The following is a 51,559-nucleotide window of genomic DNA, read 5'->3' as shown; positions in this document are numbered from 1 at the left end:
AGAGAAAAGACCCACCAACCCGCGCGGCGCCCACCCCGCCCCACCCCCCCCCCCCCCCCCCCCCCCCCCCCCCCCCCCGCGCCGGCTACGCGGGGCTGCCGTACGGGCGCGTGATGATCTCCAGGCCGTGTCCGGCGGGGTCCTTGAAGTACACGCCCCGGCCGCCGTCGTGCCGGTTGATCTCGCCCGGCAGCCTGCCGTGCGGATCCGCCCAGTAGGTGATCCCGGCCGCCCGGATGCGGGCGAAGGCCCCGTCGAACTCCTCCTCGGAGACGAGGAAGGCGTAGTGCTGCGCGACGATCGACTCCGGCGGGATCGCGGCGAAGTCCAGGGTCACTCCGTTGGCGGTGGCGACGGGGACGAACGGCCCCCACTCGGAGCCGACCTCCAGGCCCAGGACGTGGGCCAGGAACTCGGCGGACTCCCGGTTGTCCCGGGCGTGGACGATGGTGTGGTTCAACTCGACTGACATGGGTGGAATGCCTCCGAGGGCAATCTCACGGGCACCTCCATGCCTCACCCGGACGGTGACCGACACGCGATGCCGTACGGCGATCCTACCGGCTCGGACCCACCGGTCCCCGGTGCGTCACCCGTCCGCCGGTCACCGTCAACACCACCGGGGCGTCGGTGAGTTCGTCTCCGGGCGCGAGCACCGGGTCGACGGCCAGCGCGGTCAGGTCGGCGCGGAGGCCGGGCGCGATCCGGCCGGCGACGGCGGACTCCCCGGCGGCCGCCGCCGCATGGCTGGTGCAGCCCTCCAGCGCCTGCGCCGCGGTGAGCCCCGGCCGGTGTGCCGCGGCGCCCTTGGGCCGGCGGGCCGTCGCCAGCACCGCCCGCACGTCGTAGTGCGCGATCGGCCAGTCCGAGCCGAGGGCGACCGTGGCCCCGGCCTCCCGCAGGTCACGCAGCCGCCAGGCGCGGCCGGCCCGGTCACCGCCCAGCCGGCGCGACCACTCGTCGGTGCCGTCGTCACGGGTGTAACCGGTGTGCGGCGGCTGCAGCGAGGCCGCGACCCCCAACTCGGCGAACCGGGGCAGCAGTTCGTCGGGCGCGGTCTCGATGTGCTCGATCCGGTGCGCACCGTGCCCGCCCGGCCCCAGCGAGGCCACCGTGTCCAGGACGTGCCGTACGGCCGCGTCCCCGATGGCGTGCGTGGCGGTGCGCACCCCGGCCGCGTGCAGGGCGCGGACGGCCTCGGCGTACGCGTGCGGGTCCGGCCAGAACGCGTCGGTGCCCTGGCCGTGGCAGTCGGGGTGCTCCAGCCAGGCCGTGCCGCCCTCCACGGTGCCGTCCATGAAGAACTTGACCCCGCCGACCACCCAGTGCCGCCCGCCCAGCCCCTGCGCCGCGATCAGTTCCCGCAGGGCCTCCGCGTCGGCGCCCGGCATGCACCACGGCGCGAACCGCAGCCGCACCGGCAGCACCGTCTCCCGGGCCACCGCGTCCACCAGCTCCAGGTCCCCGCCGTCCATCACATGGGCGCCGGTCAGCCCGGTCGCGGCCATGGCGGACAGCAACTCCAGGAGCCGCGCCCGCCGTTCACCGTACGAGGGCCGGGGGACGACATCGGCCACCAGGTCCATCGCCGCGTGCTCGACCAGGTGCCCGGTGGGCCGGCCCGAGGCGTCGCACACCACCTGGGCACGCTGGTCGAAGGAGCGCGGTCCGGTCACCCCGGCGGCGGCCAGCGCGGGGCCGTTGGCGAGGGCGGAATGGCCGTCGTAGAGGCGCAGGAAGGCCGGGGTGCCGCCCAGCACGTCCGCCACCAGTTCGTGGTGGACCGGGCGGCCCTGGAACGCGTTGTGGTCCAGTCCGTAGCCGATCACCCAGCCCTCGGTCCGCTCGGCACGGGCGAGTGCCGCGCGCAGTCCGGCCAGGTCCGTCACGCCGGACAGGTCGGTGCCGGCCGCCATGTCGAGGCCCCACACCGGGTGGCTGTGCGCGTCGGTCAGGCCCGGCACCACGTGCGCGCCGTGCAGGTCGACGACCTCGGTGCCGGGGCCGCGCCAGTCCCGGACGTCGTCCGCCGTCCCTACGGCGGCGATCAGCCCGTCGCGCAGGGCGACGGCCGTGGCGGTGGGGCGGGCCGGGTCGAGGGTGCGGATCCGGGCACCGGCGAGGACGAGATCGGCAGCGGGCATGCCGGGAACTCCCATACTGGAGAGGGTCATTCGGAGGGTTCGGCGCCGAACGTGGCGTACACGTCCGGACGGTTGCGGCGCAGCCACCGCGCCAGCGGCAGGCCGAGCGCGAAGACGACGGGCGCCGCGGCGACGAGCACGACGTTCACGGCCCGGGGCGCGGAGGTGAACAGATCGATGTGGGTGACCACCAGCACGATCGCGGTCGCCAGCAGGACGGCGGCGAGGACCGGCGCCACCACCGTGCGCACCCGGCCCTCGGTGTGCCGTACCCGCCGGAAGTAGCGGAAGACGGCGACCGCGGCCAGCAGCTGGAGCAGCAGCAGGCCGATCATTCCCGGGGTGTTCACCCACAGCAGGAGCTGCTGGTACGGGTCGGCGCCGGCGGCCCAGAACGCGAGGACGACCACGGCCCCGAGGGCGGTCTGCGCCAGGCCCGCGAGGTACGGGGAGCGGTGCCGGGGGTGGACGCGGCCGAGCCGGCGGGGCAGCACGCCCTCCTCGGCCAGGGCCAGCGCGTAGCGGTTGATGGCGTTGTGGAAGGCGAGCAGCGAGGCGATGACGCTGGTGACGATGAAGACGTGCATCAGGTCGGCCGCCCAGCCGCCCACATAGGTGGTGATCGCGGTGAAGAAGAGCCCGGCCGGGTCCTGCCCCGCGGCCTGGACGACCCGGTCGTCCCCGAACGCCTGGACGGCGATCCACACGACGAACGCGTAGAACAGGCCGAGGAAGCCCACGGCCGCGTAGGTGGCGCGCGGGACCGTGCGCGCGGGGTCACGGGCCTCGCGGCGGTAGATGACGGTCGACTCGAAGCCGGTGAACGCGGCGAACGCGAAGGCGAGCACGGCCGCGGTGCCCGGCACGAACACATGGGCCGGGGCGAGCGAGGACAGGGAGAGGCCGTGCGCGCCGCCCCGCGCCAGCACCCCGCCCGCGAGCAGCACGAGTATCCCGGTCTCGGCGACCAGCAGCACCCCGAGGACCTTGGCGCCGAAGTCGATCGAGCGGTAGCCGCCGTAGCCGATCAGGACGAGGCCGGCCAGGGACACCGGAAGCCACGGCACGTCGGTGCCGAACAGGGCGTGCAGGGTGTCGCGGGTGGTGCTGGCGAGCAGTCCGTAGACGCCGATCTCCATCCCGTTGTAGCCGACCAGGGCGAGCAGGGCGGCGCCGATCCCGGCCGGACGGCCGAGACCCCGGGTGATGTACGCGTAGAACGCGCCGCCGCCGGTGACGTGGCGGCTCATGGTGGTGAAGCCGACGGCGAAGACGGCGAGGGTCAGGCCGGCCAGCAGATAGCCGACGGGCGCGCCGACGCCGCCCAGCAGGATGGCGAGCGGGGCGACCCCGGCCATCACGGTCAGCGGCGCGGCGGCGGAGACGACGAAGAAGGCGATGTCGGCCGTGCCGAGGGTGCCGGACCGGAGGCCGGGCGCGTCGGACGGCGCGTCCTCCTCCGGGAGTTCGGTGGTGCTCACGGACATGCGGGAGGCCCTTCTGGCAGCGGAGGGGAGGGGATCCCGGTGGTGGGGCAGCCGGGTTCGCGGGCGCCGGCGGGCGCGGCCGGGGTGGGCCGTACGCGCCGGCGTCTCACGGGAGCACGAGGGGATGGCGGGCGCCCGGAGCCGTAAACCTAAAGGCTTTCGGTTTCCGCAATGTAACCTGCCGTTGGGCATCCGGGAAGACCTCAGGGGGAACGCTGACCATGGGACGGCCGCGCACACCGCTCCTCGACCGCGAGCGCATCACCGCCACCGCGCTCCGGCTCGTCGACGAGACCGGCGACTTCACCGTGCCGCGGATCGCCCGCGGGCTCGGCGTGCAGACCGGCTCGGTGTACCACCACGTGGACGGCCGCGACGGCATAGTGGAGCTGCTGCGCGAGCGCGTCTGCGCCGCCATCGACCCGGCCACCTTGGACCTGACCCCGTGGGACGCGGCCATGGAGGCGTGGGCGCGCTCCTACCGGGCCGCGTTCGCCGCCCACCCCCGGGTGATCCCGCTGCTCATGACCTCGCCCGTCCGCGCGCCCCGGGTCCTCGCCCAGTACGAACGGGCGGTGGGCCTCCTGCTCGCGGCCGGCTTCGACCCGGCCGCGATCATGCCGCTGATCGTCGCCCTGGAGAACCTGGTGCTGGGCTCGGCCCTCGACCTGGCCGCCCCCGAGGCCATGTGGGAACTGGCGGACGGCACCCCCACCCCGCGCCTGGCCCAGGCCCTCGCAGCGGCGGGCGACGGCCGCGCCGACCGCGCCTTCGAAGTGGGACTGACGGCCTTCCTGAACCACGCGCGGGCCCTGCGGGAGAGCCGGTAGCGGCCCGGGGCCACCCCTCCCCTCGCGCCGCCCCCGCCGGCCGGACCGCGTGCCGCCCGGGGACCGGCCTTCGAAGCGGCCGGCGGCGTCGGGCCGTTGCGCCGGCGCCGTTCTCCGGTGCCGGACGTCCGCAGGAGCCGCCGAGGCGCGGCCGGCCGGCGGCTGGGTTCGCCTGCCCGGGCGGCGGCCATGGCCCCGTCCACGCCAGGCGCGGGGCCAGGATGCCGCGTCCGCTCGGCGGGCCGGACCGAGCCCCCGGTCGGCGTGACCTCCGGGCGGCCCGCGCCGTCCACCACGGCCAGGCGGGGGCCGGCCGGCCCGGGAGCCGCCGGCCGCCGACCAGGCCCCCGGGCAGCCGCCGGCGGCCCGGGACGTGATCCGCTCCCACATCCCGGCGAAGACCCGCGCGATGCCGTCCAGGCCCCAGGCGAAGCGGTAGATCCACCGGAACCGGTGCGCGGGACCGGCGCCCCGGGCCGGCACATGCGCCTGCCGGGGGAACGGGATGGACGCCACAGGGCACCCCCCGCCTCCTCGCAGGCGTCGACGACGGCGGGCAGCACCCGAATCCCGGCCGTGGACGGCACGCCCCGGGCACCGTCCTCGCCCGCCGGGACCCGCACCGCCTGCTGCCGCCGCGGTCCCTCGACGGGCGCCGGCTGTACGAGTTTCCCAGTACCGGCAGTAACATGATCACCTAGTTCCGGGTGTACCAGTCAGTCAACTAGGCGTCGTCCGCGGGACGCGCCCTGCCCGGAGAAGTCCATGTCATCTGTCAACGACGCGTTGGAAAACGCGCGCTTCACCTACGAGCAGCACATGAACACGTGCCGCCAGTGCCACGCCGATGCCGCGCCCTGCGCCGTGGCCAAGCACCTGCTGCGCCTCTACAACCTCGCCCGCCGGGACGCCCTGCGCGCCGCCGGACCGGACGCTCGGGGCGTCTGACCGGCGGGAAAGCCTTTTAACCCGCCGCGTGGCGGGAACCCGGCCGCCTGTCCCGTCCGCGAGAGACACAGGAGGCCACAGTGACGGACCAGCACGGTGATCGGACCGATCCGGTCACCCGGCACGCCCGCCCCGACTTCCCCTCCCAGGAGCAGCCCCACCCGGGCTGGACCGGCCCCATGGACCCCCCGCCCGACCACGGCGAGGAGTCGTACCGGGGCGCCGGCCGGCTCGACGGCCGCGCGGCCGTGATCACGGGAGGTGACTCCGGGATCGGGCGGGCGGTGGCACTCGCCTTCGCCCGCGAGGGCGCCGACGTCCTCTTCACCCACCTCGCCGAGGAGGCGGACGAGGCGCGCGAGACCGCCCGGCTGGTCGAGGACGCGGGCCGCAAGGCGGTCGCCGTGTCCTGCGACATCAGGGACGAGGACAACTGCCGCGCCCTGATCGCGCGGGCGGTCGACGAGTTCGGCCGCATCGACGTCCTCGTCAACAACGCCGCCTACCAGATGGCCCAGCCGGACGGCATCGAGGCGATCAGCACCGAACAGTTCGACCGGGTGATGCGCACGAACCTGTACGGCATGTTCTGGCTGACCAAGTTCGCCCTGCCGCACATCCCGGCCGGCGGCAGTGTCATCAACACCACGTCCGTGCAGGCGTACCAGCCCAGCCCGCCCCTGCTGGACTACGCGATGACCAAGGGCGCCATCGTCACGTTCACCCAGGGGATGGCCCAGATGGTCGCCGAGCGCGGCATCCGGGTCAACGCGGTCGCGCCGGGCCCGGTGTGGACCCCGCTGATCCCGGCGACCATGCCCGACACCGCCGAGTTCGGCAAGCAGAGCCCGCTCGGCCGCCCGGCCCAGCCCGCCGAGCTGGCCCCCGCCTACGTCTATCTCGCCTCGCCGCAGGCGAGTTACATCACCGGCGAGATCCTCAACGCGACCGGCGGCACCCCGCTGCCCTGAGCGGCGGCCGTTCAGCCCTCGAAGGGCGGCTCGGCCGGCAGCTCGCACAGCCACTGGGCGCCCTCCGCCGCTCCCGGCGCGGTACCGGGGGCGGCGGGGAACATGCGGCCCCACGAGGCGGCCCGGCCCAGGGCGGCCAGCCGCCAGGCGAGGTGCGCCGCGCGCCGCAGCCGGGCCGTCGTGCGGCCGTTGCCCGTCCACGGCTCCAGATAGGCGTCGAGCAGCCGGGGCAGCACCCCCGGCCCGTAGCGGTCGAGGGCGCGCTCGGCGGGGACGCGCAGGCTGCAGAACGGGTGGGTGACGGCGGCGTCCCCCCAGTCGAAGAAGGTGAACCGGCCCGGCGCCGCCCGGAGCAGCTGGCCGTCGTGCAGATCGGCGTGGTCGAGTGTGTCCGGGATGCCGACGGCGGCCAGTTCGGCGCACCAGTCGGCGAGCCGGGGCCGCAGGGCCGTCAGGCGGGCGCGGTCCTCCGGGCCCAGCGCGGTGTTCGCGTCGAGCAGCCGGTCGAACACGCCGGGCAGGTCCCGGGTCCGCGCGGAGGGCACCCCCAGCCGCTCGATCTCGGCCGCATGCGCCACCAACTCGTGCTGCATGCCCGCGTACTGGCCCAGCAGCGCCTCCCACTCGCGCGGATCGACCGGCTCGCGGTCGAGCACGGCCCGGAACAGCTGCCCCCCGTCCGGGAGCAGCGACCAGCCGCGACCGGCGTCGACGGCCAGGGGCTCGAGCACGTGGTCCGGCACCCAGCGGGCCAGGGCGGCGGTCAGCGGACCCTCGAACGCGGCGCTCGGCGGATTCGCCTTGAACCAGACGGTCCCCTGCCCGGTGACGGGCACCCGGACGAGCACCGACCAGGGCCGCAGCCGCACCCGGAGCGTGCCGTCCACGCCGAGTCCCCGCCCGGCGAGGTGCCCGCCCACCCAGTCCAGCGCCGCCGCCCGCCACGACTCCCGCTCCCACGGAGTCACCGCGTCCGGGTAGGCACCCCGGTCCACGACCGTCATGTCATCGTCTCGCATCACCCCATCCCACCAGCGAGGATGACGGCGTGGCCAGCGATTTTCCCGGCGGCCGGCGGACGCCCGTCAGTCCTTCACGGCCCCGCCCAGGCCCGACACCAGCCGCCGCTGGACCAGCACGAAGAAGACCAGGACCGGGATCGTCATCACCGTGGACGCCGCCATGACACCGCCCCAGTCCGGGTCGTCGGGCTTGTAGAAGACCAGGAGCGCCATCGGCAGGGTCGACTGCGAAGTGTCGCTGATGATGAAGGACTTGGCGAAAAGGAAGTCGTTCCAGGCGGAGATGAAGGAGAACACGCTCGTGGCCACCAGGCCCGGCAGGACGAGCGGGAGCAGGATCCGCCACAGGAACCGCGCGCGGCTCGCGCCGTCGAGGTACGCGGCCTCCTCCAGGGACTCCGGGACCGCCCGCACGAACCCCCGCAGCATCCACACCGCGAACGGCAGCGAGAAGGCGATGTGCGGCAGGATCAGCGAACCCAGCGTGTTCAGCAGGCCGAAGTCCCGCATCAGGAAGAACAACGGGATGGTCAGCGCCTCCACCGGCACCATCTGGGCCACCAGGAACATGATCAGCAGGGTGGTCCGGAAGCGGAACCGGAAACGCGTCACGGCGGTCGCGGCGAGGAACGCGATCAGCGCGGAGACGAGGACGACACTCCCCGCGACGAGGAGGCTGTTGAGGAAGTAGCGGCCGAAGTCGTGCTGCTGGAACACGCGCCGGAAGGAGTCCAGCGTGGGGGAGGACGTCCAGGGCCGCGGCTCGGTGGACTCGATCTCCCCGGCCGGCCTGAGGGCGCCGAGCACCATCCAGTACAGGGGGAAGGCGACGACCGCGGCGACGAGGAGCGCGCTCGCCTCGGCGGCCAGCCGCCAGGGGCGCCGCACCCGGAGTCGTGGAAGAGTCACAGTTCCTCCCCTTGGCGCCGCAGCAGCCGCAGATACCCGAGCGTGACGGCCAGCAGGAGCAGCAGCATCACGACACCGATCGCCGAACCGAGGCTGTACTGCGAGGACGCGAACGCCTTCTGGTAGGCGTAGACGTTCAGGACCAGGTTCTGCCCGGCGATGCCGCCGCCGCCCGTCATCACGTAGATCTGGGTGAACACCTTGAAGTCCCAGATCACCGACTGGACGGTGACGATGCCCAGGATCGGCCGCAGCATCGGTGCCAGCACCGAGCGCCAGATCCGCCACTGCGAGGCGCCGTCCAGGGCGGCGGCCTCCAGCACCTCGCCGGGTACGGCGCGGATGCCGGCGTAGACGGTGATCATCACGAACGGGAAGGAGCACCACACCACTTCGAGCAGCACCAGCAGGAACGCGCTGTAGCGGCCGTACGTCCAGGAGAAGTCGCCGAGCCCGAGGAGGCGGTTGACCGGCCCGAAGTCGGGGTCGAAGAGGAACAGCCAGACCGTGGAGCCGGTGATCGTCGGTGTCGCCCACGCCCCGAGCGCGGCCAGCAGCAGGGCGATCCGGGGGACCGCGCGGACCCGGGTGAGCAGGACGGCGAGCGCGCAGCCCACCGCCAGGGTGCCGATCACACAGGCCGCCGCGAAGCCGACCGTGGCCAGCAGCACCTGCCCGAACTGGTCGTCGGCGAACAGCTCGGTGTAGTTGCCAAGGCCCCGGAAGCGGGTCGGTTCGCCGCCGCTGACCTGGGCCTGGGTGTACTCCAGGAACGAGATCAGCCCGAGCTGGTAGACGGGGTAGACCAGCAGTCCGCCGAGGACGACGAGGGCGGGCGCGAGATAGAGCCAGGGGGTCCAGCCGCCGCGCGGGCGCGGTCCCCGGTGCCGCTCCGGGGGCGTGGGAGCCTTCCCCGCACCGGTCCGGCCCCGCTTCACGGCCGCTGTACGGCCGTGCCGGGCGGCGGCCACCGCGAGACCGCCTTCCGGCCCGGGTGCCGCGTCCGTCCCCCGGCTCATCCCGCGGACCCGAACGCGTCGTCCATCTTCTTCGCCGCGGCCGCCGAGGCGTCCGCCACGTCCTTCCGGCCGCTGACGATCTCCTGGAACATGGTCGGCAGCACCAGCGAGGAGTCGATCTGCGCCCAGGCGGGGGTGACCGGCACGAATTTGGTGCCGGCGGCGAGCGTGTCGACGAACGGCTTCACGAACGGCTCCCTGGCGGCGGCCTGTTCGCGTACGTCCGTGAAGGTCGGCAGGAAGCCCATCGCGTCGAAGAGCCGCCCCTGCGTCCTCTTCGAGGCGAGCCGCTTCATCAGGTCCACGGCGAGCGTGCGGTGCGAGGTGTTCTTCAGCACCCCGATGTTGTTGCCGCCCGCGAACGCCGGAGCGATCGAGCCGGACTTCACACCGGGCAGCGGGACCACCGCGTACTTGCCCTTGGCCTTCCCGGCGTCCACGGCGGCGTGGCTGAAGTCCCCGCCGATCGCCATGGCAGCCTTGCCCGCGGCGAACGCGGTCACCGTGTCGTTGCCCGTCATGCTCGCGCACTTGGCGGCGGGGCAGTTGTCGTCGCCGAAGAGGGAGGTGTACGCCTCGATGCCCTTGCGGGCGGCGGGGCCGGCGACCGCGGAGGCGTACGCACCGCTCTTCTCGGTGGCCAGCTCACCGCCGTTGGCCCACAGGAACGGCAGCGCGCCGTAGGTGTAGGCACCCCCGACGGCGAGGCCGTACAGATCGGGGCGCGCGGCGCGGACCCGCTTCGCGGTGGTGATCAGCTCGGCCTGCGTTCCCGGTACGCGCAGCCCGAGTTCGCGGAAGACGTCGGTGCGGTAGTACAGCGCCCGGATGCCGACGAAGTACGGCGCCCCGTAGACCTTGCCGTCCACGGTGACCGAGCGCCGGGCCGTGGGGTCGGTGTCCCGGGACTCGTTCCAGGCGTCGAACTCCCTCGTGACGTCGGCGAGTCCGCCGTCCTTCACGTACCCGGCGGTGTCGGTGTTGCCGTACTCGATGACGTCCGGCGCGGACTTCGGGTCGTTGAAGGCGGCCTTGACCCGCTGGGCGCGGGTCTCGACCGGGATGTACTCGACGGTGACGTCGACGCCCCGGTGCGCCTTCTCGAAATCGGCGAGGACCGCGTCGACGACGCGCTGCTTGGGCTGGTTGTCGACCTCCTGGAAAAGCCAGACGCGCAGGGTACCGGTCTTCTCGTCCTTGCCGGAGGAGGAGGTGCCGGAGGTCTGGGGAGCGCAGGCGGTGGCCAGGACGGCGGCGAGCGCGGTGAACCCGGCGAGACGGACGGACAGCTTCATGTACTGCTCCTCCGATGAGGCGTTGCAACATGCGCAATGCTGGTTTCGCTGTGCACAACGCCTCGGAGGCTAAAGGCTGCGTTCACACGCCCACAAGAGGTCTCCACCACTCTGTGACCCCACGGCGCACACCGTGCAACGCCCAAGCGGACAAAGCTCCCGAACGGTACGTCAGCGCACCGGGAAACCGAAGGAGTACCCCTGCTCCTTCAGCCACGGCAGCAGGGCGCGCAGCGCCACCACCGTCTGCGAGCGATCGCCGCCCGCGTCGTGGAAGAGGATCGTGGGACCGTTGGCCAGCTGGCCCTTGACGGTCGCGATGATCGCCTCGCCGCCCGGCCGCTCGAAGTCCTTGGAGTCGACGTTCCAGCCGAGGGGCCGCATCCCGTGCGAGGCCGCCAGCTCGCGGCTGTACGGGGTGAAGGCGCCGCCCGGGGCGCGGTAGTACAGCGGACGCACCCCGCCCGACGCCTTGGTGATCTGCCGCTCCGCCTCGACGATCTGCCGCGCCTGGTAGGACTCGGACTTGTGGTCCATGGCCGTGTCGTGCGCCACCGTGTGGTCGCACAGCCGGTGGCCGGCGGCCACCACCTGGCGCACCAGGTCCGGGTGGGCCTCCGCCTGGGGACCGACCATGCAGAAGGTCGCCTTCACGCCGTTGTCCCGCAGCAGCTGGAGCACCTGTGGGGTCCAGACCGGGTCCGGGCCGTCGTCGATGGTGATGTTGACCGCGTGCGCGCCCCCGTCGGAGGCGTGGACTATGGACGGGGACACGGGCGCCGCCTTCGGCGCGGTGGGCCGGGCGGAGGCCTCCGGCGTGGCCGGCCCGCCACCGCTCTGCCCGGCCTGCGCCGTCCACACCGAGGTGACGGCGGCCACCGCCGTCACCCCGACCGCCGCCGCGATCACCCGGCCGTACCAACCCCGTCCGCCGTGCCGTGCCATGTCCGCCCCGCCCCCTGGTGTGTCCGTTGTGCCGATCGGTTCCCGTGCACCTGGCAGGACGGCGGGAAACGATCACGGGATCCGTCTGTTACGGATCACGGACAATTCCGAGGCGCTTTGGCGACAGTCACCCCTCGCCGGGGCGGGAGGGCGCCCGTCGTCGCGTCACGACGGTTGACGCGCGGGCGGACCGACGACCAGTCCCCCGGCCGGGGACCGCACGTGCGCGCCGCTGGCGGCGTTGCCCCCGCCGAGCACCTGCACGGTGCGCAGCGGCGGCCGGCCGTGCGGGGCGTTGCTCCGCCCGCGCGTCACGACGGTTGACGCGCGGGCGGACCACCGCGCCCCTGGCCGTCACCGGCGGCGGACGTGCGCGTGCGGGTCGTCGTGTCCGCGTGCGGGGGCGGTGTGTCGGTGACGCGGCGGGCCGCCGGGCCGGAGGCCGGCCCCGGCCGGACGGTCCGCACCGCCGGCCATGTCCGCCGGCTGCGACGCCGTGGGCCGGAACGGCTCCACCACCCTGCGCCGCGCCCGACTCGACGGCCCGGACGTCGCCTCGGCGGTGATGACGGTCGCCCCCCCCACGCCCTCGGCCGGGATCCCCGGCGCGGCCCCGGCCGAGTTCCGGGAGGCACACCGTCGCTCCCCGGCCGTTCGGCCGGACGCGACCGCGGGCTCGGCGGCGTGGTGACGCGGGGCCGCCCCGACGGCGCCCGCGCCTGCCTCCCGAAGCGCTCCGGCGCACCCGCCGAGGGCGGGTGCGCCGGAAGAAGGGACCGGGTCGGACCGCGGCTACCAGAAGTGGCGACGGCCGCCGACGGCGTGGCCCATGGATCCCATGATCCACAGGATGGCTCCCACCACCAGCAGGATGATGCCGATAGTCCACAGGATCGAGATGCCCGTGACGAAGCCGATGATGAGCAGGATGATGCCGAGGGCGATCATGGCGTGCCTCCAGCCGGTAGTGGTGCTCCTGCCGACCGTGTGCCCCGAACGCGGCGCACATCGCATTCCGCGGCGTAAAAACTTCGCATAACGGGACGATCTTTGCCTGTCTCGCGGCGGCCGTGAGCGGGCCAAGACCCTCCGTGTTTCAAAAGTTCGGTCCGCAACATTGCTTTCTGGTTGCGGGGGGCTCACATTACCTATCGGTAGAACTCCTCGGTAATCCCTCCCGGCGCGCCCGCGGCACCGGCATGCCCGTGCGTCCCGTGTCCTCCCCGGAAGGGAGAATGTCATGCCCATGTCATCCCTGCGCCGTGTCCTCACCGCGGCGTCCGCGGCCCTCGGCGCCCTGGCACTCGGTCTCGCCGCGGCCCCCGCCCAGGCCGGCACGTCCCTGGACTACGCCGCCCTCGGCGACAGCTACAGCGCCGCCTCCGGTGTGCTGCCCGTCGACCTCGGCAGCCCGCTCTGTCTGCGCTCCACCGCGAACTACCCCCACGCCATCGCCGCCCGGACCGGCGCCCGGCTGACGGACGTCACCTGCGGCGCCGCCCAGACCAAGCACTTCACCGAGTCCCAGTACCCCGGCGTCGCCCCCCAGGTCGACGCCGTCACCGCCGACACCGACCTGGTGACGCTGACCATCGGCGGCAACGACAACGGCACCTTCATCAACGCCGTGACCTCCTGCGGCGCCGCGGGCGTCTTCAGCGGCGGCAAGGGCAGCCCGTGCAAGGACAAGTACGGCACGTCCTTCGACGACGAGATCGACGCCAAGACCTACCCGGCCCTGAAGGCCGCGCTCGGCGCCGTCCGCGCCAAGGCCCCCCACGCCCGGGTGGCCGTGCTCGGCTACCCGTGGATCACGCCCGCCACCGCCGACCCCTCCTGCTTCGTCAAACTGCCCATCGCCGCCGGCGACGTGCCCTACCTGCACTCCCTCCAGGCCCACCTCAACTCCGTGGTCGAGCGCGCAGCCGAGGAGTCCGGAGCCACCTACGTGGACTTCGCGGAGGCCTCCGCGGGGCACGACGCCTGCCGGCCGGCCGGCACCCGCTGGATCGAGCCGCTGCTGTTCGGGCAGAACATCGTCCCGGTCCACCCCAACGCCCTCGGCGAGCGGCGCATGGCCGACCGCACCCTGAGCGTCCTCGGCCTCGGCTGACCCGGGCCCGTCGGCCCCCGTCCGGGGCCGTGGGTCAGGCTTCGGCGAGCAGCGGATCGTACGGGGTCGAGCGGGCGCGGCCCGACATGAAGGACAGGAAGTCCCGGACGAACGCCCCGCGCGGGTAGCTGCCGTCGGCGTCGGCCAGGTCGCGGCGAAAGCCCCTGCGGAACAGCGCCCGGTACTCGTCCGCGTCGACCCGCTGGTCGCCGTCGGCGTCGGTGACGTCGAACAGGACCTCGGCGACCCTGATCAGCGCGGGACCGGCGAGCGACGGCACGGCCTCGGCGTACTCCCGGCGGCTGACCCGGCCGTCGCCGTCGGTGTCGAGAGCCGCCTGGAGCTCCCGCCACCAGTCGGCGAACGCGTCGTAGAGCCGGGTCTCCGCCGGTTCGTCCAGGTCGAGACGGCCGGCGATCTCCCGGGCCATCGCGGCGAGGTCGGGCCAGTCCAGACAGCCGTCCCCGGTCTGGTCCAGCACCGCGTCGAAGAACTCCTCCGCGCCGCGCCGCACACCGGTGTCCGCGCCGGGCTCCGGCTCCGGCGGCAGCGGAGTGATCAGCCGGAGCAGGGCCCCGGCCCGCCGCATCCGGTCCCGCAGCGCCCGCAGCGTCCGGGCCCGGGGGTCGTCGCTGTCGGGGGAGAGGGCGAGCAGCTCCAGCACCGTCTCGGTACGCAGCCAGCCCTCCGGCAGGAACCGGGCGAGGCCGACGCCCAGATAGGCGCTCTGCATCAGCGTCGCCGCGCCGGGCAGTTCGGGCAGTCCCGCCCGCCGGCGGAACGGCTCCGGCAGCGACGCCACCGTGACCACGCCGATGAGCGGCCCCACGAGCGCCCGGCCGGCCGCCCACACCGTGGGCAGGCCGCGCAGCAGGGGCGGCGCGGGCAGGTGGTCGAAGAGCCGGTAGAGGATGATGCGCATCGCCTCCGTGTGCTCCAGCTCCTCCTCCACCACCCGTTCGTAGTACGGCCAGAACTCGTGGACCGTGGGCGGAAGGTGCCGGGCATCGCCGTCCAGGGTGGCCAGATAGCCCCGGAACTCGCCGTACAGCTCCTCGATGGCCTCCTGCTCCAGCGGCTGCCCGCTGAACCGGCACATGGTGACGCTGCTCTCGAAGAGGGTCGCCACCACCCAGGCGCGCACCGCCGGGTCCATCGCGTCGTAGGTCCGGCCGTGCGCGTCGGTGCCGCTCAGCCGGGCGTGCAGCCGGTTGAGCCGCGCCGCCTCCTTGCGCCGTACCTCCTCGTCGTCGCCGGACATGCGCTGCAGGCTCGTGATCGTGTTGCGCAGCCGCCGCCACGGGTGCGTCACGAAGGTCGAGTTGTCGGCGAGGGCGGCGCCGATCTGCGGGTGCGCCGCCTCCAGGACGGTCGCCCGGATGACGGCCAGCGCCCAGCGCGGATCGTCGAAGAAGCCGCGGAACCGGCTGCCCAGGCCGAAGAGCTGGTCGGCGCCGGTGGTGGGCTGGGGCTCGTCGGCGCCCGTCTCGGTCACGGTCGTCGTTCTCCGTTCGCGTTCGGCCGTACGCCGCCGAAGCGGCGATCGCGCTGCTGATAGGTGTGCAGACACTCCAGGAAGTGCGGTGCGCGGAAGTCGGGCCACAGGACCGGCGAGAAGATCCATTCCGCGTAGGCGACCTGCCAGAGCATGAAGTTGGAGATGCGCTGCTCCCCGGAGGTCCGGATGACGAGGTCCACGTCGGGGGTGTCGGGGAAGGGCAGATGGGCGGCGAAGCTCCGCTCGTCCACGGCCTCGGCCGGCACCCCGCTGCGGATCAGCGACCGCGCCGCCGCCACGATGTCCCGGCGCCCGCCGTGATCGAACGCCACGGTCAGCGTCATGCCCCGGTTCCCGCCGGTCAGGGTCGTCAGATCGGCGAAGTCCCGGGCCAGCGGCGCGGGGATACGCGGATCCGACACACCGAGGAACCGGCAGCGGATACCGCGCGCGTGCAGCAGCGGGGCGTGCTTGCGCACCACCCGGCGGACCAGCCGCATCAGGAAGTCGACCTCGCAGCCGGGCCGTTGCCAGTTCTCCGTGGAGAACGCGTACAGGCTCAGCCATCCCACCCCGGCCGAGCGGGCCGCCTCGATGACGTCGATCACCGTCGCCTCGGCCGCACGGTGTCCCGAGGTGCGCGGCAGCGACCGCCGTGCCGCCCAGCGGCCGTTGCCGTCCATGACGCAGGCCACGTGCCGCGGCACCCCCCGGCGGCCCTCCTCCCGGACCGCACCGGAGGCGGAATCCTCCACGATTTCCTCCACCGTCATGCCTGCCCCCGGCGGCCACGAGCGGACCGCGCCGCTGCCCGGCCCCCTCGGGTCGCGGGCCGGATCGTCCCCAGCAGACTGCCAGCCGCCCGCCCGAACGGCGGTACGGGCGGGCGCGGTTCACCCTTGGTACTGGTGTGCGGGATCCGGGGCGTACGCCGGTGCGCCGGTCAAACCCGAGCGCAACGGGGGGTTTTCCTCCGGTCCCGTGCTGGGGGCCGCCCCCCTGCCGATCCGCCTGCCCGCCGGAATGAGGACACGGCGGGCGTTGCCTAGCGTGCGGGACATGGCACTTTCCTTACCCCGCACCGCGCCGCGCCGGCGTGCCGGACTCGTGGCCTTGGCCGTGGCCTGCCTGCTGACCGCCGCCCCCGCCGCCGTCGCCCACCCGGCCCCGGGCGCGCCCCGCGCCTGCGGCCCGCACCCGGCGGTGACCCGGTCCGTGCACCACCTGGTGACGCACGACCGCGTCGCCGGCGCCGCCGTCCTGGTCACCGACCCCGGCCCGGCCGCCCCCTGCGCCCGCTGGACGGTGACCGACGGCGTGGCCGATCTGCGCACCGGCCGCCCCATGAACGCCACCGACCGGCTCCGGGCCGGCAGCGTCACCAAGACGTTCACCGCGACCGTCGTCCTGCGCCTGGCCGCCGAGGGGCGGCTCTCCCTGGACGCGCCGGTCGAGCGCTATCTGCCCGGCCTGATCCGCGCGGGCGGTCACGACGGCCGCCGGATCACCGTACGGCAGCTGCTGCGGCACACCAGCGGGCTGCCCGACTACCTCGACGCGCCCGAGTGGCAGCACCCCGAGCGGGTGCGCTACCGCCACTTCGAGCCGCGCCGGCTCATCGCCCGCGCCCTGCGGCTGCCGGCACCTGAGGGCACCTGGCACTACGCGACCACCAACTACCTCGTCGCCGGGCTGATCATCCGGGAGGTCACCGGCCACAGCCCGGAGGCGGAGATCACCCGCCGGATCATCGCGCCGCTGGGCCTGCGCGACACGTACTGGCCGGGCGACGACCCCCGCATCCGCGGCCCGCACTCGCACAGCTACTTCACCGCGGCCGACGGCCGCCGCGTGGACGGCACGGACTGGAACACGACCTTCGGCGGGGCCGGCGGCGCCCTGGTGTCCACCCCGGCCGACCTCACCCGGTTCGCCGACGCCCTGTTCACCGGCCGGCTGCTGCCCCCGCCCCAACTCGCCGAGATGCGGCGGACGGTGCAAGCCGACCCCGAGCGGCTCTGGCCCGGCGCCCGTTACGGCCTCGGCCTGATCTCCTCCCCGCTGTCCTGCGGCGGCACCTGGTGGGGTCACGCCGGCACCGTGCCCGGCGGCCACCGGGCGCTGGTCGCCGCCGGCCCCGGCGGACGCACCGTCGCCGTCGCCCTGAACGAGGTGCCGGCCACGCTCCGGGCCGAACTGGACTTCCTCGACATCGTCGACCGGGCCCTGTGCGAGGGGGCCCCAGCCGAAAGGACCCCGGCATGACCGGCACCCCTTCCCCGGACGGCGGGCACCGCCGTCCGCGCCGCCTCGTCCCCCGGGCCGCGGCGGCGGTCGCCCTCGCCCTGGCGGGCGTGCTGTCCCAGACCGCCGCCCCGGCCTCCGCCGCCCGCCCCGCCGCCGACCCCCTCGCCCGGTACCACCACCAGCACCTGCACTGGAAGAGCTGCCTGCTCGGCCCCGACGACGCCACCGGCAGGGAACTCGACCAGGCCGGCGCCCAATGCGCCGACGTCACCGTCCCGTTGGACTACTCCCGTCCGGGCGGCCGTACCCTCACCGTCGCCATCTCCCGCATCCGGGGCACCGACACCGCGCACCGCGTCGGCGCGCTGCTGCTCAACAGCGGTGGGCCCGGCGGCCAGACCCTCGGCGACCCGCCCTTCGTGCGCCGCGCCATGCGGGAGGTGGCCGCGCGCTACGACGTGGTGGGCGTCGACCCCCGCTTCGTCGGCCGCAGCACCCCGCTGGACTGCCGCTGGCCCACCGGCAGCATGATCCGCGGTGCCGGTACCGGCCGCGCCGGTTTCGAGCACGAAGCCGGCTTCGCCGCGGACCTGGCCCGCCGCTGCCGCACCCACGCCGGCGACCTGCTGCCGCACTCCAGCACTCGCAACACCGCGCGCGACATGGACGTCATCCGGGCCGCGCTGGGCGAGCGCCGGATCTCCTACCTGGGCTACTCCTACGGCAGTTACCTCGGTCAGGTCTACGCGACGATGTTCCCGCGGCGCGTCGACCGGGTCGTCCTGGACGGCGTGATCGACCCCGCCCGCTACAGCCCCCGGCTGCTGCGCGACTCCGAGGAGGCCAACCGGCACGCCCTGCGCGGCTGGGCTGACTGGGCCGCCGGCCACCACGCGGCCTACGGACTGGGACGCACCCGCGACGCCGTGCTGGCGACCGTGGAGGCGGCCCGGTCGGCCGCCGCCCGCACCCCGCTGCGCGTCGGCGGCTACCGGGTGGACGACCACGTCCTGCCCGTCGTCGTCTTCAACGGCCTCTCGCAGGACGACCCCGCGGCCTACGGCGACTTCGCCGAGGGCGTGCGGGACCTGCGGAACGCCGCCGAGGGCCGGGCCGTCACCCCGTCCCCGTGGCTGGCCTCGGTCCTTCGGTTCACGCTGACCGGGCACGACTCCGCCTACGGCAGCGCGCAGACGTCCATCCTGTGCGGGGACGTGCCCGCGCCCCGCGACCCGGAGACGTACTGGCGCGACCTGCGCCGCGCCGGGGCCGGGGACCGCCTGTTCGCCCCGGTCACCAACAACATCAACCCCTGCGCGTTCTGGGAGCCGCCGCGCGAACGCCCCACCACCATCCGCGCCGACCTGCCCGCCCTGCTCGTCAACGCCACCGGCGACCCCCGCACCGTCTACCAGGGGGCCCGGGCGGTGCGCCGCGACTGGCCCAGCTCCCGTCTGGTCACCCTGCGCGACGCCGATCAGCACGCGCTCTACGGCGTGTACGGCAGTTCGTGCGTGGACGCCGCGGTCAACGCCTACCTCGCGACCGGCCGCCTGCCGGCCGAGGACGTCGGCTGCCCCCGGCCCACCCGGTGAGACGGCGCGTGCGGTCCGGACGGGGCGGGAGCCCAGGGTCCGGCACATGACGCGACGGCGTGCGCTTCCCGGCGGATCCGCCCGTGAGGAGCGGATCGGTCGCGCCCGCGCCGCGGCCGACGGGGACCGGGGCCATGTCTCCCGGACCACCGCCTCCCGGACCGCGCGGACTCCGCGCCCCGCCGGCCGGTGCCGGGCCGCCGCTCCGGCGGCGTCCGGCCGGCCGGCGGCATGGCGGAGCGCGGTCTCGCCGACCCCCGCGGGAGGAGGGACCGAGGCCGACGCCCGCCGCCCGGCCGGAAGGTGGACACGACGGCCGGCCCGTCCGCTACGGCACCACGGGCCGGCCGGTCAGCGGTGTGCGGCCGCCCGGCCCGGCAGCCCGTTCGCCGCGCCGCAGGATCCGTGCCTCGTGGGGCAGGAGGCGGGGGCCGGCCACGATCAGCACCTCGCACACGGCCCGGGCCGGCACGAACCGGTGCACCGGCCGGGGGCGCAGCCGGGCGAGCGGTCCCCGCCGCCGGGCCATGCCGACGACCAGCAGGTCGTCGGCGGACGCGGCCACCGAGCAGAGCACCGGCCCGGCGGGGCCCCTGATCACGCGTCGTACGATCCGCAGGTCCGCCGGGGGACCGCCCGCCGCCAGGTCGAAGGCCCGCTCCAGACATCGCCGCGCCTCGTCGGCCCACAGCCGGGCCCACGACGTCTCCGGCCGGCGGGCGTAGAGCGCCTCGCCCTCCGGTGGCTCCCAGGCGCGGACGGCCACCAGTGTCCGCCCGGTGGCCCGGGCCTCCCGGACGCCTCGCCGCAGCGCGGCCAGTCCGGCGAGCGAGTCGCTCACCCCGACGACGACGTTTCCCGCCCGCTCGTCGTACGGGCTTCCCAGTGGTGCCATGCCAACCAGGCTAGGAAGGCCAATACCCGCTCTGCAAAGTCCAATTCGGGACAAGTGGCCTTGGGCGGGGTCCGGCGGACGGGGCCGTACGAAGGGCGGTATCCGGCCAACCTCCGGCCGCCGGATCGTCCGGCCGCGTGGTGCGTTCGTGTCCGGTCCCGGCGACCCGTTGTCCGGCATCCGGGCGGGTGCGCGCCCGTCCGTCAGTGCCCGAGCGGCGGTGACCGCACGGCGCGCGGGCGTCGCAACGGAGGGCGAACCGGAGCGCCGATGATCGGTGAAAGTCCGAAAACGGCTGCCTGGCAGGGTTTTTGACCACCCTGGTGATTAGCCGGTGAACGATCTTGGGAAGGTTCCGGTGGTCGCCGACACGTGATCTTCACCGGCCCGGCCGGAGCCGTCGCGTGTCACCCGTCCGCCCCCGAGGGGAGGTGCAGTGATGAAGCTTCTTTTCGCCATCCGCAACCGCGTCGCCGCCGGCAAGAGCCTCAAGGCCAACGCCTGGTACCTCTGGTACTGATCCGCTCCGCGCCCGCGCGGTGACATCGTCGCCCGGCCGGACCGCCGCGCGGACCGGCCGGGCGACGGCGTCCCGCCGCGTCCCGGACTTCCCTGACCACGCCCCCCGTCCCGTACCGGAGGAGCCATGCCGCCGTCATCCACCGCACGGGCGCGCACCACGGTGTTCGCCCCCCGGCTCGCCGCCCTCATCGGCGACCACCTGGGCCGGGACGTCTTCCGGCTGGAACCGGACACCGTCGGCGTCGCGGGATGCGAGGTCACCGACCGCATCCTGGCCGCGCGCCGGGCGACCGAGACCGAACGGCCCACCTTCAAGCCGCTGCACGGGCGCTCGATATCCCGCGCCGAGGCCTCCGCCGTCACCCGCACCATCGGCAACGACGTGCGCGCGGCCCTCGCCCGCCCGCTGCCCGAGGGCGTGGACCTCGCCGGCCCCTGGCCGCTGACCGGGCACAACTTCTTGCGCGACCTCATCCTCGGCCAGGACCCCCGCCGGCTGCGCACGCTGATGAGCCGCACCCTCGAACTGACCCCCAAGCTCACCTGGTCGGTGATCGCCGTCGGCGCCGCCCTGCCCGGCCGGCCCCGCCCGGACCCCCGGCTCACCGGCCTCGCGAACCGCACGGCCGAGGCCCGCGGCTACCAGGAACGGCGGTACGCCATGGGGATGTACCGCAGGGCCGCGGCCCCCGTCTGCTTCACGGTCTCCACCCTCGTGGCCAACGCCCTCTGGCTGGGCGCCCCGTTCGACGAGGGCACCTCCAACCGGAACATCATCCTGGAGTCGCTGCGGCTGCTGCCGCCCTCGTGGAACATCCTGCGCAACGCCTCCCCCGAGTACCCGGCCATCGACGACCGGATCGGGGAGCGGGACGACGTCCTGCTGCTGCCGCTGCTCTCCCACCGCGACCCCGCCCTCTGGGACGACGCCGACGCCTTCCGCCCGGAGCGCTGGGACCGCCTCGACCCCGACACCGCCCCCGGCTATCTGCCCTTCGGCCACGCGTCGGAGCGCTGCTGGGGCCGCCACATGGTCATGCCGCTGGCGGAACTGCTGCTGGACCTGGTGCGTGGCTCCGGACTGGTGGTCGACCCCGGCCAGCGGGTCGGCCGGGTGCCGCTGCTCGGACTGATGGGCGTGGAGGAGGTACGGCTGATCCGGTCGCGCTGACGGTCACCGCGCTGGCGGTCACCGCGCGGAACCTCCGGCCTCGGCCCGTTGGCCACGACCCCTATGTCAGGTAGCCTGACATATATAGCGCACGGAACCGGAGGCTCCGCATGACCATCGAATACGCCACCCGCTACCGGGCCCGCTCCTTCATTCCGCCGGAGCCGGGCAAGCCCTACTTCATCGAGAAGGGCCTGGGTGACCGGGCCCACCTGTTCGGCGACCTGATCACGGTCTACGCGGGCGGCGAGCAGACCGAGAACACCTTCAACTTCTTCACCTGCGAGGGCCCGAAGGGCGAGCTGATCCCGGCCCACTCGCACGCGGACACCTACGAGGTCTTCTACATCACCCACGGGGCCGTGCGGCTCTTCGTGGAGGACCTCGAGGGCGAGCAGCACGAGAAGCTGCTCACGCCGGGGGACTTCGGTTTCGTGCCGAAGAACTGCGTCCACGCCTACCGCATGGAGCGCCACCACTCGCAGGTCGTGGGCGTGGCCGCCGGACCGGGCGGCACCTTCGAGCGATTCTTCGAGTCCCTCGGCACCCCGGCCGAGGAACTGGGCCTGCCGGGGAGGCCGTTCGTGCCGGAACGGGAGAAGTTCGCGACCGTGCCCCAGCGGTACGACGTCCGGTTCCGCCCCGACCACCGGTGGCGCACCGGGAGCTGACGGCCGTGTCCCGCGCGGGGGCGGGCACCGCGCACGTCCCGGCGCCGGACGCCGACGGGCGCCCGCCCACCACCGCCGACGCCCGGACCCCGTTCCCCCGCCCCGCCCGCCGGGGAAACCCCATGCCACCCGAGGAGCACCCCGTGCCGGAAGAAGCCGCACACCCAGCCCCCAGGCCTCATGACGTTCCGCGGTTCCCCCTGGAACTGCTGGCGCCCCCGGACCCCGCCCGCCTGCCCCTGCCGCCGTCCGCCCGGCCCGCGCCCGGCGTCCGGCTGCTGCGCGGCGCCGTCTACGCCGTGCCCGACGGCGGCCGGCCGCTGGAGACCGACCTGTGGCTGCCCGAGCCGGCGAACGGCCCGCTGCCGGTGGTCGTCTTCGTGCACGGCGGCGGCTGGCGCACCGGACTGCGCGACGACCCGGGCCCGCTCTTCCGGCGCCCGCGGCCGGGCCCGTTCGCCCGGCTGGCCGGCTCCGGGGTGGCCGTGGCCTGTCCCGACTACCGGCTCAGCGGCGAGGCCCGGCACCCGGCCCAGCTGGACGACCTGCGCGCGCTGCTGGTCTGGCTGCGCGACCGGGCCGGGGAGCTGGGCCTCGACCCGGACCGGGTGGTCCTGTGGGGCGAGTCCGCCGGCGGCCACCTGGCCGCGCTGACCGCGCTCACCACCGGGACGGCCGGCCCCGGCGGACGGGCGGCGACCGTGCGCGGCTGCGTCACCTGGTACGCGCCCACCGACCTCACCCGCCTCGCCGAGGACCACCCGCCGGGCCGCTTCGACGCGGCAGACCCCACTTCCCGGGAGGCGCTGCTGCTCGGGGCCGCCCCTGCCGCCGTCCCCGACGCGGCCCGGGACGCCAGCCCCGCGCTGCGGGTGACCCCGGCGGCGCCGCCGTTCCTGCTGCTGCACGGCACCGAGGACGAGTTCGTGCCGTGTGCGCAGAGCGACCGGCTCGCGACCGCCCTGCGGACCGCCGGGGTGCCGGTCGAACACGTGCGGGTGCCCGGCGCGAACCACCTGTGGGTGGGGCTCACGCAGGAGGAGGCCGAGCGGTGCCTCGCGCGGACGGCCCGGTTCATCGCCCGGCACTGCGGCCGGGGAGCCGGGGAACAGGAGGCCGGACAAGGAGGGTGAGGAGGCCGGACAAGGGGGAGAGGAGGCCGGGCAAGGAGGGTGAGGGGGCCGGGCAAGGGGAGCGGGGGCCGGACACCAGGAGGATAATCCGCTGGGTATCCGACCCCCCCGAGGAGCCATGAGTCACCGCGCCGCCAATCTGCCCCAGCTTCTGTCCGAGGCCCGCCGCTGGTTCGAGGACGCCTTGTTCGCCAGCATGGAGGCGGCGGGCGAGCAGCCGGTGACCACGGCGCAGGCGTCCGTCTTCGCGATGCTCGACGCCGAGGGCACCACCGTCTCCGAACTCGCCCGGCGGATGGGCGTCACCCGGCAGACCGCCCATCAGGCGGTGCACGGACTGATCGGCATGGGGCTGCTGGGGCAGGAACCCGACCCCGGCTCCGCCCGGCGGCGGCTGATCCGCATGACCGCCGAGGGCCGGCGCGTGCACGAGCGCGCGCAGGCCACGATCGGGGTGATCGAGTCGGTCCTGCTGGAACGCATCGGAGCGGACGCGGCCCGCGCCCTGGACGGCGCGCTGCGGTCCGACTGGGGCGTGCCCCCGCTCGTCGCGGCCCCCTGACCGGTCAGGAGGCCACGCTCCGCTCCCCGGCGGGGACCGGGACCACCTCGATGCGCTGCACGGCCCGGCTGAGCACCAGCACCCCCGCGACGATCAGCAGCGCCCCGCACAGCTCGGGCACGAGCCACCACCCGGTGCGGATCCGCTCGCCGAAGAGGGTGACGCCGAGGGCCAGGCTCACCACCGCGTCACCGATGGTCAGCGCGGGCTGCGCCGCGGCCAGCGGACCGGCCTGCAACGCGTTCTCCAGCAGCAGGACGGCGGCGATCCCGGCGAGCGCGAAGCCGTACGTCTGCCAGGACCGCAGGAACGCCGTGAGGCCGTGGTCGGCGAAGGTGCCGCTCGCCGACTTCAGCAGGGCGGCGGTCAGCGCGTTGCCCGTCGCGGAGGCGGCCGCCAGCAGCGCGGCGCGCCGGGCCGGGGAGTGCCCCCGGCCGGCCAGTCCCACCGCCAGGGCCATCGCGCCGGCGCACAGCAGCAGGGCCGGCAGCCACCGGGCCATCGGCGCCTGGTCGGTGGCGCCGTGCGGGGCCGCCGCCAGCAGCAGGGCGGCGAGGCCCGCCAGGCAGCCGCCGACCCCCCACCAGCCCGAGCGCGGCAGCCGCCGGTGCATCAAGGGGGCGGCGACGAGCAGCGCGAAGGGCAGCTCGAGGATGAACAGCGGCTGCACCAGGGCGAGCGGGCCGTTGACCAGGGCCAGGCTCTGGAACAGCGCGGCGCAGGCCACACCGGCCATGCCGATCACCCAGACGGGCCGGCGCACCAGCTCCGCGAGCAGCCGGAACCCGCCGCGGCTGCTGGCGGAGGCCGCCTTGCGCTGGCACGCGGTGCCCACGGCGTTGCTCGCCGCTCCCGCGACGGCGAACACCGCGGCGAGTTCGATCACGGCCCCCTCCTGCCTGCGGCAGACCTCCCGGCGGGAGGAATCGGACGCCTTCAGCCTACGGAAGGAGGCGCGCCCGCGCCGTACGGCGGACCTGCGCCGGGGGCTTGCCCGGCGGCCGTGGTGCCGAGGGCCCGCCACCGCGTCCGGCGCGGTGCCGGCCGCCGCGGCCCCGCCGGGCCGGCTCGTCCGAACAGGTCCGGAGCGGCGCGCCCGGCGCCGGTGGGGGCGGCCCGGCCGGTGCCCACCCGCGCGTCGCGGGCGTCGCTCCACTCCGCGGGCAGGCCGGCCGAGCCGGCCCGGCGACGATCGCCGAGGCGGCCTCGTGGGCGACGCGCGGCGTCCGCGCCCGACGCGACGTCGGCCGGGTGCGGACGCGCGCGTGACCCCGCACCGCCCGCCGGGCGGTCCGGGGTCACGCGGGGCGGGGGCGTGCTCAGGCGGCGTGGCGCTTGGCCAGCTCACGCGCCTTGGTGGCGGCGTCCTCCAGGGCGCGGTCACGGGAGGCCTCGTACAGCGGGACCAGTTCGGCCATCTCCGGGTTCACGGACGCCATGGTCAGCTCGGGGACGATGAAGTCCACGTCCAGGCCGAGGCCCGTGCCCAGCGCGGCTTCGAGGTAGTTCTGCACGTACTCGAAGCCCTCGCGGGGGGTGCCCGGCGCGTAGGAGCCGCCCCGGCTGGCGACGACGGTCACCGGGGTGCCCTTGGCGGACTGGACCGGGCCCGCGGTGCGGCCCATCAGGATCACGTTGTCCAGCCAGGCCTTGAGGGTGGAGGGGATCGTGAAGTTGTACATCGGGGCGCCGATCAGCACCGCGTCGGCCTGCTCCAGCTCCTCGATCAGCTTGACGCGCTCGGCGAACGCGGCGGCCTGCTCCGGGGTGTGGGTGGCCGGGTCGGTGAAGCCGGCCAGGTGGGTCTCGGCGGTGATGTGCGCGACCGGCTGCGCCGCCAGGTCGCGGTAGACGACCGTGCCCTCCGGGTGCTCCTCCTGCCAGTGCTTGCGGAAGGCCTCCGTCACGACGCGCGAGGCCGATGCCTCGGCCGGGAACACGGACGAATCGATGTGCAGCAGGGTGGCCATGGGTCTCTCCAGAAAGGGCTGAAGCAGCCGGACGCCGGAAGCGCGGGCTGAGGTTTAGTACTGGACTACTTTTATCACATGGACTTACTTTTATTTAGTCCCCTACGCGGGAGTAGTAGGCTGAGGTCATGGACGAGAACCACGACAGCGCGGCCTGCAAGCGGGTGGACGACGGCATCACCCGTGTCTTCCAGCTCCTCGGCAAGCGCTGGAGCGGGCCGATCGTGGCCGTCCTGGTGGGGCAGCCCGCCTACTTCGCCGACATCAGACGGGCCATCCCCGGCATCAGCGAACGCATGCTCTCCGACCGGCTCGCCGAACTCGGCGCCGCCGGCCTCGTCCTGCGCGAGGTCGACGAGGGCCCCCCGCTGCGCGTCTCCTACCGGCTGACCGAGGCCGGCGCCGCCCTGGAGCCCGCGCTCCGCCAGCTGGCCCAGTGGGCCAAGTCCCACCTGCCCGACGTCCCGCAGTGCACCGGGGTCGCCCTGGACCCCTCGACCCGGGCACCGGGCTAGGGCCTCCGGCCGTCCCGCAGCGCGTGCCGGCTCAGTCGACCGGCCAGGTGTGCACCGGGGCGTTGAGATGCATGTAGTCGATGTACACCTGGGTCATCCGGCGCAGCGCCTCGTGCCGGCCGGCGTGCGCGGTGTCGGCCACGTGGTGGAACATCTCCTTCTGCCACACCGCTCCGTTGCGCGCCGTCACACACCGCTGCTCGATCACCCCGAGCAGGGGCTCCCGCCAGGCCGCGTCCATGCCGGACAGCTCCAGGCCGCGGTGCGCGAGCGGCAGCAGCCGCCGCAGCACCAGCTCCGGTGCCGGCGCCTCGCCCGTCCCCGGCCAATACAGCGGCGCGTCGATGCCGAGCCGGGCGGCGGTGTGCAGGTTGTCCTCGGCGGCGGCGAAGGACATCCGCGACCACACCGGCCGGTCCTCCTCCACCAGGGCGCGGGTCAGGCCGTAGTAGAAGGCGCCGTTGGCGAGGGTGTCGGCGACGGTCGGGCCGGCGGGCAGCACCCGGTTCTCCACCCGGATGTGCGGCCGGTCGCGGGAGACGGCGTACACCGGCCGGTTCCAGCGGTAGATCGTGCCGTTGTGCAGGGTGAGTTCGGGCAGTGCCGGGATGTCGCCGCGGTCCAGCGTCTCCACCGGGTCCTGCTCGTCGCACAGCGGGAGCAGCGCCGGGAAGTAGCGCAGGTTCTCCTCGAACAGGTCGAACACGCTGTTGATCCACCGCTCGCCGAACCACACCCGGGGCCGTACCCCCTGCACCCTGATCTCCTCCGGGCGGGTGTCGGTGGCCTGCTCGAACAGCGGGATCCGGGTCTCGTGCCACAGCTCCTTGCCGAACAGGAACGGCGAGTTGGCCGCGAGCGCGACCTGTACCCCGGCGATCGCCTGCGCCGCGTTCCAGTACCCGGCGAACTCCTCCGGCGACACCTGGAGATGGAACTGGGTGCTGGTGCACGCCGCCTCCGGGGTGATGGTGTCGGCATAGGTCCGCAACCGGTCCGCCCCGTCGATCTCGATGCGCAGGTCCTCGCCCCGGGCCGCGAAGATCTGGTCGTTCAGCAGCCGGTAGCGGGGGTTCTCCGACAGCGCGTCCTCGCCGATCTCCTCCTGCCGCAGGGTGGGCAGGATCCCGACCGTGATCAGCCGGGCGCCGACCGACCGGGCCCGCTCGTCGGCGTGGTTCAGCGCGGCCCGGATCTCCGCCTCCCAGGCGTCCGGACCGCCCGCGGTCAGCCGCCGGGGAGGAACGTTGATCTCCAGGTTGAACCGGCCCAGCTCGGTGGACCAGGCCGGGTCGGAGATCGCCGCCAGCACATCGGTGTTGCGCATCGCCGGCTCGGCCTCGTCGTCCACCAGGTTCAGCTCCACCTCCAGGCCGACCTGGGGCCGCTCCGACTCGAAACGCGCCTCGCGCAGCATCCGCGCCAACGCGTCGAGGCACCTCTGCATCTTGATCCGGTACCGGCGGCGGTCCTCGCGGGTGAAGACGAGCGCCGGGACGTCCCGTCCCATCGGCCCTCCAGGTCCCCTCGTCGGTCACCTTCCCCTCCAGCGTCGCACCGGGGGATCCGGCACACCACGCGGGCCGGGGGCGCACCTCGCGGCACCGCCCCCGGGGACGCGGCGGACCGGCCGGTCAGGTGGTCTTGCGGGCCACCGCGCCGTAGAAGCCGATCTCCTCGGAGCGGGGCGGCGGCGGGGCGTCCGGGCGCCAGAACGGCACCTGGGCCAGGCCCGGTTCGACCAGCTCGAAACCGTCGAAGAACCGCTCCACCTCGGCCCGGCCGCGCAAGTGCAGGGACGCGGTCGCGTTGGTGTACACGTCCTGGGCGGCGGAGCGGTCGGCGAAGTCGCCCGTGGCGTGCGAGAGCACCAGGAAGCTGCCGGCGGGCAGCGCGTCGCGCAGCGTGGCCACGATCTCGGCGGGCCGGTCCGTGTCGGCGAGGAAGTGCAGGATCGCCACGAGCAGCAGCGCGACCGGCTGATCGAAGTCGATCAGCTGACGGACGTCGGGGTGGTCCAGGACGGCGCGCGGATCGCGCAGGTCCCCGAGGACGATGCGGGTCGTGCCGGACCGGCTGAGCAGGGCGTTGCCGTGCGCGGCGACGATCGGGTCGTTGTCGACGTAGGCCACGCGCACATCGGGCGCCGCCGACTGGGCGACCTCGTGCACGTTCGGCGAGGTGGGCAGCCCGGTGCCGATGTCCAGGATCTGCCGGATCCCGCTGCCCACCACGTACCGGACGGCGCGCTCCAGGAAGGCGCGGTTCGCCCGGACGCCGATGCGGGCCTCGGGGGCCGCGGCGGCGAGCGCGTCGCCCGCCTGCTGGTCCACCTCGTAGTTGTCCTTGCCGCCCAGCAGGTAGTCGTAGATCCGCGCGGGGTGCGGTCTGCTGGTGTCGATGGTGACGGCCTCGTAGCCGTTCTCTGTCACGCTGTGCTCCTCTCACCGGCCGGCCCGGCCTCGGTCCGCGGCGGCCGGGCCCAGCCTCCCATACCAACTTGCCGGGTCGTCACGGGAGTTCCCGCAGGCCGCCGGGCGGGCCGGGCGGCGCGGGGGAGCCGCCTCCCGGCCCGCGGCCGAAGGCGTGGGCGCGAGCCGCCCGGGGGCCTCACCCGGCCGGCTGTCGCCAGGTGGCAGGCGTGCCGCCGGGGGCGGAGAGTCGGAGCGGGGCCGACGGCGCGGACACGTCCGCCGGCCGTCCCCACGGACCGGCACGCCGCCTCGGCCGCCCAGGCGACGGCGGGCCGCCCGGCAGGGGCGGGGAACGGTGAATCCATGCGCTCGGGCCGTTCCCCGCTCCGTCGACCGCCGGGCCGCCGCCCCCTTCGTCCTCTCGTCCTCCGCCGTACGCGGGGCGCGGGGATAAAGGGGTGTGCGGCAGGGGCCCGCGTTGCCGTGCCCCTGGCCGAGGACCCGCTGCCACGCCGGAAGCGTGTCCTTACGCCCTGGCCGCCCGTGCCCGACCCGGCGTGGGCCGGGCGGGTGCCGTGGCTCAGAAGTGCGTGCCGCCGTCGACGCGGATCTCGGTCCCGGTGATGAACGCGCCGTCCCGCGAGCCGAGCATCGCGACGACGGACGCCACCGTCTCCGGCCCGGCGAACCCCTGGCCGAGGGCGGGGGAGAGCTTCGCGAACAGGCTCATGTCGGCGTCGGCGGGCAGTCCCGGCCCGCTGCTGCGCCCGCTGGCGCCGCTGCCGTCGGTCATCCCGCTGGAGATGGAACCGGGCTGGACGGCGGTGAAGCGGATGCCCCGGCCCGCGTACTCGGCGGCGAGCGCGTGCGTCATCGACTGGATGCCGCCCTTGCTCGCCGCGTACGCCGCCATATAGGGGTGCGCGAAGGCGGCCGAGGTCGAGCTGAAGTTGACGACCGCCGCGTCCCGGCCCGCCAGCAGGGCCGGGAGCGCCTCGCGGATCACGAGGAACGTGCCGACGAGGTTCACCTGGAGGACGCGGGTGAACTCCTCCAGGCTCGTCTGGTGCGAGTGCGAGGAACGCAGGATGCCGGCGGCGTTGACCAGCACGTCCAGCCCGCCGAGCGTGTCCGTCGCGGCGGCGACCCCGGAGCGCACGGAGGCCTCGTCGGCGACGTCGACGACGAGGGTGGTGAGCCGGTCCGCGTACCCGGCGGCCTTCTGCGCGGTGTCCCGCAGCCCCCGCTCGCTCACGTCCGCGGCGACCACTTCGCCGCCCTCGGCGAGGACGCGCAGCACGGTGGCCTGGCCGATGCCGGAGCCGCCCCCGGTGATCAGCACGCGGCGGCCTTCGTAGCGGTTCATCAGGTTCTCCTGCCCGGCCCGCCGGGGTGCGGCGGGCCCTGTGCGACGCCGGTTCTCTTGCCGTCCGACGCCCTGGTGCCCTTCACGTTACGCCCTGGTGGCACGTTTTGCCATTTCGTCAATTCATGCCTTCCGGCTCGGCCGGGCCGTAGTCTTCTGGGATGAGCACCAAGCCGCCCCCCTCCCTCACCGAACGCCGCAAGGCCGCGACCCAGCTCGACATCGCGCACGCGGCGGCGGAGCTGTTCGCCGCGCAGGGGCCGCACGCGACCACCGCCGAGGAGATCGCCCGGCACGCGGGCGTCGCGCTGCGCACCTTCTACCGCTACTTCCGCTCCAAGCAGGACGCGGTGAGCCCCCTGCTCGCGGCCGGAGCCGACCGGTGGCGGGCGCTGCTGGAGGCGGCCGAACCGGGGACCGGTCTGCTCCGGGCGCTGGAGACGGCGGTGGAGCGGTCGCTGGCGGCGCCGGACGAGGAGGCCGCCGCGGCGCTGGAGCGGACCCGGGGACTGCTGCGGGCCGCCGCGGACGATCCCGCGCTGCGCGCGGTGTGGTACCGGGTGAACCAGGAGTCGGAGGAACGGCTCGTCCCGGTCGTCGCCCGGCTGGCGGACGGATGCCCGGACGCCCTGGGGGTGCGCCTGGTGTCGGCGGCGGCCACGGACGCGATCCGCATCGCGCTGGAGACCTGGGCCGGCACGGAGGCGGGCGTCACCGGCGAGGGCTCGCCGGCCGCGCTCGCGCTCCGGTGCCTGCGCCGGCTCCTCGGCGGAGCCGAGGGGCTGTGGCCGGACGGTGCCCGGTAGGACACCCGGCGGCCGGCCGCGCCCCGTCCCGTCCGGGGCCGTTGTCAGTGGGTGCCCCTACGGTGAACAGCAGTCGGGGACCCGCCGGAGTGGCCGCGGGTCCTTCTGGGAGGGGTGTGCCATGTCCACGGGGTCCGCGGTGTCGACGACGTACCTGGAGCTGTCGCAGGAGGACGGCGGAGCGCACAAGTTCTACGAGGTGAGCGTCGACGGCCGGGTGGTGACGGTGCGCTACGGCAGGATCGGCGCCGCCGGGCAGACGCAGACGACCACGTTCCCGACCGAGGAGAAGGCGCGGGCCGCCGCCGCGAGGAAGCTCGGCGAGAAGGCCCGCAAGGGATACGCGCCGGCCGTCCGGGGACAGCGCGCCCCGCGTCCGCTGACCCGCCGTCAGATCAGTTCGGCGCCGTCCACGGCGCGGGCCGTGGCACCGGTGCTGTGGCGGTTCCGCACCGGCTCCGCCGCGTTCGGCATCCATGTCGACGACGACCGCTGCTGGGTGGGCAACCAGGCCGGCGACGTCTACACCCTGGACCACGAGGGCGCCGTGCTGGCCCGCTTCAGCCTGCCGGACGGCGTGAAGTGCCTGGTCGCCGACGACTTCTGGATCTACGCCGGCTGCGACGACGGCACGGTGTACGACCTGTCCTCCAAACTGCCCTTCGCCGCCTACGACATCGCCGCCGACGTCGACATCTTCTGGCTGGACATCCACGAGGGCGTCCTCGACGTCTCGGACCGCTCCGGCGGGCTCACCGTCATCGACCACGAGGACGAACACCAGTGGTCCCGCCGCAGCCGGGGCGAGCACGCCTGGATGGTCCGCGCCGACGACCGGGCCGTCTACCACGGCCACCACCGGGGCGTCACCGCGTACGCGCCCGACGGCGGCCGGGAGCTGTGGCACACCCCGACCAAGGGCGGTGTGCTCTTCGGCTGGCAGGAGCGGGACGCGGTCTACGCGGGCACCGCGCACCGCGTGGTCCAGCGGCTGGCGAAGGCCGACGGCGCGATCGAGGCGACGTACGCCTGTGACGGCGCGGTGTACTCGTGCGCCACCTCGCCCGGCGGCCGGTTCGTCTTCGCCGGCGACGCGGCCTCCTCCGTCTACTGCTTCGACCAGGACGGAACACGGCTGTGGAAGCTCGGCACGGGCGGCGGCTCCGCGCTGTCGATGCAGTACCACGACGAACGGCTGTACCTGGTCACCACCGACGGCTCCCTGGTGTGCGTCGACGCGAGCGAGGCGGCCGTCGCGTCGGCCCAGCAGGGCACGGTGCCGGTGGTGCGGGACGTCAAACTGGCCGCCGCCACGCCGACCTACGCTCCGGCCACGGCCGTGTCCGCGCTCTCCACGGTCGACCGGGCGCCCGCCGGGGCGATCGTGGTCGAATGCGTGCGGGAGGGCGGCCGGGTCCGGGTCCACGTGGTCTCCGACGGCTACGACCCCTCGTGGAACGTCCAGTTCCCGCGCGCGATACGCGAACCCGGCGCCCGCTACGTCGTGGACGCCCTGCACCCGTCGGCGGGCGGCTTCTACCGGGTCCGCGGCGACATCCACCGCCTCCTGTGAGCCGCCGGGAGCGGGGCGGGCCGGCGGCCCCGGTCAGGGGCGCGGGGCCGCCGCTCGCTCCAGCATCTCCCGTACGACGGGCAGCGCCCCGGCGCGGTCCTCGGGGACCAGGCCGATCCGGGTGCGGCGGTCCAGCAGGTCGGACGCGTCCAGGGCGCCCTCGTGACGGAGCGCCCACAGCAGCTCGGCGCGGGTGACGGGGTGGCCGGGGACCACGGGCCCGGCCAGGGCGGGGTCCTGCGCGGCGAGGGCGTGGACGGCCACGGCCTCGGTGCCGTAGCGGTGGACCAGGCGGCGCGGCGCGGGCAGTGCCCGCAGCCGTCCGGGGGCGGCGGCACCGGTCAGGGGCAGGTCGGCGGTGGGGGAGGGGGCGGCCCGCAGGCCCCTGGCCGCGACGGCGGCGTCCACGGCGTCCTGTGCCATCCGCCGGTAGGTGGTGAGCTTGCCGCCGACCACGGTGGTGACACCGTCGGGCGAGGTGAGCACCGCGTGCCGGCGGGAGACGTCGGCGGTGCGGGCCGGGTCGCCGTCCCCGGCGGAGGTGTCCAGCAGCGGGCGCAGCCCCGCGAAGGCGCCGACCACCTCCCGCCGGGCCACCGGGGCGTCCAGGACGGAGCCGAGCACGTCCAGCAGGAAGCCGATGTCGCTCTCGGGCACCTCGGGCACGTCCGGGATCCCCCCGTCCACCGGCTCGTCGGTCAGCCCGACGTAGACCCGGCCGTCCCCCTGGGGCAGCACCAGCACGAAGCGGTTGGTCTCCCCGGGGACCGGGATGTGCAGTCCGGCGGGCAGCGCGCCGAGCCGTTCCGAGCGCAGCACCAGATGGGTGCCGCGCGAGGGACGGATCCGGATCCCCTCGGCGAGGGCACCCGCCCACACCCCGGCCGCGTTGATCACGGCGCGCGCCCTGATCCCGCCCTCCTCGCCGGTGAGTTCGTCCCTGATCCGGGCGCCCGTCCCGGTCAGCTCCAGCGCCCGCACCCGGGTCAGTACCCGGGCACCGTGCGCGGCGGCGGTCCGGGCGAGGGCGGTCACCAGCCGGGCGTCGTCGGTCACCCGGCCGTCCCAGGACAGCAGCCCGCCGCGCAGCCCGGCCGCGCGGACCGAGGGCGCCAGATGGCGGGCCTCGGTCGCCGGCAGCCGGCGCGGCGCGGGCAGCACCTGCCGGGGCGTGCGGGCGGCCAGCCGCAGCACGTCCCCGGCCCGGAACCCGGCCCACGCCAGCGCGGCCTGGGCCCGGGACACCAGCGGGGTCAGCGGCAGCACGAACGGCTGGGCGGCCACCAGGTGCGGCGCCGTACGGGTCATCAGCACCCCCCGCTCCACCGCGCTCTCGTGGGCCACGTCGAACTGCGCCGACGCCAGATAGCGCAGCCCGCCGTGGATCAGCTTCGAGCTCCAGCGGGAGGTGCCGAAGGCGAGGTCGTGGGCGTCCACCGCGACGACGTCCAGCCCGCGGGCCGCCGCGTCCAGCGCCGCCCCGGCGCCCGTCGCGCCGAGCCCGACCACCAGGACGTCGGCCACCCGGCCGTCCGCGGCCTCGGCCAGTTCCCGGACCCGCCGGTGGGCGCTCAGGGACGAGCCGGGCGCGGCCTCGGTATGGCTCATGGCGTCAGGGTCCTCTCCAGAAGGGCGCGCAGTTCACCGAGGAACGCGGCGGAGTCCAGCTCCGGATCGTCCTCGTCGGTCATCGTGCGCAGGGACAGGGTGAAGGACTGCACGGTCAACAGCAGGGCGCGCGCCTGCCGTTCGACGTGGCCGGGCCGCACGGAGCCGTCCGCCCGGCCCTCGCGCAGCGCGTCGCCCAGCAGCGCGAGCAGCGCCTCCTGGCTCGCGCCGCGCCGGTCGAGCACATAGGGCAGCAGCAGCTCCGGATCGACGTCGACGATCTTGCGGAAGAGGGGGTGCGCCCGGAAGGCCTCGACCCCGGCCACCAGCCCGTCCACGATCCGGGTGCGGGTGCCGACACCGGGCGCGGGTGCCGGCATCGCCCGGGTCGCCACGTCGATCCACTCCCGGGTCATCAGATCGCCCACCAGGGTCCGCAGGTCCGGCCAGCGCCGGTAGAGCGTCATCCGGGAGACACCGGCGCGGCGGGCGACGTCGGCGAGCGTGGTGCGCCGCACGCCGACGGCCAGCACGCAGTCGCGGGCCGCGTCGAGGACGGAATCGCTGTCCGCACCGTTGTGACGAATAGGCGTCATGTGTCACAGTGTAACGCCCCGACGGCGGGACGGAAGGGCTCCGGCCCCACGGACACCACCCGGCCCCCGCGGACCGACGACCGACCAGCCCTCCGGCCACCGTGCCGAGCCCGACGACCGCCCAGCCCCCGGCGACCGCACCGAGCGGTACGACCAGCCGGCCGACCACCCCTCCGATCCCGTACGACCGGCCCGCCGGCCGGCCACCGCCGCGATCCGTACGACCGGCTCGCCGGCCACCGCGCCGAGCCGCACGAAGACCGGCCCGCCAACCCTGTGAGGACGACCGCTCAATGGACATGCTGTGGAACGGCTGGGGCGACCCGGCCAAGGCGGCACCGCTGCCCGACACGGTGACCGGGCTGCTGCGCGACCTGCTCGGTGTCAGGCCGCGCGCGCCCCACGCCCTCGGCCTGGCGGACATCCGCCCGCCCGCCGTCACGGCCCGCCCCGCCGCCCTGCGGGCGCTCGCCGAGGCCGTCGGAGGCGAGGAGCACGTCCGCACGGACCCCGAGAGCCGCATCCGGCACACCCGCGGCAAGTCCACCCCCGACCTGCTGCGCATCCGCGCCGGCGACCTCGCCGACGTGCCCCAGGCCGTCGTCCTGCCCGCGAGCCACGACGAGGTCCTCGCCGCGCTCCGTGCCTGCGCCGCGTACGGCCTGGCCGTCGTCCCCTTCGGCGGCGGCACCTCCGTCGTCGGCGGACTCGCCCCGCAGCGCAGCGCGTTCGTCGCCCTCGACCTGCGCCGCATGGACGGCCTGCTCGACCTCGATCCGGTCTCGCGCACGGCCGTCCTCCAGCCCGGCCTGCGCGCCCCCGAGGCCGAACGGCGGCTCAACGAACGGGGCTACACCCTCGGCCACTTCCCGCAGTCCTTCGAGTGGGCCACCATCGGCGGGTTCGCCGCCGCCCGCTCCAGCGGACAGGCGTCCGCCGGCTACGGCCGCTTCGACGAGATGGTGCTCGCCCTCACCCTCGCCACCCCCGAGGGCACCCTCGACACCGGCCGCGCCCCGCGCTCCGCCGCCGGACCCGACCTGCGTCAGCTGGTCCTCGGCTCCGAGGGCGCCTTCGGCGTCATCACCTCCGTCACCGTACGGATCCGCCCGCTGCCCGAGGTCCGGGTGTACGAGGGTTGGCGCTTCGGCTCCTTCGGGGAGGGCACCGCCGCGCTGCGCCGGCTCGCCCAGGACGGGCCCCGGCCGACCGTACTGCGCCTGTCCGACGAGACCGAGACGCTCATCGGACTCGCCCAGCCCGACGCGATCGGCGCCGGCCCGGAGCAGGGCGGCGCCGGATGCCTGGCGATCACCGGCTACGAGGGCACGGCCGAGGACACCGCGCACCGCCGGGCGCGGGCGGCGGAGGTCCTGACGGCCTGCGGCGGCACCCCGGTCGGCGCCGAACCCGGCGAACGCTGGGCGCGCGGCCGCTACTTCGCGCCCTATCTCCGCGACGCCCTCCTCGACGTCGGCGCCTTCGCCGAGACGCTGGAGACCGCCGCGTTCTGGTCCCGCGTCCCCGGGCTGTACACGGCCGTCCGCACCGCCCTGACCGACACCCTCACCCGGGCCGGCACCCCGCCCCTGGTGATGTGCCACATCTCCCACGTGTACGAGAACGGCGCCTCGCTGTACTTCACCGTCGTCAGCGCCCAGGGCGAGGACCCGGTGGCCCACTGGGCGCCCGCCAAGCACGCGGCGGGCGAAGCCGTCCTCGCGGCCGGCGGCACCATCTCCCACCACCACGGGATCGGCACCGACCACCGCGACTGGTACGTCCGCGAGGCCGGCCCGCTCGGCGTCTCGGCCCTGCGCGCCGTCAAGCGCCGCCTGGACCCGGACGGCCTGCTCAACCCCGGCGTCCTGCTGCCCACCGACTGACCCCAGTCCGATCCGACCGCCTGCCTCGGAGGCCCACCGATGCGCCAGTTCACCGCCGTCGTCAACCCCACCGCGGGCGGCTCCACCGGGGCGGCGACCCTGCTCCACCTGGCCCGGCTGCTGCGCGAAGCCGGGGCCGGGCTGGAGACGGAGTACAGCCACAGCCTCGCCCACGCCCAGGACATCGCCCGCGCGGCCGGCGAGCGCGGCCGGATCGTGCTGGCCGTGGGCGGTGACGGCATCGCCGGCGGCATAGGCGGCGCGCTCAGCGGCACCGGCACGGTCCTCGGCCTCGTCCCCGCCGGACGCGGCAACGACTTCGCCCGCGCGCTGGACCTGCCCGCCGACCCCGGGGCGCTGGCGGACATCCTGCTGCGCGCCGAGCCCCGGCCCGTCGACACCATCGAGGTGGAGTCGGCCGTCCACCCGCGCACGGTCGTCCTGGGCAGCGTGTACGCCGGCGTGGACGCGGAGGCCAACCGGCACGCCAACAACTCCCGGCTGCTGCGCGGCGCGGCCTCCTACTACGCGGGCGGACTGCGCGCGGTCACCACCTGGCGGCCGGCCGACTACCGGGTCACCGTCGACGGAGCGGAGCACCTCCACCGCGGCTACACCGTCGTGGCCGCCAACTCCCCCTACTACGGCTCCGGTCGGCTCATCGCCCCCGGCGCGCGGGTGGACGACGGGCTGCTCGACATCGTGCTGATCCGCGAGGCCCCGCGCCGGCTGTTCTTCACCCTCATGAACGAGCTGCGGACCGGCACCCACGTCCGCCGCCCCGAAGTGCGCGTGCTGCGCGGCCGGGAGCTGCGCGTGGAGGCCGGGCGGCCCGTGCCCTACGGCGCCGACGGCGAGGTGGAGGCCACCCTGCCGGTCACCCTGCGCGTCCGCCCCGCCGACCTGCCGGTCCTCTACTGACGCCGGCCCACGGTCCGGCAAATCGTCGTACGCGTTTGCGACTTGGGGCGCATCACCCGCCCGGACACCGGGTAGGCGAAGGATGCCTGGGGAGGGGAGAGGACCGGATGACCGAGGAGCGGGCCGAGGGCGTGGTGTGGGCGGTCGTCGTGTACGACGGGCGGGTGCTGCTGGTCCCGGAGGCGGACGGCTGGGGGCTGCCCTCGGGCGCCCCGCAGCCGGCCGAGACGCCCCAGGCCACCGCCGCGCGGGTCGTCTACGAGAGCACCGGCTACCTGGTCGACGGCACCGAGCCGCTGGAACCGGCCGACACCGACGGCGGGACGGCCGTCCTGTGCCGTCTGCTGACCGAGTCACCGTCCGACGGCGGCCGTCTCGCCCCGGACCGCCTGCGCTGGGCGCCGACGGGGGAGACCGCCGACGCCCGTCTGCCACCATCCGTACACCGCTACCTGGAGGGCCATGCCCCCCGCCTGAACCACCCTCCCCGGCCCTCCTGACCCCCACCCGCCTCCGCCGGCGACGACCACCCGGCCCATGACGTCCGCGAGACCGTCGGAACCACCCCGGCACCCTGCCGGCCGCGACCGTCGGCAGTCCGGCCGTCCCGGTGGGCCGCGGCGGTTTCGGGCCGTCCGGCCGTGGGGGCGGCGGCTGGTGTCTTCTGGGCCGTCCCGGGGGTGGGGAGCACTACGGTGGACTGCCCGCCAAGGCCGCTCCGCCCGCCGCGACCGTCGGCAGTCCGGCCGTCCCGGTGGGCCGCGGCGGTCGGCGGCCCGGCCGTCCCGGTGGGCCGCGGGGGTTTCGGGCCGCGGGCCGTCCGGCTTGTGCGGCGGCGGGTGGTTTTCGGGGCCGTCCCGGGGGTGCGGAGCACCACGGGGGCCGTCCGTCCGGGCCGCGTCGCCCGCCGGAGCCGCTTGGGGCCCCGGCCCGTGACCACCGCCGGGCGGCCTTCGCGAACCGTCCCGGCCACCGGACGGGGCCCTGTGACGGTCCGGCCACCCAAGGCGCTCCAGCCTCCCGTGACCGCCGGTGGTCACGGCCGCCCGGCCCGCACGACCGGCTTCGTGTGCGTTGCCCGCGACCACCCCGGCCCGTCGGCAACGGCACCGCACCCCCGCCGTCACGGCCGGTCACGTGGCGCCCCGGCCGTCGTGCCCGCCCGCCCGGTCCCGCCCCCTCCCTCCGCTTGCGGTGCCGTCCGGCGGGGGTTTCAGTGATGTAGGGACCCCTCGTGGGTCCCTCGCGTTGCCGACAGCGCGGATACCCGCCCGCGAAGGCCGCTCGTGGGTGTCCCGCCGCGGATGGCCGATCCCCCACGCGCGCCAGGAGCTGTCATGTCGATGTCGTTCGGTGCACCGTTCGGTTCGTCGGACCCCTTCAGTGACCTGCTGAATCGGTTCTTCGGTATGTCACCGGCGTCATCGCCCCCAGCGGTGCAGCGCGTCCCCATCGGACGGCTGCTGACCGAGTCGTCGCAGGCGCTGCTCAATCTGGCGGCGCAGCGGGCCGTCGACGACGGCACCCCCGACCTGGACACCGAGCACCTGCTGTGGGCGGCCACCCAGGTCGACCCGTCGCGCCGGCTGCTCTCCCAGGCGGGCGTGGAGCCCGACGCGCTCGCCGGCGAGCTGGCCAAGGTGCTGCCCCGCGAGTCCGGCGCGCCCTCCGCGCAACCGGGACTGACCCCGGCGGCCAAACGCACGCTGCGCGCCGCCTACGCCCGGTCGCAGGCCGCCGGTGTCTCCTACATCGGCCCCGAGCACATCCTCGGCGCCCTGCTCGGCGACGACGACACCGGCGCCGCCCGGATGCTGCGGGCCGAGGGCCTGGACACCAAGCGCCTGACCGGCCTCACCGAACAGACGGCACCGCGCCCCGAGACCGCGCAGGCCGAGCGCGGCCGGCCCGCCACCACCCTGGACGAGTTCGGCCGCGACCTGACCGAGGAGGCCAAGGCCGGCAAGCTCGACCCGGTCGTCGGACGGGCCGACGAGATCGAGCAGACCGTGGAGATCCTCTCGCGCCGCTCCAAGAACAACCCCGTGCTGATCGGCGAACCCGGAGTCGGCAAGACCGCGATCGTGGAGGGACTCGCCCAGCGCATCGTGGCCGACGAGGTCCCCGGCACGCTGAAGGGGAAGCGGGTCGTCGCCCTGGACCTGTCGGGCATGGTGGCGGGCGCCCAGTACCGCGGCCAGTTCGAGGAACGGCTGAAGAAGGTCATCGAGGACGTCCAGGCGGCCGGCGGCGACATCATCCTGTTCATCGACGAACTGCACACGGTCGTCGGCGCCGGTGCCACCGGCGAGGGCGCCATGGACGCGGGCAACATGCTCAAGCCCGCCCTCGCACGAGGGGAACTGCACGTCGTGGGCGCCACGACCATCGACGAGTACCGCAGGTACATCGAGAAGGACGCCGCCCTGGAACGCCGCTTCCAGCCGGTGCTGGTCCCGGAACCCACCGTCGAGGAGACGGTGCAGATCCTGGAAGGGCTGCGCGACTCCTACGAGGCACACCACCAGGTCCGTTTCGACGACGGCGCGTTGGCCGCCGCGGCCGAGCTGTCCGACCGGTACGTGAGCGACCGCTTCCTGCCCGACAAGGCCATCGACGTGATGGACCAGGCCGGTGCCCGGGTGCGGCTGCGCGGCAGCGGACGCTCCACCGAGATCGTCAGCCGCGAGGACCGCATCGCCAAGCTGCGGCGGGAACTCGACCAGGCCGTGTCCGCCGAGGACTTCGAGAAGGCGTCGGAGCTGAAGCGGCAGATCGCCGAGGTGGAGGGCGAACTCGCCGGTATCGAGGAGCGCCGCGAGGGCGTCGTCTCCGTCACGGCCTCCGACATCGCCGACGTCGTCTCCCGCCGCACCGGCATCCCGGTCTCCCAGCTCACCGCCGGCGAGAAGGAGAAGCTGCTGCGTCTCGAGGAGGAGATGCACGCGCGCATCGTCGGCCAGGACGAGGCCGTCACCGCCGTCTCCCAGGCCGTACGCCGCAACCGCGCCGGCATGGGCGACCCCAACCGTCCCGTGGGGTCGTTCCTCTTCCTCGGCCCGACCGGTGTCGGCAAGACCGAACTCGCCAAGACCCTCGCCGCCCTGCTGTTCGGCAGCGACGACCGCATGATCCGCTTCGACATGAGCGAGTTCCAGGAGAAGCACACCGTGGCCCGGCTGGTCGGCGCGCCGCCCGGATACGTCGGCTACGAGGAGGCGGGCCAGCTCACCGAGAAGGTCCGCCGCCAGCCCTACAGCGTGGTGCTCTTCGACGAGGTGGAGAAGGCCCACCCCGACATCTTCAACACCCTGCTGCAGATCCTGGACGACGGCCGGCTGACCGACGCCCAGGGCCGCACCGTCGACTTCCGGCACTGCGTCGTCATCATGACGTCCAACATCGGCGCGCACCGCATCCTCGACCACAAGGGCGATGTGTCCGACCTCAAGGGCGCGTTGATGGAGGACCTGCGCGGCCGGTTCCTGCCGGAGTTCCTCAACCGGATCGACGACATCATCATCTTCCACGGCCTGACCGAGGACGACCTGGGGCGGATCCTGGACCATCTGCTCGACCAGAGCAGGCACAAGGTGCGCGCCCAGGGCATGGACCTGGAGGTCACCGAGAACGCCAAGAAGCTGCTCATCGCCCATGGGCACCAGCCGGAGTTCGGCGCCCGCCCGCTGCGCCGCACCATCCAGGCCGAACTCGACAACCGCATCGCCTCCCTCCTGCTCGGCGGCGAGGCCGGCCCCGGGGACACCATCGTCGCCGACGTGCGGGACGACTCGCTGCACTGCTCGGTGCGCCGGAACACCGACGCGGCGCCCGCACCGGCCCCGTGACGGGGCAGGCACCAGGACGGCCCCGCGCGGTCTACGCGGTCGGAGGCTCGCCGATCGACACCAGGACCACCGTCGTCGGCCCGTCCGGGGTGTCGTAGCGCACGGTGTCGCCTGGCCGGCGGCCGAGCAGGGCACGGCCGAGCGGGCTGTCGGCGGTGACCAGCGTCTGGTCCAGCGCCTCGGCGAGTCCGGCGATCCGGAGGGTCTCCGTCTCGCCGTCGGGGAAGCGCACGGTGACCGTGCTGCCCACGCCGACCACGTCGGTGGGCGCGGGGCCGGCGGCCTCCGCATCACGCAGCCGCTCGGTGATGTCCCCGATCCGCCGGTCCAGGCGCTCCAACTGGTCGGCGCGCCGCAACTGGTCGGCCTGGTCCGCCTGGTCGCCGGCCGGTGCGGAGGACTCCCGGAGCGTTCCGGCCACCAGCCGGCGCTCGTCCCGCAGGTCGGCGAGTTCCTGTTCCAGCGCGCGGCGGGCCTGGGCGCTGATCGGCTCCGGTTCACCGGTCACGGTGTCTGCTCCTTCGCGGGGCGGGTAACCGGAGGGGAGAGTCCGGCATTCCGCATCATAAGGGGACCAGTTGCGCTCAGGGTGTACGACGGGTTGTGCCAGGCTAATGTGCTTATGTCCTTGCATAACGGCTGATTTCAGCCCACGGAAAGGCACACAGGGAGGTACCGATGTCCTCGAAGCGACGCCGGAAGAAGAAGTCGCGCCGCAACCACCCGGCCAACCACGGGAAACGCCCGCAGTCCTGACACCCGTGGCGGTCCGCCGGGGTGTCCGCCGGCGCCCGCGGCGGGCCCTCAGGCCTCCAGGGCGTCCCGGATGCTCGGGTAGCAGGCGATCAGCGGCGTGAGGCCGACGATCTCCAGCGTGCGCAGGACGGGATTGCGGACGCCCGCCAGCCGTAGCCAGCCCGGCGGTTGATGGGCCTGGTGGCCGGCGATGAGGACGTTGATGCCGCTGGAGTCCATGAACGGCACCCCGCTCAGATCGGCGACGGTGCGCTCCCCGGGGACGGGATCCACGGAGGTCAGGGCGTCTCTCAGCACCCCCGAAGTGTGATGGTCGATCTCGCCGATCACGGTGACGACGGTGACGCCGTCGATGGTGGACCGGATGACGGACAGCCCCTCCGGTCCCGCCTGTTCGTTCATCGCCGCCGTGTCCACCACGTGTTCCTCGTCTCCGCTCGCCCTGATCCTTGCCCAGCGCATTCCTCACCAGGCGGCTGCCCCGGATCGCACGGGAAATGCCGGCCGATCGGTGCGCGCTCCGGCGCATCTCGACAGCCCTGTACCGCATGACGGAAGATGCATACCGTAGTGCGGAATGACAGGGGGGTATCGGTGAGGGGGCGGAACGTGCGGTCGTACGAGGGCCGGGGGTGGCGGCGGGCCGGAGGCTCCGGGCGGGGGCTGCTGCGCGGGCCGGCGCAGGTGATGTTCCAGGCCGACGCGCGGACCGGGCTCGTCTTCTGCCTCGCCCTGGCCACGGCCGACTGGCGCTACGGCGCCTACGCCCTCGGCGGCGCCGCCCTGGGCACCGGCACGGCGGGGCTGCTGCACGTCGCCCGCGACCGGGTGGAGCAGGGTCTGGAGGGCTTCAACTCCTGCCTCGTCGCCCTGTGGTGCGCGGTGTTCCTCGGCGCGGGCCGGCCGTCCACCGCGCTGCTCGCGGCCGCGGCCTGCGCGGTGACCACGGTCGCCACCGCCGCCGTGGTCCGGCTGCTGCGGGTGTGGCGGCTGCCGCCGCTGACCCTGCCGTACTGCCTGCTGGCGAGCGCGGTCACGGTCGCCGCGCCCGTCTACCGGCGGATCCGGCCGCACCACGCCGGCCTCGCCGCGCCGCCCGGCCCGGCCACCGGACCGACCGCACCCGGCCCGGACGACCTGTGGCGGGCCTTCTTCCGCAACATCTCCCAGGTCTTCTTCCTGGACGAGTGGTACGCGGGGGCACTGCTCCTCGCGGGGCTGTTCCTGGCCGGCCGGGCCGTGGCCCTGCTGGCCTGCGCCGGCAGCGCCACGGGCATCCTGACCGCCTGGGCGCTCGGCGCACCGGAGGCCGCCGTCGCCGACGGCACCATGGGCTACAACGCGGTACTCGTCGCCATGGCCCTGGGCGGGGTGTTCCTCGCCGTGACCCCGGCCACCGTGCTGTACGCGCTGCTCGGCGCCGCGACGGCGACCGCCGTGACACCGGCCGTCGCCGGGCTGCTCGCCCCCTGTGGGGGCCGGGCCTTCACCTGGCCGTTCGTGCTGACGACGCTCGGCTTCCTGGCCGCGGCCCGCTCCTTCCCCCGGCTCACCGCCCGGCGCCCCGCCCCGGACGCGCCACACCCGCACCGGTCCGGCACCACGGCGCGCACCGCCTGAGTGTGCTGTCCGCAGAGGCCGCCGCTGCCGGGACCGCTGCCGTCGGCGCCCACGCCTCCACCATCGGCCGGGAATCGGAACCCGCGCCGGGGCGGGCCCTTGGAAGAGGGGCGGCCTCGACGGCCGCCGCGGGCCCGACGCCGAGGACCGAAGCGCTCAGCCGACCGGTCCGCCGCCGGGCCGGACCTTGCGCCAGCGGGCGTTGCACCAGGAGAAGAGGCCGAACGCGGCCAGGCCGAGTGCGACCAGGGCGAGCAGCCACGGTCCGGCCGGCAGGTCCCTGAACGCGCGCAGGGTGTCGTCCATGCCCTTCGCCCGGCCGGGTTGGTGCCGTACGGCCGCGACGACGGCGAACACCCCGGCCGCCGCGAAGACGACGCCACGGGCCGTACCGCCGGTCACCCCGAGGCTCTGGACCACCGGCCGGGTGCGCCCGGACAGGGCCTCGGCCCGCAGGTGTTTGAGGAACTTGCGCTGCACGGCCCGCACCGCGATCCACAGCCCGGCGACCACCACGCCGGCACCGGCGAGGCCGAGGAGCCACTGGCCGGCGGGCCACTGAAGCACCCGGGCGGTGACGTCGTCGGTGTGCCGGTCGGACGAGCCGCTGCCGCTGCCCCGGCTGCCGGCCGCGTAGGCGAGCACCGAGTAGGAGACGAAACAGTAGAAGAGGAACCGGAACAGGGCCGCCGCCCGCCGGGAGAGCTTGGACCCGTCGGGGCCCGACGCGCCGAACACGGCCTCCGACAGCCGCCACAGGGCCATTCCGGCGAGCGCGACACCCACGATCCACAGCAGTGCCGACCCGAACGGCCGCTCGGCCAGCTCACCGAGCGCGCCGCCCCGGTCGGCCTGGCGTTCGCCGCCGCCACCGCCCAGGGCGATCCGCAGGGCGATCACCGCCACCAGTACGTAGATCAGGCCTCGCGCCGCGAAACCGGCCCGGGCCGCCATGGCCATGGGTCTGCTGTCCGCTGCCCGGGCCGAAGAGCGCAGTACGTCCATACACCGCCGATGCCCCCGCGGCCCGGGCCGACACCTGCCCGGGCCGGGCCGCTCACCGCGGTGCGGCGCGGTACGGCCGGCCGGACGCCGTCGCCGGCCCCGCGGGCGACCGCCGAGCGACACCACGAAGGCCCCGGTGGTCAGCAGCCCGCCGGCGAGGAAGACGCCCCGCGGCCCGGCGTGCGGCAGGACCAGTGCCCCGAGCGCGGCGCCCGCTGCGATCCCGGCGTTGTAGCAGCCGGAATTCGCCGCGAGCGCGAGGTCCGTACGGCCCGGGGCGCAATGCAGCGTCACGTTCTGGGCGGCCGTGAACACCGGCCCGAGCGCCCCGCCCGTCAGCACCAGGAACACCACCGCCGCCCCGGGCCGGTCACCGGTCGCGCACAGGCCGAGCATGCCCACGGCCTGCACGGCCACGGCGGCGGTCAACGCCGCGTGCGGGAAGCGGTCCAGCAGGACGGCGGTCACGCCCACCCCGGCCAGGCACGCGGCACCGAAGACCGAGAGCAGCGCGCCGACCGTGCCCGGCGCGAACCCGCTCACGCGCTCCAGGAACACCACGAGGTAGGTGTATCCCGCGAACGCGCCCGTGGCGGAGAGGGCCCCCGCCGCCAGCACGGTGGCGAACCGGCGGGCGTCGGGACCGGCCGCGTAGGCGGCGGGCTCCTCCTCCGGGCGCGAGGTCGGCAGCCAGGCGGCGACCGTCACGAGGCAGACCAGGCCCAGCGCGGCCGGCAGCGCGAACGGCAGCCGCCAGCCGCTGTGCCGGCCCAGCCAGGCCGAGGCCGGCACGCCGAGCACCAGGGCGAGCGAACCGGCCACGGACAGCGCCCCGACCACCCGGCCGCGCACCCCGGGCGCGAACAGGCCCACCGCGACCGGCCCCGCCACGGCCCAGAACAGCGCCTGGGCGAGGGCGGCCGGCAGCCGCGCCGCGAGGAGGACGCCGTAGGAGGGGGCCAGCGCCGAGACGACGCCGGAGACGACCAGCGCGGCCAGCAGCCCGGCGAGCACATGGCGCCGGGGCACCGCCCGCAGGACACGGGCGAGCGGCACGGAGGCCACGGCCACCGTCAGGCCGTAGCCGGTGACGAGCAGGCCGGCGGCCGGCAGGGACACCCGCAGGCTCCGGGCGACCGGCTCCAGCAGGCCGACCGGCAGGCTCTCCACGGTGTTGAGGGTGAAGGCGGCCAGCATCAGGGCCGCGAGCACGGCCGCCCTGCGCCACGGCGCCGGCCGGGCCGTGACCTCGCGTGCCCCTGGCACCCCGGCCCGTCGCGCCTGTCGCGTGGCACCGTCCATGGCGGTACCCCACCCGGCCCACCGGCCCTGCCGCAACCGAATTCATCCGCCGCCGGTCCGGGTCCGACGCCGTGCCGCCGAATAATCGCTGGCTTCCCTTTTCCCCACCGGTGACACTCCCGCCGTGACGCTTCACGAGAACGAGATCCCGGTCGACGAGACACTGGTGCGGTCGCTGCTGGCGGAACAGCGCCCGGAGTGGGCCGCCCTGCCCTTGTCGCCGGCGGGCGCGGGCACGGACAACACCATGTACCGGCTGGGCGACGACCTGCTCGTGCGCCTCCCGCGGACCGCCGGCAACGGACGGTCCCTGCGGAAGGAACAGCGGTGGCTTCCCCGCCTGGCGCCCCTCCTTCCCCGCCCGATCCCCGAACCCGTCCACGCCGGCACGCCCACCGGCGCCTTCCCGCAGGTCTGGTCGGTCCACCGCTGGATCGACGGTGACGAGGCCGGCCCGGACAGCGTTCGGGACTGGGCCGCCTTCGGAGCCGACCTGGCGGCGTTCGTGCGGGAGCTGCACCGCGTCGACCTCATGGGAGCGACACGCACGGGCGACCTCAGCTGGTACCGCGGAGGCGGCCTGGAGCCGTGCGACCAGTGGGTCGTCAGGTGTCTCGACGACTGCCGGGCCACCGAGGGCCGCGAACTCGACATCGACGCCCTGGCCGAGCTGTGGCGAGCCGGGCTCGCACTGCCCGATCCCTCCGCACCTCACGTGTGGCTCCACGGCGACCTCAAGCCGACCAACCTCCTGGCCCGGGAGGGCAGGCTCCACGCGGTGATCGACTTCGGGGCGCTCTCGGTCGGCTGGCCCGACGCGGAGCACGCCACGCTCTGGGACCTGCCGCCCCGGGCACGGCGGGCCTACTGGGACTCCATGGACCTCGACGAGGCGACCTGGACCCGCGCCCGGGCGTGGGCGATCGCGGTGGGCGTCAGCGGGATCTCCTACTACCGGCACACCTTCCCCGCCTTCGTGGCCGAATGCCGGGCACGACTGCGGGCGATCCTCGCCGACGCCGACGCCGCCGCGCGCTGAGCAGCCCCCGGCCCCGCGGGAGGGCGTACCGGGTCACCGCCTAGGAGGACGGGACGTCGAGATCCGCGAGGAATCCCTCCAGCAGGCCGTGCAGGACCTCCGGGCGTTCCATGTGGAGGTCGTGACCGGTGCCGGGGACGCTCACGGCCAGGGTCGCCGGGCGCTGTACCAGCATCGCGTCGACCACCGGTGCCGGGACCAGGCCCGACCGGGCGAAGACGGCCAGGGCGGGGCAGCCGACCCGCCGCCACGCGGGCAGGGAGGAACACCGGGCGGTCTCCGTCAGCACGGCGAGCATCACGTCACGGTCGAAGCGGGGGCGCCAGCCGTCCTCGTGGCGCTCCAGGCCGGCCGCCCAGCCCTCGCCCGCCGGGCCGCCGCCGAAGAAGGAGACCGCCGCCGCCCGGGAGGGGAAGGGCACCGGCCACGAGTCCAGCCACGCGCCGATCGCCCGAGGAGCCCCGGGGTCGGGATCGCGGGGCGCGGCCTCCACGAGGACCAGCCCGCGGACCAGCGCGGGGTGGGCGGCGGCGGTCAGCAGCGCCGTGTGACCGCCGAGCGACTGCCCGACCAGCACGGGCCGGTCCAGCCCCAGCCGCCCGGCGACCGCCACCACGTCCGCGACGAAGGCCGCGCGCGAGACGTCGCCGGGACGCCGCTCGCTCGCGCCGTGCCCGCGCTGGTCGACCGCGACCACCCGGTGACGCCCCGACAGCCTCTTCGCCAGGGCGTCCCATTCACCGACGTGGCCCGCCAGGCCGTGCAACAGCAGGACCGCCGGTCCCGGGCCCCCGCCCCCGTCACGGCAGACCAGCCGGACACCGTCCCGGACGACCACCCGCCGCGACCACTCCACCACCGGCCTCCCGTGTACCGCCGTTCGTCACTCCCGGGCGCTAGGCTCGGCCCGTCCGCGGGCGTGCGCCCGGCTCACGGCCGTCCGCCGCGCTCCAGCGGGATCCGCTCGCCGGCCTCCACCGCCACCGGCAGCCGGTTCCCGGCGGGCGGCAACGGGCAGGTGGCCAGGTCGGTGTAGGCGCACGGCAGGTTCCCGGCGCGGTTGAAGTCGAGCGTGACCGTGCCGTCGGGGCCGGGCGCGTCGATGTACAGCGAGCGGTTCGCCGCGTACGTCGTCACGCCCGAGGTGGCGTCCGTGAACAGCACCATGAGCCCGCCGGGACCGCGGCCGTCGAACGCGGTGAGCCGGTGCCGCGCGCCGGCCAGCTCGAACTCGACCTGGCCGGGGGAGCCGTAGACGTGCTCCAGCCCCTCCACGGCGGCGCCCACGGTGACCGGCCGCGGCCGGTCGTAGGGCAGGAAACGGCCGGGGACGACCCAGCGCGGATCAGGGGCGTAGGCGGGCGTGTGACGGAAGGACGTGCGCAGCGCGTTGTCCGGGTGGCGGGGCCGCAGGATGTCGTGGCCGCCGCGCCGGGCGACCTCGAGCCGGGCCTCGCCCCAGTCGGCGTACCGGCTCTCCCGCTCGGGGACGGACCCGAAGGAGTGCCGGCCGCGCACCACCGCGCCGTCCACCACCAGCTCCTCGCCCTCGGCGAGTTCGACCACCACACCGTCCCCGGTGGCCGACCAGGCCCCGGGCGCGTCGGCGAAGCGGGCCGGTTCGGGGCCCAGCCAGTGCAGGCCGGTGATGGCGAGGAAGCCGTGCGGCCCCGCCAGCCTCTCCTCCTTGGCCCGGTGCCACTCCTCCCACTCCCTGACGAAGGCCAACCGGTCGATGTCCTGGACGGTCATGCCCACTCCTTCATGTCGGTGCCGTCGGTCGAGTCCCGCGTCCGCGTCAACGACGGCGCCCCGGCCGGTCATCCCGGCCGGCGATATGGAAACGTCAGCGACACATACCGGGGGTCCGACCGCCCCGCCGGCACGGAGCGTCCGGTGCGGGAGCGTGGGGGCGTGGTCACTAGGATGTGACGTCAAGACAACCATGCGACCGGCCCGTTCCACGCGTGCCGGTCGGGGTCGCCGATGCCAGGGACCGCTCCCCGGGCTGCGGTGATCTTCCTTCCCAGGAGGACCCTCCGCATGTTCCGACGAATAGGCAACGCCGTCGTCCGTCATCCCGTTTGGACGATCGTGGCGTGGCTGATCGCCGCGGTGGCGATAGTGGCCACCGCCCCGAGTCTGCCCTCGAACAGTGACGAGAGCAGTTTCCTACCCAAGAGTTACGAGTCCATCAAGGCGGCGGACCTCCAGCAGAAGGCGTTCCCCAGCGCCTTCACGCCGTCCGCGATCGCGCTCTACCAGCGCACCGACGGCGGCAAGCTCACCGCCGCCGACCAGAAGGACGTCGCCCGGATCACCACCGAGCTGGGCGAGAAGCACATCGACCAGGTCCAGAAGGTCGTCCCCGGCCAGCCGTCGAAGGACGGCAAGTACACCCTGACCCTGGTACAGATGGACAGCAAGAACGCCGGTCAGCCCAAACAGGCGGACGCGGCGAAGGAGTTGCGTGAGGAGGCCCGGAAACTGGCCAAGGGCACGCATCTCGACGTCAAGCTCGGTGGCTCCGCGGCACAGGCGCTCGACCAGCAGGACTCGTCCAAGCGCGGCGAGGCGCTCATCGGTATCGGCACCTTCGTCATCATCCTGGTGACCCTGCTGATCATCTTCCGGGCGCCGATCCTCGCGGTACTGCCCCTGGTGCTGATCGGTCTGGTGTCGGCCGTCGCCAACGGCCTGATCGCCTATGCCACCAAGCTGTTCGGCCTCCAGGCCAACAGCTCGATCTCGTCGATCCTCATCGTCGTCCTCTTCGGCGTCGGCACCGACTACTTCCTGTTCCTGATCTTCCGATACCGCGAGAGCCTGCGCGCCGGGGACGAACCCAAGCAGGCCATGATCAACGCGGTGGACCGGGTCGGCGAGGCCATCGCCTCGGCGGCCGGAGCGGTCATCATCGCCTTCCTCGCCCTGGTGCTGTCCACGCTGGGCTTCCTCAAGCAGATGGGCCCGGCGCTCGCCATCGCGGTCGGCGCCACCCTGATCGCGGGCCTGACCCTGATCCCGGCCGTGGTCTCGCTGATCGGGCCGAAGGTCTTCTGGCCGTCGAAGTCCTGGCAGAAGGAGCCGCAGAACGCCCGCTTCGCCGCCCTCGGCCGGGGCGTCCAGCGCCGCCCGGCGCTGACCGCCGTCGTCTCCGGGCTCGTCCTGCTCGTCCTGTCGGCCGGCACCTTCGGCTTCAAGGCCACCTTCGACCTGGCGTCGGGCTCCATGCCCAAGACCAAGGAGTCCATGGTCGTCCAGGACCGGATGCAGCAGGCGTACTCGGCGGGCGCGGCGGCACCCACCGACGTCTACCTGTCCAGCACCGACGGCAAGCAGCTGGACGGGTCCCGCTTCAAGGAGTACGCCCGGAAGCTGGGCGAGGTGGACGGCGTCGCCAGCGCCCGCATGACCCAGCTCAACAAGGAGGGCACCACCGCCGACTTCACCGTCACGCTGAAGTACGAGGCGTCGACGGACAAGGCGATCGACGCCGTGGGCCGGGTCCGCGACGTCGCGCACTCGGCGGCGCCCGACGGCACCGAGGCGTACGTCGGCGGCATGTCCTCGATCTACAAGGACATCGACGCGGCGGTCAACCACGACTACCGCACCGTCTTCCCGGTCGCCGCCCTCCTCATCATGATCATTCTGGGGCTGCTGCTGCGCAGCGTGGTCGCCCCGTGGTACCTGATCGCCTCGGTGGGCCTCGGCTTCGGTGCCACCCTCGGCGCCACCGTGTGGATCTTCCAGGACTGGCAGGGCCACTCGGGTCTGATGTTCATGCTGCCGGTGATCATGTACCTCTTCGTGGTCGCGATCGGCACCGACTACAACATCCTCATGATCGCCCGGCTGCGTGAGGAGGCCCGCGAGGGCCGCGAGCCGCGCGAGGCGGCCGGCATGGCGCTCCGGCACGCCGGGCCGACCGTGGCCGCGGCGGGCTTCATCCTGGCGGCGACCTTCGCCACGATGATGCTGGCGGGCAACTCGCTGCTGTCGGAGATGGGCTTCGCGGTCTCCTTCGGCATCGTGGTGGCCGCGTTCGTCATGGCGATGTTCTTCACCCCGAGCCTGACGGCCCTGATCGGCCACGCCGCCTGGTGGCCGGGCCACGGTGACCGGGCCAGGACTCCGGGCGCCGGTTCCGGTGCGGTCCGGCGCGACGAGGACCGGGACGCCACCGCCCACGATCCGGCCGGGCGCCGCGGCTAGCGGCAGCCGGATCCACGGAATGAGTCCTGGGGGGGGGGGGGGGGGGGGGGGGGGGGGGTTGGGTGGGGGGGGGGGGGGGGGGGGCGAGGGGGGGGGGGGGGGGGGTGGGGGGGGGGGGGGGGGGGGGGGGGGTGGGAGG

The 51,559-nt window shown here is 74.6% G+C and carries 47 protein-coding genes and 1 pseudogene; 23 read left to right on the top strand and 25 right to left on the bottom strand.

Annotated elements, in window-relative coordinates:
- Positions 1 to 85: 85 nt before the first annotated feature.
- The 3 genes from ACZ63H_RS21870 to ACZ63H_RS21860 form a co-directional block, all read right to left on the bottom strand.
- Entirely contained in the window at positions 86 to 472 is a 387-nt protein-coding gene (locus ACZ63H_RS21870; RefSeq protein ID WP_469867430.1) for a VOC family protein, read from the bottom strand.
- Positions 473 to 557: 85 nt separating this feature from the next.
- The gene (locus tag ACZ63H_RS21865; RefSeq protein WP_469867428.1) at positions 558 to 2,144 is read right to left on the bottom strand and encodes an amidohydrolase; all 1,587 of its coding nucleotides are present in this window, start codon (positions 2,142 to 2,144) and stop codon (positions 558 to 560) included.
- A gap of 26 nt (positions 2,145 to 2,170) precedes the next feature.
- Complete coding sequence (locus ACZ63H_RS21860) at positions 2,171 to 3,631, bottom strand: APC family permease (protein ID WP_469867426.1); 1,461 nt, start codon at positions 3,629 to 3,631, stop codon at positions 2,171 to 2,173.
- A gap of 221 nt (positions 3,632 to 3,852) precedes the next feature.
- Between ACZ63H_RS21860 and ACZ63H_RS21855 the strand changes: the two genes are divergently transcribed.
- The 3 genes from ACZ63H_RS21855 to ACZ63H_RS21845 all read left to right on the top strand — a co-directional run bounded on the left by ACZ63H_RS21855 (position 3,853) and on the right by ACZ63H_RS21845 (position 6,380).
- The gene (locus tag ACZ63H_RS21855) at positions 3,853 to 4,461 is read left to right on the top strand and encodes a TetR/AcrR family transcriptional regulator (protein ID WP_469867424.1); all 609 of its coding nucleotides are present in this window, start codon (positions 3,853 to 3,855) and stop codon (positions 4,459 to 4,461) included.
- A gap of 765 nt (positions 4,462 to 5,226) precedes the next feature.
- Complete coding sequence (locus tag ACZ63H_RS21850; RefSeq protein WP_469867422.1) at positions 5,227 to 5,409, top strand: hypothetical protein; 183 nt, start codon at positions 5,227 to 5,229, stop codon at positions 5,407 to 5,409.
- An 80-nt stretch (positions 5,410 to 5,489) separates the two neighbouring features.
- On the top strand, positions 5,490 to 6,380 hold the full coding sequence (locus tag ACZ63H_RS21845; protein ID WP_469867420.1) for an SDR family oxidoreductase: 891 nt from the start codon (positions 5,490 to 5,492) through the stop codon (positions 6,378 to 6,380).
- 11 nt (positions 6,381 to 6,391) lie between these two features.
- Here ACZ63H_RS21845 and ACZ63H_RS21840 read toward each other — a convergent pair whose 3' ends face one another.
- The 6 genes and pseudogenes from ACZ63H_RS21840 to ACZ63H_RS21815 form a co-directional block, all read right to left on the bottom strand.
- The gene (locus ACZ63H_RS21840) at positions 6,392 to 7,399 is read right to left on the bottom strand and encodes an aminoglycoside phosphotransferase family protein (protein ID WP_469867418.1); all 1,008 of its coding nucleotides are present in this window, start codon (positions 7,397 to 7,399) and stop codon (positions 6,392 to 6,394) included.
- Between the two features lie 66 nt (positions 7,400 to 7,465).
- Positions 7,466 to 8,311, bottom strand: coding sequence for a carbohydrate ABC transporter permease (locus ACZ63H_RS21835; protein ID WP_469867416.1), 846 nt, complete (start codon positions 8,309 to 8,311; stop codon positions 7,466 to 7,468).
- Positions 8,308 to 9,330 (bottom strand): carbohydrate ABC transporter permease, encoded by a 1,023-nt coding sequence (locus ACZ63H_RS21830; protein ID WP_469867414.1) that lies wholly within the window; start codon positions 9,328 to 9,330, stop codon positions 8,308 to 8,310. Before ACZ63H_RS21830 ends, ACZ63H_RS21835 begins: the two co-directional genes overlap by 4 nt.
- Entirely contained in the window at positions 9,327 to 10,625 is a 1,299-nt protein-coding gene (locus tag ACZ63H_RS21825; protein WP_469867412.1) for an extracellular solute-binding protein, read from the bottom strand. The genes ACZ63H_RS21830 and ACZ63H_RS21825 overlap by 4 nt, the downstream gene beginning before the upstream one ends.
- Before the next feature lie 171 nt (positions 10,626 to 10,796).
- Positions 10,797 to 11,570, bottom strand: a complete 774-nt coding sequence (locus ACZ63H_RS21820) for a polysaccharide deacetylase family protein (RefSeq protein WP_469867410.1) — start codon at positions 11,568 to 11,570, stop codon at positions 10,797 to 10,799.
- 195 nt (positions 11,571 to 11,765) lie between these two features.
- Positions 11,766 to 11,885: pseudogene (locus ACZ63H_RS21815) on the bottom strand (glycosyltransferase family 1 protein); the annotation flags it as partial.
- 160 nt (positions 11,886 to 12,045) lie between these two features.
- On the opposite strand from ACZ63H_RS21815, the gene ACZ63H_RS21810 reads away from it, so the two are divergent.
- Positions 12,046 to 12,261, top strand: a complete 216-nt coding sequence (locus tag ACZ63H_RS21810) for a hypothetical protein (protein WP_469867408.1) — start codon at positions 12,046 to 12,048, stop codon at positions 12,259 to 12,261.
- A gap of 101 nt (positions 12,262 to 12,362) precedes the next feature.
- Here the strand turns inward: ACZ63H_RS21810 and ACZ63H_RS21805 are convergent, their stop codons facing one another.
- Positions 12,363 to 12,518 (bottom strand): DUF6131 family protein, encoded by a 156-nt coding sequence (locus tag ACZ63H_RS21805; protein ID WP_467939006.1) that lies wholly within the window; start codon positions 12,516 to 12,518, stop codon positions 12,363 to 12,365.
- Positions 12,519 to 12,810: 292 nt separating this feature from the next.
- Here ACZ63H_RS21805 and ACZ63H_RS21800 point away from each other — a divergent pair, with 292 nt between their 5' ends.
- Positions 12,811 to 13,683, top strand: a complete 873-nt coding sequence (locus tag ACZ63H_RS21800) for an SGNH/GDSL hydrolase family protein (RefSeq protein WP_469867406.1) — start codon at positions 12,811 to 12,813, stop codon at positions 13,681 to 13,683.
- Between the two features lie 34 nt (positions 13,684 to 13,717).
- On the opposite strand, the gene ACZ63H_RS21795 is transcribed toward ACZ63H_RS21800, so the two are convergent.
- Complete coding sequence (locus ACZ63H_RS21795) at positions 13,718 to 15,178, bottom strand: oxygenase MpaB family protein (protein WP_469867404.1); 1,461 nt, start codon at positions 15,176 to 15,178, stop codon at positions 13,718 to 13,720.
- Positions 15,175 to 15,954, bottom strand: coding sequence for a polyprenyl diphosphate synthase (gene uppS / locus ACZ63H_RS21790; protein WP_469867402.1), 780 nt, complete (start codon positions 15,952 to 15,954; stop codon positions 15,175 to 15,177). Before uppS ends, ACZ63H_RS21795 begins: the two co-directional genes overlap by 4 nt.
- Positions 15,955 to 16,240: 286 nt before the next feature.
- Between uppS and ACZ63H_RS21785 the strand changes: the two genes are divergently transcribed.
- A complete protein-coding gene (locus tag ACZ63H_RS21785) occupies positions 16,241 to 17,446 on the top strand; it encodes a serine hydrolase domain-containing protein (protein ID WP_469867400.1) in 1,206 nt (401 codons plus the stop codon).
- On the top strand, positions 17,443 to 19,023 hold the full coding sequence (locus ACZ63H_RS21780; protein WP_469867398.1) for an alpha/beta fold hydrolase: 1,581 nt from the start codon (positions 17,443 to 17,445) through the stop codon (positions 19,021 to 19,023). Before ACZ63H_RS21785 ends, ACZ63H_RS21780 begins: the two co-directional genes overlap by 4 nt.
- Positions 19,024 to 19,351: 328 nt before the next feature.
- Here the strand turns inward: ACZ63H_RS21780 and ACZ63H_RS21775 are convergent, their stop codons facing one another.
- The gene (locus ACZ63H_RS21775; RefSeq protein WP_469867396.1) at positions 19,352 to 19,918 is read right to left on the bottom strand and encodes a universal stress protein; all 567 of its coding nucleotides are present in this window, start codon (positions 19,916 to 19,918) and stop codon (positions 19,352 to 19,354) included.
- A 439-nt stretch (positions 19,919 to 20,357) separates the two neighbouring features.
- On the opposite strand from ACZ63H_RS21775, the gene ACZ63H_RS21770 reads away from it, so the two are divergent.
- The 5 genes from ACZ63H_RS21770 (at position 20,358) to ACZ63H_RS21750 (ending at position 23,977) form a co-directional block, all read left to right on the top strand.
- Positions 20,358 to 20,438 carry a tryptorubin family RiPP precursor gene (locus tag ACZ63H_RS21770; protein WP_234470579.1) on the top strand — a complete coding sequence of 27 codons (81 nt, stop codon included), beginning with the start codon at positions 20,358 to 20,360 and terminating at the stop codon, positions 20,436 to 20,438.
- 126 nt (positions 20,439 to 20,564) lie between these two features.
- Positions 20,565 to 21,611 (top strand): cytochrome P450, encoded by a 1,047-nt coding sequence (locus tag ACZ63H_RS21765; RefSeq protein ID WP_469867394.1) that lies wholly within the window; start codon positions 20,565 to 20,567, stop codon positions 21,609 to 21,611.
- Between the two features lie 110 nt (positions 21,612 to 21,721).
- On the top strand, positions 21,722 to 22,282 hold the full coding sequence (locus ACZ63H_RS21760) for a quercetin 2,3-dioxygenase (protein WP_469867392.1): 561 nt from the start codon (positions 21,722 to 21,724) through the stop codon (positions 22,280 to 22,282).
- 143 nt (positions 22,283 to 22,425) lie between these two features.
- Complete coding sequence (locus ACZ63H_RS21755) at positions 22,426 to 23,415, top strand: alpha/beta hydrolase fold domain-containing protein (RefSeq protein ID WP_469867391.1); 990 nt, start codon at positions 22,426 to 22,428, stop codon at positions 23,413 to 23,415.
- A 118-nt stretch (positions 23,416 to 23,533) separates the two neighbouring features.
- Positions 23,534 to 23,977 (top strand): MarR family winged helix-turn-helix transcriptional regulator, encoded by a 444-nt coding sequence (locus tag ACZ63H_RS21750; RefSeq protein ID WP_467938827.1) that lies wholly within the window; start codon positions 23,534 to 23,536, stop codon positions 23,975 to 23,977.
- A 4-nt stretch (positions 23,978 to 23,981) separates the two neighbouring features.
- On the opposite strand, the gene ACZ63H_RS21745 is transcribed toward ACZ63H_RS21750, so the two are convergent.
- A complete protein-coding gene (locus ACZ63H_RS21745; RefSeq protein WP_469867389.1) occupies positions 23,982 to 24,863 on the bottom strand; it encodes a DMT family transporter in 882 nt (293 codons plus the stop codon).
- Between the two features lie 433 nt (positions 24,864 to 25,296).
- A complete protein-coding gene (locus tag ACZ63H_RS21740) occupies positions 25,297 to 25,947 on the bottom strand; it encodes an FMN-dependent NADH-azoreductase (protein WP_469867387.1) in 651 nt (216 codons plus the stop codon).
- A gap of 128 nt (positions 25,948 to 26,075) precedes the next feature.
- Here ACZ63H_RS21740 and ACZ63H_RS21735 point away from each other — a divergent pair, with 128 nt between their 5' ends.
- Positions 26,076 to 26,462, top strand: a complete 387-nt coding sequence (locus tag ACZ63H_RS21735; RefSeq protein ID WP_469867385.1) for a winged helix-turn-helix transcriptional regulator — start codon at positions 26,076 to 26,078, stop codon at positions 26,460 to 26,462.
- A 31-nt stretch (positions 26,463 to 26,493) separates the two neighbouring features.
- On the opposite strand, the gene ACZ63H_RS21730 is transcribed toward ACZ63H_RS21735, so the two are convergent.
- The 3 genes from ACZ63H_RS21730 to ACZ63H_RS21720 all read right to left on the bottom strand — a co-directional run bounded on the left by ACZ63H_RS21730 (position 26,494) and on the right by ACZ63H_RS21720 (position 30,242).
- The gene (locus ACZ63H_RS21730) at positions 26,494 to 27,972 is read right to left on the bottom strand and encodes a glutamate-cysteine ligase family protein (protein WP_469867383.1); all 1,479 of its coding nucleotides are present in this window, start codon (positions 27,970 to 27,972) and stop codon (positions 26,494 to 26,496) included.
- A gap of 124 nt (positions 27,973 to 28,096) precedes the next feature.
- Complete coding sequence (locus ACZ63H_RS21725) at positions 28,097 to 28,894, bottom strand: SAM-dependent methyltransferase (RefSeq protein ID WP_469867381.1); 798 nt, start codon at positions 28,892 to 28,894, stop codon at positions 28,097 to 28,099.
- 562 nt (positions 28,895 to 29,456) lie between these two features.
- Positions 29,457 to 30,242, bottom strand: coding sequence for an SDR family NAD(P)-dependent oxidoreductase (locus ACZ63H_RS21720; RefSeq protein ID WP_469867379.1), 786 nt, complete (start codon positions 30,240 to 30,242; stop codon positions 29,457 to 29,459).
- A 161-nt stretch (positions 30,243 to 30,403) separates the two neighbouring features.
- Between ACZ63H_RS21720 and ACZ63H_RS21715 the strand changes: the two genes are divergently transcribed.
- Together ACZ63H_RS21715 and ACZ63H_RS21710 are read left to right on the top strand one after the other, a co-directional pair.
- A complete protein-coding gene (locus tag ACZ63H_RS21715) occupies positions 30,404 to 31,048 on the top strand; it encodes a TetR/AcrR family transcriptional regulator (protein WP_469867377.1) in 645 nt (214 codons plus the stop codon).
- 121 nt (positions 31,049 to 31,169) lie between these two features.
- A complete protein-coding gene (locus ACZ63H_RS21710) occupies positions 31,170 to 32,621 on the top strand; it encodes a WGR domain-containing protein (RefSeq protein WP_469867375.1) in 1,452 nt (483 codons plus the stop codon).
- 33 nt (positions 32,622 to 32,654) lie between these two features.
- Here ACZ63H_RS21710 and ACZ63H_RS21705 read toward each other — a convergent pair whose 3' ends face one another.
- The gene (locus ACZ63H_RS21705) at positions 32,655 to 34,229 is read right to left on the bottom strand and encodes a glycerol-3-phosphate dehydrogenase/oxidase (protein WP_469867373.1); all 1,575 of its coding nucleotides are present in this window, start codon (positions 34,227 to 34,229) and stop codon (positions 32,655 to 32,657) included.
- On the bottom strand, positions 34,226 to 34,825 hold the full coding sequence (locus ACZ63H_RS21700; RefSeq protein ID WP_469867371.1) for a TetR/AcrR family transcriptional regulator: 600 nt from the start codon (positions 34,823 to 34,825) through the stop codon (positions 34,226 to 34,228). Before ACZ63H_RS21700 ends, ACZ63H_RS21705 begins: the two co-directional genes overlap by 4 nt.
- Positions 34,826 to 35,118: 293 nt before the next feature.
- Here ACZ63H_RS21700 and ACZ63H_RS21695 point away from each other — a divergent pair, with 293 nt between their 5' ends.
- The 4 genes from ACZ63H_RS21695 to ACZ63H_RS21680 all read left to right on the top strand — a co-directional run bounded on the left by ACZ63H_RS21695 (position 35,119) and on the right by ACZ63H_RS21680 (position 41,480).
- Entirely contained in the window at positions 35,119 to 36,711 is a 1,593-nt protein-coding gene (locus ACZ63H_RS21695) for an FAD-binding oxidoreductase (RefSeq protein WP_469867369.1), read from the top strand.
- Positions 36,712 to 36,750: 39 nt separating this feature from the next.
- Complete coding sequence (locus ACZ63H_RS21690) at positions 36,751 to 37,632, top strand: diacylglycerol kinase family protein (protein ID WP_469867367.1); 882 nt, start codon at positions 36,751 to 36,753, stop codon at positions 37,630 to 37,632.
- 107 nt (positions 37,633 to 37,739) lie between these two features.
- Positions 37,740 to 38,132, top strand: a complete 393-nt coding sequence (locus ACZ63H_RS21685; protein WP_469867365.1) for an NUDIX hydrolase — start codon at positions 37,740 to 37,742, stop codon at positions 38,130 to 38,132.
- Positions 38,133 to 38,969: 837 nt separating this feature from the next.
- A complete protein-coding gene (locus ACZ63H_RS21680; protein WP_469867363.1) occupies positions 38,970 to 41,480 on the top strand; it encodes an ATP-dependent Clp protease ATP-binding subunit in 2,511 nt (836 codons plus the stop codon).
- Positions 41,481 to 41,511: 31 nt separating this feature from the next.
- Here the strand turns inward: ACZ63H_RS21680 and ACZ63H_RS21675 are convergent, their stop codons facing one another.
- The gene (locus ACZ63H_RS21675; protein ID WP_469867361.1) at positions 41,512 to 41,988 is read right to left on the bottom strand and encodes a GreA/GreB family elongation factor; all 477 of its coding nucleotides are present in this window, start codon (positions 41,986 to 41,988) and stop codon (positions 41,512 to 41,514) included.
- 170 nt (positions 41,989 to 42,158) lie between these two features.
- Between ACZ63H_RS21675 and ACZ63H_RS21670 the strand changes: the two genes are divergently transcribed.
- The gene (locus ACZ63H_RS21670) at positions 42,159 to 42,236 is read left to right on the top strand and encodes a 50S ribosomal protein bL37 (RefSeq protein WP_465270565.1); all 78 of its coding nucleotides are present in this window, start codon (positions 42,159 to 42,161) and stop codon (positions 42,234 to 42,236) included.
- Between the two features lie 48 nt (positions 42,237 to 42,284).
- Here ACZ63H_RS21670 and ACZ63H_RS21665 read toward each other — a convergent pair whose 3' ends face one another.
- A complete protein-coding gene (locus tag ACZ63H_RS21665; protein WP_469867359.1) occupies positions 42,285 to 42,698 on the bottom strand; it encodes an STAS domain-containing protein in 414 nt (137 codons plus the stop codon).
- 147 nt (positions 42,699 to 42,845) lie between these two features.
- Between ACZ63H_RS21665 and ACZ63H_RS21660 the strand changes: the two genes are divergently transcribed.
- On the top strand, positions 42,846 to 43,856 hold the full coding sequence (locus ACZ63H_RS21660) for an urea transporter (protein WP_469867357.1): 1,011 nt from the start codon (positions 42,846 to 42,848) through the stop codon (positions 43,854 to 43,856).
- Positions 43,857 to 44,012: 156 nt separating this feature from the next.
- Here the strand turns inward: ACZ63H_RS21660 and ACZ63H_RS21655 are convergent, their stop codons facing one another.
- The gene (locus ACZ63H_RS21655) at positions 44,013 to 46,058 is read right to left on the bottom strand and encodes an MFS transporter (protein WP_469867464.1); all 2,046 of its coding nucleotides are present in this window, start codon (positions 46,056 to 46,058) and stop codon (positions 44,013 to 44,015) included.
- A gap of 229 nt (positions 46,059 to 46,287) precedes the next feature.
- Between ACZ63H_RS21655 and ACZ63H_RS21650 the strand changes: the two genes are divergently transcribed.
- Positions 46,288 to 47,202: an aminoglycoside phosphotransferase family protein gene (locus ACZ63H_RS21650; RefSeq protein ID WP_469867355.1), complete on the top strand. Its 915-nt coding sequence runs from the start codon at positions 46,288 to 46,290 to the stop codon at positions 47,200 to 47,202.
- A gap of 40 nt (positions 47,203 to 47,242) precedes the next feature.
- Here ACZ63H_RS21650 and ACZ63H_RS21645 read toward each other — a convergent pair whose 3' ends face one another.
- On the bottom strand, positions 47,243 to 48,058 hold the full coding sequence (locus ACZ63H_RS21645) for an alpha/beta fold hydrolase (protein ID WP_469867462.1): 816 nt from the start codon (positions 48,056 to 48,058) through the stop codon (positions 47,243 to 47,245).
- Between the two features lie 74 nt (positions 48,059 to 48,132).
- Positions 48,133 to 48,954 (bottom strand): DUF1684 domain-containing protein, encoded by an 822-nt coding sequence (locus ACZ63H_RS21640; RefSeq protein ID WP_469867353.1) that lies wholly within the window; start codon positions 48,952 to 48,954, stop codon positions 48,133 to 48,135.
- A 291-nt stretch (positions 48,955 to 49,245) separates the two neighbouring features.
- On the opposite strand from ACZ63H_RS21640, the gene ACZ63H_RS21635 reads away from it, so the two are divergent.
- Positions 49,246 to 51,420: an MMPL family transporter gene (locus tag ACZ63H_RS21635; protein WP_469867351.1), complete on the top strand. Its 2,175-nt coding sequence runs from the start codon at positions 49,246 to 49,248 to the stop codon at positions 51,418 to 51,420.
- Positions 51,421 to 51,559: the final 139 nt, after the last annotated feature.

Source organism: Streptomyces sp. NPDC104831 (assembly GCF_055583025.1).
Note: the sequence above shows the minus strand (reverse complement) of the source record. Positions and strands in the feature narration are given on the sequence as shown.

Coding starts and splice junctions, on each gene's coding strand:
- ACZ63H_RS21870 (WP_469867430.1), bottom strand. CDS start 472: ATGTCAGTCGAGTTGAACCACACCATCGTCCACGCCCGGGACAACCGG.
- ACZ63H_RS21865 (WP_469867428.1), bottom strand. CDS start 2,144: ATGCCCGCTGCCGATCTCGTCCTCGCCGGTGCCCGGATCCGCACCCTC.
- ACZ63H_RS21860 (WP_469867426.1), bottom strand. CDS start 3,631: ATGTCCGTGAGCACCACCGAACTCCCGGAGGAGGACGCGCCGTCCGAC.
- ACZ63H_RS21855 (WP_469867424.1), top strand. CDS start 3,853: ATGGGACGGCCGCGCACACCGCTCCTCGACCGCGAGCGCATCACCGCC.
- ACZ63H_RS21850 (WP_469867422.1), top strand. CDS start 5,227: ATGTCATCTGTCAACGACGCGTTGGAAAACGCGCGCTTCACCTACGAG.
- ACZ63H_RS21840 (WP_469867418.1), bottom strand. CDS start 7,399: ATGCGAGACGATGACATGACGGTCGTGGACCGGGGTGCCTACCCGGAC.
- ACZ63H_RS21830 (WP_469867414.1), bottom strand. CDS start 9,330: ATGAGCCGGGGGACGGACGCGGCACCCGGGCCGGAAGGCGGTCTCGCG.
- ACZ63H_RS21825 (WP_469867412.1), bottom strand. CDS start 10,625: ATGAAGCTGTCCGTCCGTCTCGCCGGGTTCACCGCGCTCGCCGCCGTC.
- ACZ63H_RS21820 (WP_469867410.1), bottom strand. CDS start 11,570: ATGGCACGGCACGGCGGACGGGGTTGGTACGGCCGGGTGATCGCGGCG.
- ACZ63H_RS21810 (WP_469867408.1), top strand. CDS start 12,046: ATGTCCGCCGGCTGCGACGCCGTGGGCCGGAACGGCTCCACCACCCTG.
- ACZ63H_RS21805 (WP_467939006.1), bottom strand. CDS start 12,518: ATGATCGCCCTCGGCATCATCCTGCTCATCATCGGCTTCGTCACGGGC.
- ACZ63H_RS21800 (WP_469867406.1), top strand. CDS start 12,811: ATGCCCATGTCATCCCTGCGCCGTGTCCTCACCGCGGCGTCCGCGGCC.
- uppS (WP_469867402.1), bottom strand. CDS start 15,954: ATGACGGTGGAGGAAATCGTGGAGGATTCCGCCTCCGGTGCGGTCCGG.
- ACZ63H_RS21785 (WP_469867400.1), top strand. CDS start 16,241: ATGGCACTTTCCTTACCCCGCACCGCGCCGCGCCGGCGTGCCGGACTC.
- ACZ63H_RS21780 (WP_469867398.1), top strand. CDS start 17,443: ATGACCGGCACCCCTTCCCCGGACGGCGGGCACCGCCGTCCGCGCCGC.
- ACZ63H_RS21775 (WP_469867396.1), bottom strand. CDS start 19,918: ATGGCACCACTGGGAAGCCCGTACGACGAGCGGGCGGGAAACGTCGTC.
- ACZ63H_RS21770 (WP_234470579.1), top strand. CDS start 20,358: ATGAAGCTTCTTTTCGCCATCCGCAACCGCGTCGCCGCCGGCAAGAGC.
- ACZ63H_RS21765 (WP_469867394.1), top strand. CDS start 20,565: ATGCCGCCGTCATCCACCGCACGGGCGCGCACCACGGTGTTCGCCCCC.
- ACZ63H_RS21760 (WP_469867392.1), top strand. CDS start 21,722: ATGACCATCGAATACGCCACCCGCTACCGGGCCCGCTCCTTCATTCCG.
- ACZ63H_RS21750 (WP_467938827.1), top strand. CDS start 23,534: ATGAGTCACCGCGCCGCCAATCTGCCCCAGCTTCTGTCCGAGGCCCGC.
- ACZ63H_RS21740 (WP_469867387.1), bottom strand. CDS start 25,947: ATGGCCACCCTGCTGCACATCGATTCGTCCGTGTTCCCGGCCGAGGCA.
- ACZ63H_RS21735 (WP_469867385.1), top strand. CDS start 26,076: ATGGACGAGAACCACGACAGCGCGGCCTGCAAGCGGGTGGACGACGGC.
- ACZ63H_RS21730 (WP_469867383.1), bottom strand. CDS start 27,972: ATGGGACGGGACGTCCCGGCGCTCGTCTTCACCCGCGAGGACCGCCGC.
- ACZ63H_RS21720 (WP_469867379.1), bottom strand. CDS start 30,242: ATGAACCGCTACGAAGGCCGCCGCGTGCTGATCACCGGGGGCGGCTCC.
- ACZ63H_RS21715 (WP_469867377.1), top strand. CDS start 30,404: ATGAGCACCAAGCCGCCCCCCTCCCTCACCGAACGCCGCAAGGCCGCG.
- ACZ63H_RS21710 (WP_469867375.1), top strand. CDS start 31,170: ATGTCCACGGGGTCCGCGGTGTCGACGACGTACCTGGAGCTGTCGCAG.
- ACZ63H_RS21705 (WP_469867373.1), bottom strand. CDS start 34,229: ATGAGCCATACCGAGGCCGCGCCCGGCTCGTCCCTGAGCGCCCACCGG.
- ACZ63H_RS21700 (WP_469867371.1), bottom strand. CDS start 34,825: ATGACGCCTATTCGTCACAACGGTGCGGACAGCGATTCCGTCCTCGAC.
- ACZ63H_RS21695 (WP_469867369.1), top strand. CDS start 35,119: ATGGACATGCTGTGGAACGGCTGGGGCGACCCGGCCAAGGCGGCACCG.
- ACZ63H_RS21690 (WP_469867367.1), top strand. CDS start 36,751: ATGCGCCAGTTCACCGCCGTCGTCAACCCCACCGCGGGCGGCTCCACC.
- ACZ63H_RS21685 (WP_469867365.1), top strand. CDS start 37,740: ATGACCGAGGAGCGGGCCGAGGGCGTGGTGTGGGCGGTCGTCGTGTAC.
- ACZ63H_RS21680 (WP_469867363.1), top strand. CDS start 38,970: ATGTCGATGTCGTTCGGTGCACCGTTCGGTTCGTCGGACCCCTTCAGT.
- ACZ63H_RS21670 (WP_465270565.1), top strand. CDS start 42,159: ATGTCCTCGAAGCGACGCCGGAAGAAGAAGTCGCGCCGCAACCACCCG.
- ACZ63H_RS21665 (WP_469867359.1), bottom strand. CDS start 42,698: ATGCGCTGGGCAAGGATCAGGGCGAGCGGAGACGAGGAACACGTGGTG.
- ACZ63H_RS21655 (WP_469867464.1), bottom strand. CDS start 46,058: ATGCTGGCCGCCTTCACCCTCAACACCGTGGAGAGCCTGCCGGTCGGC.
- ACZ63H_RS21640 (WP_469867353.1), bottom strand. CDS start 48,954: ATGACCGTCCAGGACATCGACCGGTTGGCCTTCGTCAGGGAGTGGGAG.
- ACZ63H_RS21635 (WP_469867351.1), top strand. CDS start 49,246: ATGTTCCGACGAATAGGCAACGCCGTCGTCCGTCATCCCGTTTGGACG.